Source organism: Curtobacterium sp. 1544, from assembly GCF_040544915.1.
In the GTDB taxonomy this organism is placed as follows: domain Bacteria; phylum Actinomycetota; class Actinomycetes; order Actinomycetales; family Microbacteriaceae; genus Curtobacterium; species Curtobacterium pusillum_C.
The window spans coordinates 57,672-113,603 of the sequence record NZ_JBEPKX010000010.1 but is presented as its reverse complement, the minus strand read 5'-3'; the positions used below and the strand labels follow the sequence as shown (position 1 = coordinate 113,603).

Here is a 55,932-nt window from a genome sequence, read left to right as displayed (position 1 = left end):
TCCCGTCGGGGTCGGCGGCCAGCAGGTCGGACCGGACGCCGTGCAGACGCGTCTCGCGCAGGAACTGCATCGGCCGTACGCCGACGTGCCGCTGGAACGCCGCCTGCAGCCCGCGCGCGCTGACGCCGGCCGCCTCGCTCACCTCGGCGACGGTGAGCGGTCGCCGGGCGTTCGCGACCATCCACTCCTTGGCGAAGCGGATCGTCGACGAGCCGACGGCCGCCGTCGGCGCTCGCGACGGGGTCGCGTCGAACGCGGCGACGACGGCGTCCGCGATGGACTGGTTCCACCGGGCCCGGTCCGCCGCGGGCGTCGAAGCGTCCAGGAGGCGCGGTGCGGCTTCCCCGATCCGGCTGCGGAGTCGACGGAGCGCGTCCACCCCGAGCGCGCCCCGGAACGCGAGCTGCCGCGGCTCGTCGTCACCGCGCCGGGCCGCCGCGATCGACTCGAGGAAAGCCCCGCCGAAGCGCACCGAGTGCTGCCCGGACGGGAGTCCGTCGAAGCGGAAGTCGCGGCCGGCCGGGTACATCACGGGGATGCCCGGCAGGAGCTGGACGGGGTCGCGGGAGTCGGTGTCGATGGTCATGCCGGGCGACGTCGCCCACACGAGGACGTAGTCGGTGCCGGGCGAGATCGTGCCCCAGCGGTGTGCCGCGACGTCCGAGGTCCCCATGGTGACGTCCTGGTCGCCGACGGCTCGGAAGCGGTAGGCGAACCCGTCCCGGGCGGCCTCGCCGATGTGGATGTCGCGGCTGGCGTACGCACGCTCGTACAGTGCGACGGCGTCGTCGACGAGGGAACCCCGACGATCGACGTGGATCGGCGTCACTGCTGATTGCATACCCGTCCAGTGTCGTCCATCCCGGCGCGGAAGGGACCCCCACTGCGCGGGACGGCTGGGCGAGATCAGAGGTCGAGGCGGTTCCAGGTCTGTGCTCCGCGGCCGTCGTCGGGCTCCGGGTGGGCAGTGGTCGCAGCGGGGTCGTGGACGAACCCGAGCCGCGCGGCGACCCGGAACGACGGCGCGTTCCACGCCCGGATCGTGGCCCAGAGCCGTTCGTACCCGATGGCTCGTGCCGCTGCGACGACGGCAGTGGCTGCCTCGGTGGCGTGCCCGTGTCCGTGCGCGGCCTCGAGGAACTCGTACGCGAGCTCGGGCTCCTCCGGTGTCGACCGCCCGACGACGAGTCCGCAGTACCCGAGGGGCGACCCGGTCGCGGCCAGTCGGACCGGGTAGAGCGGCAGCGCGGTGCCGATCGTGCCGGCGAGGGACAGCACCGAGGTCGCGGCCGCGTCGTGGTCCGGGCGACCGGCGGTCCGGGGAGTCGGCGGTTCACCCCGACGGGCGGCAGCGGCACTCCGTTCGCCGACGAGGTCCGCGTACCAGTCGGCGTCGCCGTCCGACCAGCCGTCCAGGACCAGCCGGGTCGTCCGGAGGCGGTGGGGCATCGACGCCGGCGTCTGCATGCGTCGACGCTACCCACGGCTCGCCCCCACTGCGCTTGCTGGCTGAACCGTAAGGGCTGCCAGTCGGCCCCGAGGACGGTGAGGTCAGCGGTGACCAGCCGCTCGACAGCAAGGAGGCTCCATGTACTTCCACGCACAGACCTGGATCAACGAGATCGCCGACGGCGAGCCGGACCCCGCAGCCGCGAACGCCCTGCAGGAGGGCCTCGGCGGGCAGTTCGGCGAGATGCGCACGATGATGCAGTACCTCTTCCAGGCGATGAACTTCCGTGGGCCGGCGGCGAAGCCGTTCCGCGACCTCATCCAGGGCGTCGGGACCGAGGAGATCAGCCACGTCGAGCTCATCGGGACCACGATCTCCCGCCTGCTCGACGGTGCTCCGGGGTACTCCGGCAAGGTCACCGACCCGGTGGACAAGCCCGGTGCGAAGGGTGCCACGCCGCTGAACATCGCCCTCGACACGGGCAACATCCACCACTACCTCGTCGGTGCCCAGGGCGCCCTGCCGGTCGACGCGGCCGGCAACCCGTGGAGCGGCAGCTACGTCTACAACTCCGGCAACCTGCCCCTCGACCTGCTCTACAACCTCATGCTCGAGTCGACCGGGCGCCTGCAGAAGTGCCGCATCTACGAGATGACCGACAACCCCACGGCCCGTGGCACCATCGCGTACCTGATCGTCCGCGACCAGGCGCACGAGAACGCCTACGCCAAGGCACTCGAGGCGCTCGGTGTCGACTGGAAGACCCTGCTGCCGATCCCGAAGACGAACGCCGAGCGCTTCCCCGAGGTGAAGCAGCTCGTCGACCTCGGTCTGCAGAGCAAGCAGTACAGCTTCGACCTCGACGGGGCGTCCGAGGCGGCGAAGATCTTCCGCGGGGCGTCCCCGTCGAAAGACGGCACCGACCTGTCCGCCACCGAGCAGGCACCCGTCGGCGTCCCGTCGTTCATCGCGCCGGAGCGGCTCGAGGAGTTCGCGCCGGGACTCGACGCTGACCTCCTCGCGCTCATCCAGCAGACCGCGGAACTCGAGCTCGACCAGGCCGAGGTGCCGCAGTACGGCCCGGTCGCCTGACCGGGATCAGTCGAGGCAGAACTCGTTGCCCTCGACGTCCTGCATGACGATGCACGACTCGTTGACCTCGTCCGCGAGCACCCGGCGGAACTGCGTGGCCCCGAGGGTGACGAGCCGGTCGCTCTCGGCGTCGAGGGCGGCGAGTCGTTCGTCGCCGACCATCCCGGTGCCGACGCGGACGTCGAGGTGCACGCGGTTCTTCACGACCTTGCCCTCCGGCACCCGTTGGAAGAACAGCCGTGGGCCGACGCCGGTCGGGTCGACGCACGCGAACGCCGACCCCTGGTGCTCGAGCGGCAGCGACCGGTCGAAGGCGTCCCACGAGTCGAACCCGGGCGGTGGCGGCGGCACCACGTAGCCGAGCACCTCGCACCAGAAGCGCGCCACCCGCTCGGGTTCCGCGCAGTCGAACGTCACCTGCACCTGCCGCACCGTCGCCACGCACCGACGGTACAGCGAAGGCCCCGTCCGGGGACAGGGCCTCCGCATCGGTAGGGGTCAGTCGTTGATGTGCGCGATCGCGTAGTCGGCTTCGGCCGGCAGGAACTTCTCGCCGTACTCGCTGACGAGTTGGTCGCGGATGGCGGCCGGCGACATCGACATGTCCTCCTGGTACGACTTGGCCTTCGCGAGTGCGTTCGCGTTCCAGTCGGCCTTGACAGTGTCGATCGCGTACTGCGCGGCCTCGGGCGAGAACTGCTCGCCGTACTCCGACGTCAGCTGGTCGTAGATGCCGGCCTTGCTCATGTGCATGATCTCGGCGTAGCTCTCGGCCTTGGTCAGCGCGGAGGTGTACTCCACCGGCACCGACGCCTCCTCGGGCGCTGCTTCAGTGCTCTCGGACGCTGCCTCGGAGGGCTCAGTGCTCTCCGACTCGTCGGCCGTCGCCGGCTCGGGAGTCGCAGACTCGGCCACGACGGAGGAGTCCTTCGCGGCCTCGGCGCCCGAGTTGAAGGCGGCGCCGATCCCGGCCGCGAAGGTGATGGACGTGAGCGCGGCGACTGCACCGAGCACGAGACCGGTGATGGCCATGCCCTTCGACTGCTGCTTGCGCAGCGCGATGACGGCGAGGACGATCGCGACGATGCCGACGATCGCACCGAACACCGGCGCCCATCCGAACACGAACGCTGCGATACCGACGACGAGCGCGGCGATGGCGAGACCGCCGGCGCGCTTCTGTGGGGCGGGAGCGCCTGGGTAGGGCGCGTAGGCCTGGCCGGCCTGACCGGGCTGGGGCTGCTGGTACGGGGGAGGAGTCTGCGACATGCCGCTCCCCTGCGGCTCGGGTGTTGTCATACTCCTCAGTATCTCAAAGATGAGAGTTTCCCCATAAAGCTCTTCGACAATGCTGTGCCCCAGTTCGGGTGCCAGCCGGCGGTCGCCGCGACAGCTGAACGGCGCGCAGCCGTCCTCCGTATGCTCGCGGCATGGCTGACTTCACCGCATCCCAGGCCGCCGTCGTCCGGATCGAGCGCGCCGAGGAAGGGCGCTGGGACCTCACGGTGATCAGCGACTCCGGTGTGCGGATGGGGCACGGCGAGTACCTCTTCGACGCCGCGGACGACGATGCCGCCGGCGAGCAGGCCGCCGCGCTCGACTTCGTGCGCGACTACGGCTTCCGGTTCGAGTCCGACGCCGTCGTGGCCGACGGGCCGGACGCGTACTGGGCGCCGCTGCTCCCGATCGACGCGCGGTAGGTCGGACACCGCCTCAGAGTGACGCGATCAGGCCCTCGACCCGGGCACGGATCGCGTCGCGGATCGGCCGGACGTCCTGGATCGGCAGCCCGGCCGGGTCATCGAGCGACCAATCCTCGTAGCGCTTGCCGGGGAAGACCGGGCAGGCGTCCCCGCACCCCATCGTGATCAAGACGTCGGACTCCCGCACGGTGTCCGTCTCGAGCACGGCAGGCTCGGCGCCGGCGATGTCGATGCCGTCCTCGGCCATCGCCTGCACGGCGACCGCGTTGACCCGGTCGGCCGGTTCGCTGCCCGCCGAGAACACGCGGACGCGGTCTCCGGCGAGGTGCTGCAGGTACCCCGCCGCCATCTGCGATCGTCCGGCGTTGTGCACGCAGACGAACAGGACCGTCGGACGATCGCTCACGCCAGCGCCGACGCCTCGAAGCCGATCAGCCACGTGACGCCGAAGACGTCCCGCACGGTGCCGTCCCAGTCGCCCCACGGCCGTTCCTGGAGCGGCTCGACGATCGTCCCGTCGGCGGCGAGGTCGTCGAACCACCCCCGGAGGACGTCGGGCTCTGCGGCACCGAGCAGCGAGAACATCAACCCGGTCGAGGTGAAGGCGGTGTCGTCGGTCCCGGCGTCGGCCGCGAAGAGCTGCAGCCCGCCGGCGAGCTGGCCGTGCGCGACCGCGTCGACGGGACCGTCGTCGCGTGAGAAGTCCGCGAAGGTCGCGATCCGCACCTCGCCGCCGAACACCCGCTGCCAGCGGTCGAGAGCCCGACGCGCGGTGCCGTCGAGGAGGAAGTAGGGCGAGGGCCCGCTGACGTTCATGCCCGCACCGTACCCGCTCAGACGGCGGCGCGGAGCGTGTCGAAGGTCCGGCGCAGGAGTGCCGGCGCCGGTTCGTCGGTGACGGACCACCGCGTGATCGCGACGTCGAAGCACCCGAGGGACGCCTGCACGAGGACGGCCGCGCGGAGTTCGACGTCGGCGCCGTCGAGCCTGGCGGTCACGAGCGGCGTCAGCACCTCCGCCCACGCGAGGTGCTTCTCGAGGTTCCGGGCCCGCAGCGAGGGCGTCGACATCATCACCCGGACGGACCGTCGGCCGTACTCGACGTCCTCGTCGGCGCGGACCATCATCCCGGCGAACGCCTCGCTCAGGGACTCCCACACGGGCTCGGTCGCGGGACGCTCCTCGAACGCGGCGGCGAGGGCACCGCGGTGCCGGCCGGGGTCGCCGATGACGGCGTCCTCCTTCGCCGGGAAGTAGCGGTGGAAGCTGCGTGCCGAGATGCCGACCTCGGCGGCGATCTGCTCGACCGTCACGGCGTCGAAGCCCTGTTCGTCGAAGCGGGCGACCGCGACCGCGGCGATGCGGGACCGCACGGCCTCGCGGGTGATGTCCCGCAGGCCGCCCCGCACGTTCGTCTCGCTCACGTTCGCATCCTACCATGCGCGACGCTTCGTGCCGAAGTTGACAGAGTCTGACAGAAACGGCGTACAGTGTCACGTGCTCGACACGGACACCACGAAAGGACGACACATGCAGCAGCGCACACTCGGAACACAGGGGCTCTCGGTCGGGTCGATCGGCTACGGCGCGATGGGCACGGTCTTCGCGTACGGCCCGACCGACGACACGGAGTCGATCGCCGCGATCCGCCGCGCCCACGAACTCGGCGTCACCCACTTCGACACCGCGGAGATGTACGGCTGGGGTGACGGGGAACGACTCCTCGGCGCCGCGCTCGCCCCGATCCGCGACGAGGTCACGATCGCGACGAAGTTCGGGTTCACCACCGACGACTGGAAGCCGGACTCCCGCCCCGAGCACATCCGCCAGGTCGTCGACCAGAGCCTCACCAACCTCGGCATCGACTCGATCGACCTCCTGTACCAGCACGTGCACGACCCCGCCGTGCCGGTCGAGGACGTCGTCGGCGTCATGCAGGAGTTCGTGCAGGCCGGCAAGGTCGAGTACCTCGGGCTGTCGAACACGGACGGCGAGCACATCCGCCGCGCCCACGCCGTGCACCCGATCTCGGTGTTCCAGACCGAGTACTCGGTCTTCGCGCGGGAGTCCGAGGAGCTCTTCCCCGTCGTCGACGAGCTCGGCATCGGTCTCGTCGCGTACTCACCGCTCGCCCGCGGGTTCCTCAGCGGCGCCGTCCGCCCGCGTGCCGACCACCCGGAGGGCGACATCCGGCACATCCTCGAGTGGTGGGCTCCGGAGCACTTCGACCAGAACGTCGTCGTGGCCGAGGGGCTGTCGAGGATCGCAGCCGAGCGCGGGATCTCGCTCGCGCAGTTGTCCCTCGCGTGGATCCTCGCCCAGCGTGACGACATCGTCCCGATCCCGGGTTCGAAGAACCCGGTCCGCGTCGCGGACAACGTTGCGGCAGCAGACGTCGTCCTGACGGCCGACGACCTCGCGCGCATCGACGCGCTGTCCCGTGACGTGCGCGGCAAGCGCATCCGCAGCCACTGATCGAGATGGTCACCCGGTGACGGACTGGAGGCACGTGGCGGCGTCGACCCGTGCCTCCAGTCCGTCAGTGGAACAGCCCCAGGGCCTCGTCCACCACGTCCTCCGGCCGCCCGTCGCCGTGCAGCGCCCACCAGGTGAGCGCGGCGCTCGCCGCCGCGGCGAGGGCGTGCGCCCGCACGGTCGTCGTCAGGTCGTCGACCGTCCCGCCGTCGCGCTCAGCGACGAACCGCTCGATGACACCGGTGAGCGCGTTCGACGCAGCCTCGCCGCCGCGTTCGAGCGACGGGTTGGCCCGGATCACGCGGAGTCGGTGTCGGGTGACCTCGACGGTACCGTCCGGGAACGTGGCTCCGACACGGTAGGCCGCGCGGAGTGCGACCCAGGCGGACTCGGATGCCGGCCGCACGCGGAGTTCGTCGGTGAACCGGACCGCGAACTCGTCGAGGCCGCCCCACACGAGCGCCGCCTTGCTGGGGAACAGTCGGAACAGTGATCGACGGCTGATCCCGGCGGCCGTGGCGACGTCGTCCATCGACACCGCGTCGAAGCCCCGCTCGTCGAACATCCGCAGTGCGACGAGCGAGACCGCAGCCGGGTCGATCGTCCGGGGGCGGCCGGTCTGTCGGTCGCTCGTCGAGCTCATGGATTCCTTTCGGCACTGAGTGCTACAACCAGCATGGCGCATCGAGCGCCTCTCAGTGAGGAGACGACATGACCGACACCACCGCCGGACGGTTCACCGGCAGGACCATCATCGTCACCGGAGCGGGGTCCGGCATCGGACGCGCCACGGCGACGCGGGTCGCGAACGAGGGTGGGCGTGTGATCGCCACCGACGTCGTGCCTGAGCGGCTCGACGCGTTGCGTGCCGAGCTGACCGGCCTGCCCGGCGCCGTCGAGACCGTGGTCGGGGACGTCGCCGCGGACGACACGATCGACGCCCTGATCGCCGCCGCGGGGGAGCGCATCGACGGACTCGCGAACGTCGCCGGCATCATGGACGCCTTCCTGCCGCCGAGCGAGGTCGACGACGCCACCTGGGACCGCGTGTTCAGTGTGAACGTCACCGGGCCGATGCGCCTCACACGGGCGGTCCTGCCGCTGATGATCGCCGCCGGCCGAGGGGCCGTCGTGAACGTGGCGTCCGAAGCCGCGCTCCGGGCCTCGGCTGCCGGTGCTGTGTACACGGCGTCGAAGCACGCGATCGCCGGGTTCACGAAGAGCGTCGCGTTCTTCCACGGGCCGCAGGGCATCCGCGCCAACGCGGTCGCGCCGGGAGCGGTCGCCACGAACATCGAGGCGCCGATGCGCAGCGAGTACGCGGCGGGCCGGGTCGGTCCGATCATGCAGGTGGCCATCCCGCCGGTCGCGCAGCCGGAGCAGCTGGCGGCCGCGATCACCTGGCTGCTCAGCGACGACTCGGCGAACGTGAACGGCGCGGTGCTGCCGAGCGACGGCGGCTGGTCGGTCGTCTGACGGCCGCTCAGGCCCGGAGGGCGGCGGCGACCGTCGCCACGACGACCGTGCGTCGGCGGCCCGCCCCGACCTCGTCGGTCAGTCGGGCGTACTCCGGGGTGGCACCGCTCCAGAGCGCGGCGGTGTGGATGACGACTCCGAGGAGCTCCGACGGTGAGAACGTCGAGGACAGCCGGCCGTCGCGCTGGGCCTCCTCGATCGCCCGGAGCTTCCCGGCGTTGCTCCGGACGACGGCGTCGATCGGGTGGTCGGAGTCGCCCCGCTCGAGCCGGTACCAGGTCGCCAGTCGCTGCACCCACGGTCGGCGCACGTAGGAGTCGTGGAGGCGTCCGGCGTACTCGGCCAGGTCGTCCGGGTCGATCGTGACCTCGTCGAGGGTCTCCGCCACCATGGCGTCGAAGACCGCGTCGAACAGGCCGTCCTTGCTGCCGAAGTAGTGGTAGATCTGCGCCTTGTTGCTCGCGGCTGCGGCGGCGATCCGGTCGACGCGGGCACCGGCGATGCCGACGGCGGCGAACTCGTCGCGCGCGGCGAGCAGCAGGCGGGCGCGGGTCGCGTCGGCATCACGGGGCATGGGCACGACGGCATGCTATCAACCGGACGGTTGACAACCGAGCGCAGCGGGTGTTCCATGGCTGCTGTCAACCAACCAGTCAGTTAGGAACACCATGTCCGTCTTCCTCGTCACCGGCGCCTCGCGAGGCCTCGGTCGCTCGATCGTCACCGCCGCGCTCGCCGCCGGCCACCAGGTCGTCGCCGGGGTGCGTGACCTCCACGCCCTCGACGACGTCACCGTCCCCGAGGGGTCGGTGCTCGTGCCCGTCGCGCTGGACGTCACCGACGCCGACGCTGCCCGCACCGCTGTCCACACGGCCGTCGAGCGGTTCGGCCGGCTCGACGTGCTCGTGAACAACGCCGGGTACGCGAACCTCGCGAGCATCGAGGACGTCGAGCCCGACGACTTCCGCGCACAGGTGGAGACGAACCTCTTCGGCGTGGTGACCCTGACGCAGGCCGCGCTGCCGGTGATGCGGGAGCAGGGGAGCGGGCACGTCGTGCAGGTGTCGTCCGTCGGCGGTCGCCTGGCCACCCCGGGCCTCGGCGCGTACCAGACGGCGAAGTGGGCGGTCGGCGGGTTCTCGTCCGTGCTCGCCGCCGAGGTCGCGCCGCTCGGGGTCCGCGTCACCGTCCTCGAGCCGGGCGGGATGCGCACGGACTGGGCCGGCTCGTCGATGCGGGTCGCGCCGGTGCGTCCCGAGTACGCGGCGACCGTCGGAGCCTCTGCCCGCATGCACGGGGGCACGAACATCGGAGCGAGCGACCCGGACCTCGTCGCGCAGCTCGTGCTCGAGGTGGTCGCGATGGACGAGCCGCCGCTCCGCCTGCTCGTCGGCCCCGACGCCTACGGCATCGCCACCGCCGCGGGTCGGGCGCTCCTCGCCGAGGACGAGCGGTGGGAGACCCTCAGCCGGTCGACCGCCGCTGCTGACGCGACGCCCGAGCAGCTGGACCCGCTCGCGCACGCCTGACGGATCGCGCTCCGGACAGAGCAGTGCCGCGGTGTGCGTCGTTGCACACCGCGGCACTGCCCGGTCGTTCTCGGTCGCTCAGGCGCGGTGGCGGCTGCGCCGGAGGCGACGGATCCCGAGGAGCGCGACACCGGCGGCGAGCAGGCCAGCCGCCCAACCGATCGGCGTCGTGGTGTCGGCGCCGGTGTAGGCGAGCTCGTCGGTCGTGGCCACCGGATCGGACGTGGCGACGGGGCTGAGTGCGCCCGACGTGGTCTGCGTGATGCGGACCTCGGTCGGCAGCGCCACCACCTGCGTCGGGACGTCCGGCTCGCTGACGGGCGTGGTCGGCGTGACCGGGGTTGCCGGTGTCGTCGGCGTCGTCGGCTCGGTCGGGGTCGTCGTCGGCGTGGTGTCGACCACCTCCACCGCGAACGTGACGGACACGCAGTCCACCGTGAGGGTCAGGATGTGCGGGGAGGCGTGCGGGAACGTCACGGTGAACCCGCCGTCGGTCGGCACGATGACGTCGGTCTCCTGGTCCGAGGTGAGCTGGACGACATCGCTCACGTCCACGCGGTTCCAGTTCGCGTCGAACGCCCACGGGACGACGGTGATCGATCCGTCCTCGTCGACGCGGATCGGGGCCGGAGCGGTCGTGCCGTCCGGGGCGACCCACGTGTACGAGCCGTCCGAGGCAGCGGGGACGCTGTACACGGCGGCGCCGAGGTGGGCCGCCTCGGTGGGCTCGACGGTGATGCGGATCCACTGGCTGGCGGAGCCGCAGTCGTTCGTCGCCGTGACCAGGGCGGTGAAGGTCCCCGACGTCGTGGGGACGCCGCTGAGGATGCCGTGGCGGAACGACAGGCCCTCGGGCAGGACGACCGCGCCGCCCTCGACGGTCGTCAGCGTGTAGGTCGCGCCGTCGGCGTGCTGGGCGCGGAGGTCGGCCGTGAAGTGCTCGCCGGCCTGCACGGTGGGCAGGACGACCGGGGCGGACTGCGACGAAGTGGAGGAGTAGGTCGGGGCCGGTCGGTGGTCGTCGCCGTGGCCGGGCGTGCTCGGTCGGCTGGTCGGGGTCCGGCCGGTCGTCGTCGTCGACGAGGTCGGCTGTCGGCCTGCGGTGGCCGGGGCCGTCGTGGTTGCGGCCGGGGCGGCGGGAGCGGCCGGGGTGGTCAGCGTCGGTGCTGTCGTCGCGGCCGGGGCAGCGGGTTCCGGTGCCGTCGGTGTGCTCGGCGTGGCCGCGGTCGACGGTTCGGGGGCGCTCGCCGTGGTGTCGGCGGAGGGCGTCGGCGTCGCCGGTGCCGCGACGGTGTCGGCGGGGGCGGGCGCGGACGTCGACGTCGACGTCACCGCGTCCGGGGACGCCGTGACGGCCATCGCGGGGACGATGCCGAACGCGCTCGTGACCAGGACGGTGCCGGTCGCTGCGGTGATGAGGGCTGCTGTGCGACAGCTCGGACGGTGCTTCATCGGGTCGGGCTCCTCGACGTGCGAGCGGCTGTCGGGACAGCCGGGACCAGCCGTCGGGTACGGCCGGTTGCTCGGAGCGTAGGCGCGCTTCGAGTCGCCCAGGAGGACTCCTGCGGGATGCCGAACGCGACCTGTGGGACCACGCAGCCCCGCGGTTTGCCGCAATCCCGCACTGCGCGACGCGCCCGGCGTTGCGGGGTCGTGACGCGCCTCCAGGCCGGGTCCCCGTGCACATGGCGGAGGCGAGGGTCGACGCGGAACGACAAGTCCGACGTCGTTCCGCAGCGGCTCGCGACGCCGGGCGCGCCCGACCCGACCCACCCCGCGCGTCCGCGTCAGGCGGAGGCGAGCGCGCCCATCTCGCCCACCACGGCGCGCAGCCGCGTGGCGAGCTCCTCGGTGCTGCCGACGGTCTCGCGGTGGGCGACCTCGGTCAGCGCCGACATGACCAGGGCGACCGCCGTCCGCGCGGTCCGCTCGTCGGTCCGGGTGCCCACGGTGGCGAGGAGCGACTGCCGCGACTCGGCCATCCACTGCATCACCATCGGGGTCATCTCCGGCCGGAGCACGAGCAGCTCCTTCATCCGGCGACGGTCCTGCGACAACGGCACGGCCCGGGCGACCAGGCGGCAGAGGTCGTCGACCAGGCGTCCGTCGGCGGCGGCGAACCAGGTCGCGGCGGCCTCCGGGACCTCGACGGTGTCGAGCCCGAGGGCGGCGTGCGCCTTCGACGTGAAGTAGTTGAAGAAGGTCCGCGGCGACACGTCGGCGTCGGCGCAGATCTTCTCGACGGTGACCCCGTCGAGGCCGTTCGCGGACACCAGGGTCAGCGCGGCGTCGTGCAGCGCCTGGCGGGTCTGCTGCTTCTTGCGTTCACGGAGCGTGCACGGCTCCGTCGCCGCTGTCGCTGCCGGGGTGGTGGTCACGTGGACTCCTGGAGGTGGGGTGGGTGGGGCGCCCGTCCACGAAGGGGGACAGCGGACGGACGCCCCGGTCGGTCACCGACGCTGCGTCGGTGTGGATCCGGTCATCGGACCCGTGAAGGACCCGGCTTCGGCGGCGGCCAGGCCTGCCGATGCCTCGAGTTCGTCCTCCGGCGAGGGGCCGGACCCGGAACCGCCGGACCCGGACCCACCGGCGGCGTCGGCGCGCTCCTGCAGCGCCGAACGCTGGCGGAGCGGCGGCACCCGGAAGAACCAGGTGAGGACGAACGCGAGCAGGATCACGCCGAGGCCGACCCAGTAGATCGTCACCGACGAGGCGTTGAAGCCCGCCATGAACGGTCGGGTCAGCCGGGTGTCGGCGCCGGTCAGGAACGAGGTGTCGTTCGTGCTGATCGTGCTGTTCGAACCACTGCCGTCGGAGACCTGCTTCGCCACGGCCGGGGTGAGCTCGCCGACCCAGTACGAGCGCTGGGACGCGTCCGACCAGTCGACCACGAGCGTGCCGTCCTGCACCGACGCGTGCGCCTTGTCGGCCGCGGCGGCGAGGGCGGCGTCCTGCACGGCGGCGGGAGCGCTGGCGGTCGACTGCCGCACCTGGGCGGTGACGTCGTCGAGCGAGGACTGCACGTTCTGCTCGAGCGGCGTGACGATCGGCGACCAGATCTTCTCCATGACGCCGCGGTTCTCGGAGGCGGTGGCCACGGTCGGGTTCGTCGCCGCGTCGAGGGCGGAGCGCAGGTCGGTCCGGTCCGCGGTGGCGTGCAGGATGTTCGACGGCATCACCGAGAACAGGATCGACAGCAGCACGGCGGTGCCGAGCGTTCCACCGATCTGGCGGAAGAACGTGGCGGACGACGTGGCGACGCCCATGTCACGGGCCTCGACCGAGCCCTGCGACGCCAGGGTCAGCGACTGCATGACCGAGCCGAGCCCGAGGCCGATGAGGAACATGCCGATCATCAGGAACCAGAGCGGCTTGTCGATGCTCATGAACGTCAGGACGACGTAGCCGGAGGACACCAGGGCCGTGCCGATGACCGGGAAGATCCGGTAGCGGCCGACCCGGGCGACGATCTGACCGCTCGTGATCGAGGCGATCATCAGGCCACCGACGAGGGGCAGCGTCGCGAACCCGGACTCGGTCGGGGTGAGGCCGACGACGATCTGCAGGTACAGCGGGATGGTCAGCATGGCGCCGAACATCGCGAAGCCGACCAGGAAGCCGATGACGGTCGCCATCGAGAACGTGCCGGAGCGGAAGAGCTTGAGCGGGATGATCGCCGCGTCGCCCATCTTCGACTCGATGACCAGCAGCGCGACGAGGCCGACGACACCGATGACGTAGCAGGCGATCGCCGCGGGCGAGCCCCAGCCCCAGGTGCGGCCCTGTTCGGCGACGAGCAGGAGCGGCACGAGCGTGACGATGACGGCGGTCGCGCCCCACCAGTCGACCTTGGGCTTCGCGTCGTCGGCGCTGTGCACCTTCGGCAGGTGCAGGAAGACGAGCACCATGACGAGCGCGGCGATGCCGATCGGCACGTTGATGAGGAGGACCCAGCGCCAGCCGGTGATCCACAGGATCTCGGAGGAACCGGCGAGCAGGCCGCCGATGAGCGGGCCGATCACGGACGAGATGCCGAACACCGCGAGGAAGTAGCCCTGGTACTTCGCGCGCTCACGCGGGGCGAGGATGTCACCCATGATCGCGAGCGGCAGCGACATCAGCGCACCGGCACCGATGCCCTGCACGGCGCGGAAGCCGGCGAGCATGAGCATCGACGTGGACATCGACGAGAGCACGGCGCCGAGGATGAACACGACGATGCCGAAGATGTAGAGCGGGCGCCGGCCGAAGATGTCGGACAGCTTGCCGTAGATCGGCGTCGCGATGGTCGAGGTGATGAGGTAGGCGGTCGTCACCCAGGCCTGCTGGTCGAGGCCGTGCAGGTCGTCACCGATCGTCCGGATCGCCGTGCCGAACACCGTCTGACCGAGGGACGACAGGAACATGCCCGCCATCAGCCCGTAGATCACGAGGAGGATCTGGCGGTGGGTCATCAGCGGCTGCTGGCCGGGGGCGTCGGGGGTCGTGGGGACCCCTGCCGCGCGTCGGCCGTGCTGCACCGGGACGGGTGCGGTGGCGGTCATCGAACTCCTTGCTTCGTGCTGTGTTTCCTGCTGTGAAAGTTTGCAGACCGCGCAACGATACATCCATTGCTTCCGGCAAGCAACTAAATGTGACCACTACGCTGACCGGGTGACCGCCGAACGGGACGATGCCGAGCGACTGCTGCGCGCGCAGCTCGACCGACTCTGGGTGCGGCAGACCCTGCGGGCGTCGCTCATCGAATCGCGCGGGGGACTCGACCCGACGGCGCGCGTGATCCTCCGCGCGGTGGACCACTTCGGTGCCGTGCGCTCGATGGCCATCGCGGACGCCACCGGGCTGTCGCGGCCCGTGATCAGCCGCCGCGTCGCCTCCCTCGTGGAGTCCGGCTACCTCGGCACCACGCCCGATCCGGCGGACGGACGCGCCAGCCTGGTGTCGATCGCCCCCGCCGGACGCACGCTCCTCGACACGCTCGACGTCGCCGGCGCCGAGGTCTTCGACGACCTCACCCAGGCGTTCGCGACGGGCGAGCTGCACACCCTGGCCGGGTTGCTCGCGCGCCTCAACGACCGCGCCGACGCGGTCCTCGGCGTGGGCGCGACAGCGCGACGCGACCCGGCCTGAGCGCGCGGCCGACGCCCTGCAGGTGCCCACGCGGCGGCCTGGAGGCGCGGTGCGGGCCCGCCCCGTTCCTCCAGTCCGTCACTGCTGACGCCGTATTCGAGATACCGTTTGCGCATGAGCACGGACACCGCCACCACCACCGAGACCGCCGACGAGGGGCCCGTGGTGACCTTCGCCGACCTCGGCCTGAGCGACCCGGTGCTCAAGGCCGTCAAGGACATCGGCTACGAGACCCCCTCCGCCATCCAGGAGGCAACGATCCCGACGCTGCTCGAGGGGCGCGACGTCGTCGGCCTCGCGCAGACCGGAACCGGCAAGACGGCGGCGTTCGCGCTGCCGATCCTGTCCCGCATGGAGGCGGGCAGCAAGGTGCCGCAGGCGCTCGTGCTGTCCCCGACCCGTGAACTCGCGCTGCAGGTCTGCGAGGCGTTCGAACAGTTCGCCTCACACATGAAGCACGTGCACGTCCTGCCCGTCTACGGCGGCCAGGCCTACGGCGTGCAGCTCTCGGCCCTGCGCCGCGGCGTCGACGTCGTCGTCGGCACGCCCGGTCGCATCATGGACCACATCGCCAAGGGCACGCTCGACCTGTCCGAGCTGAAGTACCTCGTGCTCGACGAGGCCGACGAGATGCTCAAGATGGGCTTCGCCGAGGACGTCGAGACGATCCTCGCCGAGACCCCGGACGACAAGCAGGTCGCGCTGTTCTCCGCGACGATGCCCGCCCAGATCCGTCGCATCTCGCAGCAGTACCTCACCGACCCGGCCGAGATCACGGTCAAGACGAAGACGAAGACCGCGGCGAACATCACGCAGCGGTACCTGATGGTGTCGTACCCGCAGAAGGTCGACGCGCTCACCCGCATCCTCGAGGTCGAGGACTTCGAGGGCATGATCATCTTCGTCCGCACGAAGAGCGAGACCGAGACCCTCGCCGAGAAGCTCCGCGCGCGTGGCTACGCGGCTGCGGCCATCAGCGGTGACGTCGCCCAGGCACAGCGCGAGCGCACCGTGAACCAGCTGAAGTCCGGCAAGCTCGACATCCTCGTCGCCACCGACGTCGCCGCCCGCGGCCTCGACGTCGACCGCATCACGCACGTCGTGAACTACGACATCCCCGTCGACATCGAGTCGTACGTGCACCGCATCGGCCGCACCGGTCGCGCCGGCCGCAAGGGCGACTCGATCAGCTTCGTCACGCCGCGTGAGCGCCGCCTGCTCTCGGCCATCGAACGGCACACCAAGCAGCCGCTCACGCAGATGCAGCTCCCGACGATCGAGGACGTCAACGAGACGCGCCTGACCCGCTTCGACGACGCCATCACCGCGGCGCTCGAGCAGCAGGACCGGATCACCGCGTTCCGCGACATCATCGCGCACTACGTCGAGCACCACGACGTCCCGGCCGACGACGTCGCCGCCGCCCTCGCGGTCGTGGCGCAGGGCGAGGACCCGCTGCTGCTCGACCCGAAGGCCGACGCACTCCGCAACCAGGTGGACCGCGACCAGCGTCGCGGTGACCGCCGTGACGACGACCGTGGCGCACGCGGTGATCGTGCCGACCGCGGCGACCGTGCCGACCGGGGTCCGCGCCGCTCGCAGCCGATGACCGCGTACCGCATCGAGGTCGGCCGTCGACACCGTGTCGAGCCGCGCCAGATCGTCGGTGCGCTCGCGAACGAGGGTGGTCTGTGCCGCGACGACTTCGGGGCGATCCAGATCCGTCCGGACTTCTCGATCGTGGAGCTGCCGGCCGACATGGACGGCGGCGTGCTCGACCGTCTGACGGACACCCGGATCAGCGGGAAGCTCATCGAGATCAAGCCGGACCGCCGTGGTGGCGGTGGCGGTGCGCGTCGGTTCGACCGCGACGACCGTGGGCCGCGTCGCGAGGACCGCGACCGCGACCGCGACGACCGCGGGCCGCGCAAGCCGCGTTACTGACGCGAGTGCGCTGAGGACGGGAGGCGCGGTGCCAGCTGGCACCGCGCCTCCCGTCCTGTCTGTGGGTCTGTCCGGTGGCCGTTCCGCGCGTAGGGGGCTGATCCGCGCGTAGGAGGCAGTTTCGCGCGTAGGAAGCAGTTCCTTCCTGCCCCCTACGCGCGAAACGGCTTACTACTGCGGGCGTGATGGGATCTTCCGTCGCCGGGGGCCCCTCCTGTCCGGCTTGCGGGATGGCGCACGACGGACCGCACGATCCGCTCCCGATCGCCCCGGAGCCCCCGCGCGGTGGTGCAATTCCTGCAGCCGCGGCGCAGGGAAGCCACGGGGACGACAGGGGATCGATCGTGTACAGAGCAGTACTCACCGTCGCGGCCACCGCGGCGCTGGTGATCGGGGGAGTGACGCCCGCAGTGGCGGCTCCGTCGTCGGGGCTCCCGGGAGCGCCGACGTCCGCGCAGGTGAGCGGTTCCGGGGACGGTGCCGCCGTGACCTGGAGTCCGCCACGGTCGGGCGCGACGCCCACCGGGTGGCGGGTGACCGTCTCGCCGGACACGAACCAGCCCGGGCACGGCGTCGACCGGCTGCCCGCGAACGCCCGCTCGGACCGCTTCGGCTGGATCCGGGCTGGCGTGACCTACGCGTTCTCGGTGCGGGCGACGACCTCCCGTGGCACCGGACCCGAGGTTCGTGTCCGCTACACGGCGCCGCGGAGCACGACGGTCGCGCAGTCGCTCTTCGCGCTGGACGGCGCCGGTGCACTGGTGCGGTACCCGACGTCGGGCACGGGCGCTCCCCGCACGGTGACGGCTGCCGGCACCGGGTACACCGCGGACGACGTCGGCAACGTGTACGTCCCGTCGGCCGACCGCACCGCGATCCTGTTCCACCCCGCACGCGGCGGCGGTGCACGGGTGCTCGCGACCGGGCTGCACCTGACGCCGGACCTGCGCTCGGACGTCGCCGGCAACCTGTACTGGGTCGACTCGGTGTCCGGAGCGATCACGAAGCTCGGCCTCAAGGGCGGCTCCGTGTCGACCGTGCTGCCCTCGAGCGGCTCGGCGTGGACGGTCGGTCGCGACGGCACCGTCTCGGCCTTCACGGCCACGAACTCCGGTGGGACGGTGGTCACCGCGTCGCCGCAGGGCACCGTGCAGACCCGGACGGTCGCGGCAGCCAACGGCACCGCGATCGGGTACTTCGCCGGACTCCTCGCCGACGGGAAGGGCACGCTCTACGTCAGCTACCGCGCGTTCGGCGGGAGTTTCTACCACGGCTGGTGGTCCCTCGTGGCGGGGTCGTCGACCCTGCAGCAGGTGCAGACCCGCCTGGCGTACCAGTACAGCGCGACCAACGACAGCTCGCTGGTCCTCGGGCAGTCGGCCGAGTGGTGTGCCGCGATCGCCGAGCAGGGCCCGCCGAACCCGTGCGTCGCCGACCACACGGTCACACACCTCTGGTCGCAGGACGCCTCCGGCGCGACGGGGGAGGTCTCGACCAGCGGTGTGCTGGCGCGGCCGAACGGGCTGTGGCTCGGTGCTGCCGACACCGCAGGTGACCTGTTCGTGGACGCCGAGTCCGGTCTCTGGCGGATCCCCGCCGCCGGCGGGGCCGCGCAGCGGCTGTCGACGGCGCAGTGGTCACGGTTGCTGGTGATCTAGCGCGACCGCCTTGCGGACTGGAGGCGCGGTGCGGGCCCGCCCCGTGCCTCCAGGCCGGTGCACACAGAAACGCACCAAGTGGTGCGGAGATGTCTACGCCTACACGCCGTCCGCCGTGCGGCGGCACACCTCGTCCCACGGCGTCGGCTCGATCCCGAAGTGCGCCCGGGTCTCGGTGTCGTCGACCACGTAGGGTGCAGTCCACTGGTAGCTCATCTGGGCGATCTCGCGCATCATCGGCGAGACGAGCCCCATCGCGCGGAGCATCCCCGCAGGCAGCCGTCGAACCGTCACCGGGGGCTTGCCCGCCGCTGCCAGGACCTCGGTGAGGGCCTGCTGCTGCGACCGCGGCGCGTTGCTCGGCACCATCCACGTGCGACCGTGCGAGCTCGGGTCATCCGCGGCGGCGACGAGCATCCGGGCGACGTCGAGCACGTCCGTGAAGGTGTGCGGCAGGTCGGTCCGGCCGACCATCGACACGGCCTTGCCCTGGAGCGCTGCGGGCAGCACGCGGGTGATGTGCCCGTTCTCGCCGATGCCACGGCCGACGTAGTCCGAGGCGCGGACCTCGACGGCGCGGACCCGTCCGGCGTCGTGCGCGGCGAGGGCGTCGGCCCAGAGCCGTGCGCGGAGGATGCCCTTGTGGTCGGTCGCCGCGTCGGGCAGGTCCGGGCGCATCGGCCCGTCGACGGGGCCGTACGGGTAGAGGTTCCCGGTGATCGCGTACACCGCCTCCGTTCGTTCGGCCGCCGTGAGCAGGGAGGCGGCGAGCGGTGGCCAGGTCTGCTCCCACTGCGTGTAGTCCCCGGGGTTGGCGCAGTTGTAGAGGACTGCGGCTCCCTCGGTCGCCCGGGTGAGCGCGTCGGCGTCGGAGGCGTCGAGGGCGAGGTGCCCCACTGCCTCCAGGCCGGTGTCCCGACCCGATCGCGTGGCGACCGTGACGCGGTCTCCGCGCTCGGCGAGGAGGGCGGCGACGTGACGGCCCACGGGGCCGGCGCCGATGACGACGTGGTGCTGCGACATGGGTTCCTGCTTTCGTCTCGTTTGCGAGAGCACCGCTCTCGGAACTCAGCATGCACTGCTTCCGCACCATTTGCAAGAGCAGTGCTCTCACTTGTGTGCAGTGCTCTCTCATGGCAGGGTGGAAGCATGGCAGACCGGGCACCGACCGCACGCGAACTCGCTCGTGAGAGCGTGCACGCCAGCATCCTCGCGGCCGCCCGCGCCCGACTCACCGAGGAGGGTCCGTCCCAGCTGAGCCTGCGCGCGGTCGCGCGGGACGTCGGGATGGTGTCGTCCGCGGTCTACCGCTACTTCCCGAGCCGGGACGACCTGCTCACCGCGCTGCTCATCGCCGACTACGACGAACTCGGCGCCGCCGTCGAGGCCGCGGACGCCGCCGCCGGGCCCGGTACCGGGGCCCGCTGGGTCGCCGTGTGTCGTGCGATCCGCACGTGGTCGCTCGCGCACCCCGGGGACTTCGCGCTGCTCTTCGGATCGCCCGTCCCGGGGTACGCCGCTCCGCGCGAGACGGTCGAGCCGGCGTCCCGGACGACGCTCACGATCGTCCGGGTGGTGGCGGACGCGCAGGGTGCGTCTGCGTCAGCGCCTGCCGGGAGGCACGGATCGCCCGTTCCGCCCACGGCGGCTCCCGGGGTGGTCGGCACTGCGGTCGCCGACGGCGTGGCCTCGCTGCACGCGTTCGGCCTGGACCTGCCGGAGGAGGTCCTCCTCCGCGCGCTGATGGCCTGGACGACCGTGTTCGGGGTGATCTCCTTCGAGCTGTTCGGGCACTACGTCGGTTCGGTGTCGGACGGTGCGGCCTACTTCGACGAGGTCATCGCCCGGCTCGCCGACGACCTCGGGTTCGCCGCCGACTTCGGCTGACCGTCCCCAGATCGGGGCGCCGGACTGACGAACGACCCCGTCCTGCGGTAGACAGGTCGCTACGCCCGGATCGCACCCGACGGTCAGGGCGGACGATCGGGCAGCGGCACCTGGAGCCGGCGACCGGTCGGCAACCACCCCTCGGGCGCACGCCGCGGTCGGGGGCCGGCGGATCAGGGAGGCACGCTTGCGACGCAGCACGTTCGGCGACGCCGCGGACGGTGGTACCCGGTGACCGCACTCGACCTCAGCCGTCAGGACCGTCGGCGGCTGACGACCGGAACGTCACGGCGGCGGATCGTCACGGTGCGGACGGTCGCCCTGCTCGCCTCGCTCGCCGGTGTGAACTACGTCGTCTGGCGCTGGGCCGCCTCGGTGAACTGGCACTCGTGGTGGATCGCCGTGCCGCTCATCCTGGCCGAGACCTACAGCGTCATCGACTCCCTGCTCTTCGCCTTCGGCGCGTGGCAGCTCCGTGAACGCGGGGAGCCGCCAGCGCCTCCGAGCGACCCCGTGACCGTCGACGTCTTCATCACGACGTACAACGAGCCGGTCGACCTCGTCGTCCGCACGGCTCGTGCGGCGAAGGCGATCACGCACCCGCACACCACGTGGATCCTCGACGACGGCAACCGCCCGGAGATGCGTGCCGCCGCCGAGTCGCTCGGCATCGGGGTGATCACGCGCGGCGCGGACTGGATCGACCGGCCCCGGCACGCCAAGGCCGGCAACCTCAACAACGCACTGCTGGCGACGCAGGGTGAGTTCCTGCTCATCCTCGACGCCGACCAGGTGCCGGAACCGTCGATCCTCGACCGGACGCTCGGGTACTTCAAGGACCCGCGGATGGCGCTCGTGCAGACCCCGCAGTGGTTCGAGAACGTGCCCGACGCCGACCTGCTCGGCAGCCAGGCGCCGCTGTTCTACGGCCCGATCCAGCAGTCGAAGGACGGCTGGAACGCGGCGTTCTTCTGCGGGTCGAACGCGATCCTCCGACGCGAGGCCCTCATGCAGCTCGGGGTGACCCGGTACGTGCGCGAGGTCGAGGCCTCGGTGGCCCGCACCATCAAGACCTCCCGGAAGCTCCTGGCCCGTGCGCGGGAGACCGAGACCGACCCCCGGGTACTCGGCGCCCTCGACGAAGCCGAGGCCGTCGTCGACCGCGCCCGCGACCAGGTGCAGCGCGGCGAACCGCTCGGCGACGTCACCTACGACTTCCAGCGGGGCATCGACGCGATCTCGTACCGGTTCGCCGCGTCGGACCTCGAGTCCGTCCGCAACGACCTGCAGGAACTCGCCGCGATGTCGGCGGACGCGAACACCTTCGCCGGCCTCGACGACGCCGCGCTCGACGTGCTCGGCCGCCGCGACGCGTCTCCCGTCGCGGCGATCGAGTCCATCGCAGTGCTGGCCCGCGCGCTCGACGTGAACCGGGACGACGAGGCGCAGCCGATCATGCCGCTGGCGACGATCTCCGTCACCGAGGACATGGCGACCGCCATGCGCCTGCACGGCCTCGGCTGGAAGTCCGCGTACCACGACGAGATCCTGGCGAAGGGGCTCGCGCCGGAGGACCTGCCGACCATGCTCGTGCAGCGGCTCCGCTGGGCGCAGGGCACCATGCAGGTGTTCTTCCGCGAGAACCCCCTCGTGCAGAAAGGCCTGTCGTGGGGGCAGCGGCTCATGTACTTCTCGACGATGTGGAGCTACCTGTCCGGGTTCGCCGCGATCGTCTACATCGCCGCGCCCGTGCTGTGCCTGTCGTTCGGCGTCGTGCCCGTCCAGGCGTACAGCGTCGACTTCTTCGCACGGCTCATCCCGTTCCTCGTCCTCAACCAGCTGCTGTTCTGGGTGGTGGCCGCCGGACGGCCGACCTGGCGCGGGCAGCAGTACTCGCTCGCCCTGTTCCCGGTCTGGATCGAGTCCGTGACGAGTGCGTTCGAGAACGTGTTCCGGGGCAAGCCGCTCGGCTTCCGGGTCACCCCGAAGGTCCGCGACGAGTCCGAGCAGAAGCCGCGGTGGGACCTCGTCAAGCCGCAGCTCATCGCGATGGGGGCGCTCGTCGCCGCGCTGGTGCTCATCGGCATCCGCTACCTGACCGGGCAGGCGTCCGGCATCGCGCCGCTCGTGAACACCGCGTGGGTGGTGTTCGACCTCTTCATCTTCAGCATCGTCATCCGGGCGGTGCTCTACCGAGGGCCGGGCACCGTGCAGTCCGAACACGAGTCGAGCACGGCCGGGGGACCCCTGTGAGCGCGGCACGGATCGAGTTCGAGGTCCCGGCGACGGTGGCGTCCCTCGACGAGGTCCAGGACCGCTTCGGCGCGTGGTGGGACACCCTCGGCGTCGACGACCTCCGGCTCCGCTTCGGGCTCGAGACGGCCGTCGCCGAGATCGCGGCGAACATCGTCGAGCACACCCGACGCGCCGACCGGGAGGCCGGCCGGCGCTACACGGTGGAACTCGACGCGACCGACGACGAGCTCGTCGCCGTGCTCAGGGACAACGGGCTGCCCGCCGACGTCGACCTCGCCGCGGTGACGATGGCGGACGTCGACCAGGAGAGCGGACGCGGCCTCGCCCTCGCGATCGCGGCGCTCGACCGGCTCGAGCACCGGCACGAGGGCGGCCACAACGTCTGGACGCTGGCGTGCACTCGGTGATCCAGCGGGCGGTCGCGTTCCTCGTGGTGGTCGCGACGCTGGCGCTCGGCGGTGCGCTCCCCGCCTCGGCCGCCGCGGCGCCGACGAGCGCGGCGACGACGAGTGCGGCGACGACGAGTGCGGCGACGACGAGTGCGGCGACGACGAGTGCGGCGGCGCCGGCTCCGGGGAAGACCTGGTTCGGCCCGGACATCGACTGGGGTGACGACGCCCCGGACGGGTACGCCGGCCGACTCGGTGCGACACCGTCGATGTACGGCGTCGAGATCCCGTACCCGCTCGACCGCAGCGCCCGCAAGGAGTTCCTCCGTGCGACCCGGGCCGCGGCGACCCAGGGGGCGGTGCTCGTCGTGAGCTTCGAGCCCGACCAGTCGCTCCGGTCCCTCACCGCGGCGGACGCCCGGACGGCGAACACCCTGCTCGAGGAGGTCCACCGGCAGTACGACACCCAGGTGCTCGTCCGGTTCGCGCCGCAGATGAACGGCACGTGGGTGCGCTGGGGGCAGCAGCCGACGCAGTTCGTCAAGGCGTTCCGCGCGCTGGCGACCGCGGTGCACGACGGCAGCTCGGACGCACGCATGGTCTGGTCGCCGTCGTACGGCGCCGGCTACCCGTTCGGCGAGTCCGCCGGGCGGCTGCGCGACCTGTCGGCGACCGACGTCGCCAAGCTCGACACGAACGGCGACGGGCAGCTCACCGGTGCCGACGACCCGTACGCCCCGTACTGGCCCGGGGACTCGTCCGTCGACTGGGTCGGGCTGTCGATGTACTCCTTCGGCAAGGGGAAGGCGACCGAGGCCGCTGGGCGCGACGTCCCGCTCACCCGGAACGACGTCCCCGAGGCCGGCGAGGTCGCCGGGCGCTTCGACGAGACCTGGGGCTACGAGCAGCCGCAGTCCGGGACCTTCTACGACCGCTTCGCCGTCGCGGACGACCGGCCGATGCTGCTCGACACCGGTGCCCTGTACGACCACTCGCTCCGCGGTGACGCCGAGCTCCCGGTCAAGCAGGGCTGGTGGCGGCAGGTGATCGCCGCCGTGCAGGACCGTCCGCTGATCCGGGGCGTGACGTTCCTCGAGACGAACCGCCGCGAACCAGAGGCCGGCAACCGTGTCGCGGACTGGCGTGACACCGCCGTGCCGGGCATCGCGGGCTCGTTCCGCACCGACCTCGAGCGCGCCGGCGACTTCGTCTTCGGGCCGGTCACCGACCGGGTGACCCCGCAGGACGGCGCCGCGGCGACCGACCAGCAGTACGACACCGGCGGCGACCAGATGGCGTGGATCGTCTGGCTCGCGGTGGGCCTGGCGGTGGTGTTCCTGCTGAGCGGGGTGTTCGGTCGGCTCCTGCCCGGCTGGCGCTACCCGGACGACGGGAAACCCGGACGCGACCTGCGACTCGACCTGTTCCGCGGGTTCATCATCCTCGCGGTGGTGATCACGCACATCGAGATCGGTGGACCGTACTCGTACATCACGCTGCACGCCACGGGTGCGATCACGGGCGCGGAGATGTTCGTGTTCCTGTCCGGCATGGTCCTCGGCATGACGTACCCGTTCGCCATCAAGAAGTTCGGCGAGTGGGCGGCGGCGATCGGGGCGTGGAAGCGCGCGCGGAAGCAGTACCTCGTGACGCTCGGGGTGATCCTCGTCGTCTTCGCCCTGAGCTTCGTGCCGTTCCTGAACACCGACGCGATCACGACCTTCACGGACCGGGGGACCGGCACCGGCGGCGTCGGTGCCGAGGGACGTGTGTACGACCTCTACCCGAACGCGATGCAGCTCCTCGCCTACCCGCCGCCCTGGTACGCGATCCGGCAGTTCCTGCTGCTCGAGATGGGCCCGTGGCCGTTCAACATCATGGGCCTGTTCGTGGTGCTCAGCCTGTTCATCCCGGCGTTCATGTGGGTGATCCGGCGCGGCTACTGGTGGGCGTTGCTCGTCGTCAGCTGGGCGCTCTACGTGTTCCAGGCGGTCAACCCGGACTTCCGGCCGCTGAACTCGCAGTTCGAGTCGGTGTTCCCGCTGCTCACCTGGCAGGTCGTGTTCACGCACGGACTCGTCCTCGGGTACTACCGACGCCAGGTCATCGGCGCCCTGACCGGCCGGCTCGGCAAGGTCCTGGTCGGCATCGGCCTGAGCGGCTACGCGCTGTTCCTGGTCTACGTCTGGGCCGGCAACCAGTACGGGTTCACGCCCGTGCCGTTCCCGGCGTCGATGTACGACCAGCTCTACAACACGGCGTACCAGCGGGTGGACCTGCAGTGGGGGCGACTGGTCGACATCGCGTTCTTCGCGATCGTGTCGTACGCGATCCTCACGGTGTTCTGGAAACCGATCGCGAAGACCATCGGTTGGCTCTGGATCCCGATCGGGCAGGCGAGCCTCTACGTGTTCGTCTGGCAGGTCTTCTTCGCGCTGGCGATCGCGTCGATACCGGGCCTCGACTGGGGCAACCCGTGGATCGGCTTCGTCACCCACACGCTGCTGATCCTGCTCGCCTGGTACATGGTGCGGAAGCGGTTCCTCTTCTCGGTCATCCCGCGCTGACGCGCGCTCGGACGGACGGGAGGCGGGGGGGCCGCGGGGCCCCCCCCCCCCGCCCCCCCCCCCGGGGGGGGGGGGGGGGGGGGGCCCCGCGCCCCCCCCCCCCCCCGGCCCCTCGCCCGGTCGCGTCGCGACGTTCCTGCCCATCGCACGCGTCCTGGAAAGCCGAATCGCGCGTTGGAGGCAAGAACTTCCTGCTCCCTACGCGCGAAACGTCTCCCTACGCGCGGAACGACGTCCCCCGCGGAACGTCAGCCGAGCGCGGCCGCGTCGGGCGAGCCCGTGGCGAGCGCGCCCCGCACCGACCCCCACGACGCGAGCCGCTCGCGGATCGCCGCGTCCTGCTCAGCCTCGAGCGCAGCGGCGTGCGCTTGCTCGAGCACCTCGTCGATGACGATGCGCCGTCCTGATCGTGCCGAGGCGATCGCGGCGTCCACCATGGTGAGGCTCATGACGTTGCCGTGGACCTCGCCGTCCGGGGTCTCTCCGGACCGGACCGCGCGCACGAACGACGCGAGCGCCCCGGCGATCTCGTTCCCGACGCTCGGAGCGACCGCGGGAGCTCCCGGTGTGCCGTCGAGGTCGCTCCACGGGTCGTGGTCGCCGTCCCACAGCGCCGTGCCGGCTGCTCCGGAGGCGCGCCAGTCGCCGTTCCACGAGGTCTCCGCGCCGGGCGCGCACCAGGAGCCGTCGTACACGTAGCGGACGTCGTCCTCGAAGGTGAAGACCGCTGCGGCCGCGGCGTCGCCCCGGTACCAGGACCACGACGGGTTCCACGACTCGCAGTACACCGACACGGGGTCGCGTTCGAGCACGTAGCGGGCGGAGTCGAACGCGTGGATCGCCATGTCGAGCAGGAGGACGTCGTCCATCTCCTCGCGGAAGCCGCCGAAGTGCGGGGCCTTCGCGAACCGGGTGCTCAGGCCACCGACGGCGCCGAGGTCGCGGACGTGCTGCCGGAACGCGACGAGGTGGTCGTTGTACCGGCGCGACTGCGACACCATGAACAGCTTGCCGGTGGCCTCGGCGGCGGCCGCGAGCGACAGCGCCTCGGCGACCGTCTGCGCGGCGGGCTTCTCGCCGAGCACCGGGAGCCCGGCGCGGAGGGCCTCGAGCGTGACCGGGTGGTGGGCGACCGGTACGGTGATGTCGAGCACCGCCTCGGCACCCGTCTCCGCGGCGAGGGCGGTGAGGTCCGTGCCGACGGGGATCGACGGGTCGCCCGCGACGGCTGCACCGGCCCGTGCGGCGTCGAGGTCGAGGTCGACGATGCCGACCAGCTCGACGTCGGGGTCGGCGGCGACGGTGGCGAGCCAGGCCCGCCCCATGCCGCCGGCGCCGACCTGGACGACGCGGAGGGGGATCACGCCTGCGCCCCGGCTTCTGCCGGTTCGTCCACGGGCGCGTCGTCGAACGGGCCGCGGTAGTGCTGCCCGTCGAAGTACTCGCCGAGGTCGTACCGGCGCAGGGTCGGGATCTCCCGTTCGCGCTCCGGCCGGGCCCACTCGGTGGCGTTCGCGATCACGCGGCGGACGTCCTTGTGGTGGTACACCGGGAAGTCCTGGTCGCCGGGGGAGAAGTAGAAGATCTTCCCGAGGCCGCGGCGGTACGTCATGCCGCTCCGGAACACCTCGCCGCCGGTGAAGCCCGAGATGAACACGAGCTCGTCTGGGGTCGGGACGTCGAAGTACTCGCCGTACATCTCCTGCTCGGGGATGACGATCGGGTTCGGGACGCCGCGCGTGATGGGGTGCTGCGGGTTCACGGTCCAGACGAGCTCCTGGTCGTGCTCGCTGCGCCACCGGAGCGTGCAGGTCGTGCCCATGAGCTTGCCGAAGATCTTCGACCAGTGCCCGGAGTGCAGCACGACGAGTCCCATGCCGGCGAGCACGTGCTTGTGCACGCGGTCCACCACGGCGTCGTCGACGTCCTGGTGCGCGGCGTGCCCCCACCAGGTGAGGACGTCCGTCTCGGCGAGGACTTCGTCGGTGAGGCCGTGCTCGGGCTCCTGCATGGTGGCGGTGCGGACGACGACGTCGGGCAGGTTCTCGCGGATGCCGTCCGCGATGGCGCCGTGCATGCCGTCGGGGTAGCGCTCGGCGACGTGCTGCTCGACCTGCTCGTGGACGTTCTCGCCCCAGACGGTGATGCGGAGCGGGGTGGTGGTCATGGTGTGTGCCTTTCCGGGGCCGGTAGGCCCGGTTCGGGGGCCGGTGGACCCGGTCACTTGACGGCGCCGCCGGTGGCCCCGGCAGCGATGAACTTCTGCGCCACGAGCAGCAGCACGATGGCGGGGACCGAGGCCATCACCGCGGCGGCCATGACGGTCGACCAGTCGGCGGTGAAGGTGCCGATGTAGTTGTAGATGCCGAGCGTGATCGGCCGGACGTCACCCGTGGTGGTGAGCGTCAGGGCGAACAGGAAGTCGCTCCAGGTGAACAGGAACGTGAAGAGCCCGGCGGTGATGAGGGCGTTGGCGCTGATCGGCACGACCACGGAGCGGAACGCGCGGAAGTTCCCCGCGCCGTCCACCTTCGCGGCCTCGATGATCGACGGCGGGATGTTCTGCATGAACGCCCGCATGATGAGGATCGCGAAGGGCACCCCGGCGGTGGAGTCGGCGAGGATGAGTCCGGGGATCGTGTTGAGGAGCCCGAGGTCGTTGTACGCGGCGTACAGCGCGTTCGCCACGACGATGCCCGGGATCATCTGCGAGATGAGGATCCCGAACAGGACCGCCCCGACGCCCTTCACCTTGAACTGCGCGAGGGCGTAGGACGCGGGCGTGGCGATGAGCAGGCTGACGACCACGCTGCCGAGGGCGATCGCGAGACTCGTGACCAGGGCACCGCCCTGGTCGGCGATGGCCTGTGCGTACCCGCCGAGCTGCGCGTGGATCGGGAACCAGGCGGCCTCGATCGCGGGACCGGCCGGCTGCAGCGAGATGTTGATCATCCAGTAGACCGGGAAGAGCATCACGGCGAGGATCAGGATCCCGACACCGGACAGCACCCACTGCTTCGGTGTGGTCGGGCGGGTGGCGCGACGGGTTCCGCGGGTCACCACGGCCCGCGTCGCTGCTGCGTCAGTCATCGATGGCCTTCCGGTTGAGACGGAGGTAGACGATCGCGAACAGGGCGGAGATCACGATGAGGATGTTGCTCAGCGCGGCGCCCTGGCCGAAGTCGAACTGCTTGAACGACAGGTCGTAGGACTGGGTCGCGATCGTCTGGGTGGCGTTCGCCGGCCCGCCGTTCGTCAACCCGAGGATGATGTCGAGCACCTTGATCGTGTAGACGACACCGAGCACGAGCGTGACGCTGACGACCGGTCGGAGCATCGGCCAGGTGATCGACCAGAACGCCTTCCACCCGGTCGCCCCGTCGAGCGCGGCGGCCTCGTACAGCTCGGTCGGGATGTCCTGCAGGCCGCCGTAGAGGATCGTCGTGTTGAACGGGATGCCGATCCAGATGTTCACTCCGATCACGGTGATGAGCGCGACCGCCGGGCTGGTGAGCCACGGGACCGAACCGATGCCGAAGATCCCGAGGAACTGGTTCACGACGCCGGAGTCCTGGTCGAGCATCCACTTCCACACCGCGCTCGAGACGATGAGCGGCAGCAGCCAGGGGAGCAGGAGCAGCGAGCGGAGGAGCCCGGACAGCGGGAAGTTCCGCCGGAAGAACAGGGCGAGGAGCAGCCCGAGGACGAACTGGCCGACGATCGACCCGATCGTGAAGAGTGCGGTGTTGAGCAGTGCCGTGCTGAACAGCTGCGACGACACCACGGAGACGTAGTTCGAGAGCCCGACCCACGGCGCCTCGCCCGTGTAGAAGGTCGAGGTCGTGTAGGCCTGGAAGCTCATCACGATGTTCTTGACGACCGGGTAGCCGAAGAACAGCACGAGGAACACCACGGCGGGCAGCAGGAACAGGAGCTGGGCGATCCGCTCGAAGCGCAGACCGCGGCCCCGGCGGGCGGGCCGCGGGGCGGGAGTGGTGCTCCCGTCCCCGGCGGCCCGCTGTGGGGCGACGTGCGTCGCGGTGGAGGTCATGCTCAGTTGCTCGACTGCGCGTTCTTCAGCGCGTCGGCGGGCGAGTCCTGCCCGGTCAGCGCGGACTGCACGGCGGTGTAGATCTTCGTCGCCGCCTTGGGCCAGTCCGCTCCGAGCTCACCGGTGCGGGCACGGGCGTCGGCGACCAGGTCGACGAAGACCTGCTCCTCCGGGACGTCCTTGCCGAACTGCTGCGCGACCTCGGTCTTCGACGGGATCGTGTAGCGGAGCTTGGCCATCGCGAGCTGGTTCTTCGCGTCGTTCATGCAGTCGACGACCTTGGCCGCGACCTGCTGCTTCGCCTTGTCGCCGGTGTTCGGGACGGTCCAGACCTCGCCGCCGAGCGGTGCCACGGCGGTGTCGCTGGCGGACTGCACGGGGATCTGCGCGATCCCGTAGTCGATGCCGGAGTCCTTGAGCGCCGGGATCTGCCACGGGCCGTTGATCATCATCGCGGCCTTGCCGGCCATGAACTGGTCGTTGACGTCGGCCTGGGTCCAGTTGACGACGCTCTTCGACATCGAGCCGTCCTTGACGAGGTCCGTCCAGAGCGACAGCGCCTCGGCGGTCTTCGCGGTGGCGATGTCCTTCTCGTCGCCGCCGTTCGACCACATGAACGGCAGGAACTGCCAGGTGCCCTCGTACGTGGCGTTGGCGTCCACGGCGAACCCGTACTCGCCGTTCGCGGTGAGCTTCGCGGAGGCGGTCTTCAGCTCGTCCCACGTCTTCGGCGGGGTGACGCCGGCGGCGGCGAGCTTCTTCTTGTCGTAGAACAGCGCGATGGTGTTCACGGTCGGGGCGAGGCCGTAGACCTTGCCCTTGTACGTGCCGGCCTGCAGCACGCCCTTCGCGTAGCCGTCGGTCGAGATGCCGTAGTCGGTGAGCGGTGAGAGCGCACCCGTCTCGGCGATCTGCTGCAGGTCGGGGTTGTCGAGCATCAGGACGTCCGGCAGCGTCTTCGACGACGCCTGCTGGAGCACCTTCTGGATCAGCGAGGCACCGGGCACCAGGCTGCGCTTGATGGTGACGTCGTTCTCGGCGCCGCACTTGTCGAGGTACTCGCCGATGACCTTCTTGTCGTTGCCCTGGTTGTAGTAGTCGAGGACGGTGATCGAGTCCACCTTGCCGCCGGAGCTCGCGGAGGAGCCCCCGGAGCAGCCGGCGAGGACGAGGGGGACGGCCGCCAGCATGGCGACCGCGCTGAGGACCTTGGGCGTCCTGCGGTGTCGAGGCTTCATTGCTTCGCTCTTCTCTGGATGGTTGCCGGGCACGGGCGGGCGTGCCGTCCGTGGATCGGGTGCGAACCGGACCAGAAGCGCTCCGTCGCGTCCCGAGTGGCACGAAGCTAGCATCTAAGCGCTTCGACAGTAAAGCGCTTAGACAGACTTTCTCCGGTCTCCGCGGCGCTACAGTGAGCGGATCACACGAACGGGAGACGTCATGGCGACGATGCAGCAGGTCGCCGACCGGGCTGGGGTGTCGATCGCCACGGTGTCGTTCGTGGTGAACGGCAACAAGCGCGTGTCGGAGGACACCCGCGCCCGGGTGACGGCGGCGATGCGCGAGCTCGGGTACCGCAACAACGTCGTCGCGCGGGCACTGGCCTCCAGACGGACGCACATCCTGGCGCTGCTGTTCCCGGTGCTCGAGCACCGGCTCGGCCAGACGGCGCTGCAGTTCTTCACGAGCGCGGCCAGCCGGGCCTCGGAGCTCGGGTACCACCTCGTGCTCTGGCCCGCCGCGACCACCGCGGAGGACGTCCGCGACCTCATCTCGGGCGGCCTCGCGGACGGCGTCGTCGTCATGGAGGTCACCATGCACGACCCCCGGATCGAGCAGCTCGCCGCGATGGACGTTCCGTTCGTCGCCATCGGCCGCACCGCGGAGCCGTCGTCGATGTCGTACGTCGACATCGACTTCGAGCGCACCGTCGAGGACGCGCTCGACCACCTCGCCGGCCTCGGGCACCGGCGGATCGGGCTCGTCGTGGAGGACCTCGACGGCACCGCCATGGCCGACTACGGGCCGAAGGTCCGGTCCGAGGCGGCGTTCCGGGCCTCGATGGACCGCCGGGGTCTGCACGGCACGGTCGTCGCATCGGGGGCCTCGGCCGAGGGTGGACGGCGGGCTGCGCGGGAGCTCCTCGCGAGCGACCCCGACGTCACGGCGACGATCATCATGAAGGACGACTCGAACTTCGGGCTCGTCAGCGGCCTGATCGCAGCGGGGCGCCGGGTCCCCGAGGACGTCTCCGTCATCGCGATCGTCTCCTCCGACGGCGCGGGTGCCGCGACCGAACCCGTGCTCACGACGCTGAACGCCCCGGGGCCGGAACTCGGACGGCTCGCGGTGGAGTCCCTGACCGACCGCCTCGAGGGCCGGACGACCGCGCTCACGCACACGCTCATCCCCTGCGCCATCCACCTCGCCGACTCGACGGCCCCCGCGCCCGCCTGACCCGCCGCGAGAGCGACAGTCTGCCGCCGAACTTCCGTGCACCTCTGTCGCTTTCGCGACACGACCCGCGGCCCGGACCCGAGATCTGTCGCCATCGCGACATCGTGTCGGCCTGGAGGCGCGTGGCGGGCCCGCACCGCGCCTCCAGGCCGCCGTCGGGTCGCGCTCCACACCCCGCCCACCGGGCGTCCAGGGAGCGTTGGTTGTGTGGATCCACAGGAACGCCACACCACACGTCGAGGAGGACGGATGGCAATCGACCGCAGGCTCTTCCTGCTCGGGGGAGCGGGGGTGCTGCTGCTCGCCGGCTGCTCCACCCGCCCGGAGCGCACCACCGTCGAGAACTGGCCGACCGATCCGCCCGAGGGCGACGTCACGATCAGCTGGTGGGCCGGTCAGGTCGCGTCGAAGGACGGCGGCGACCTCCGGCGCCGGCTCATCGCCGAGTTCCAGAAGGAGCACCCGAACATCCGGGTCCGGATCGTCAGCGCCCCGAGCGACACCGACACGAACCGGACGAGCCTGACGACGCAGATCGCCGCGGGGTCGAGCACGCCGGACGTGTACCTCGGCGACGTCGCGTGGCCGGGGCAGTTCGCGAAGAACAAGCTCGCCACCCCGGTGAACCAGCTCGTCGGCGAGGACTTCTTCGACCAGTTCCCCGAGGGCCTGCGCCGGGCGGCGAGCGTCGACGGCACGTACTACATGTTCCCGCTCTACATCGACGAGTCGTTCTTCCTGTACCGGAAGGACCTGCTCGCCAAGCACTCCCTGCAGGTCCCGAAGTCGTGGGAGGAAGTGCGCGAGACCGCCGCGAAGCTCGTCGACACGGGTGACGTCAGCTACGGGTTCGCGTTCCAGGGCGACGTCTACGAGGGCCTCACCTGCAACGTCACCGAGTTCGTCGCGGACGCCGGCGGTTCGCTGCTGAACGACGACCTGACGAAGCCGGAGACGACCAGCTCGGAGACGAAGCGGGCGTTCGAGTTCATGCGGTCCCTGATCACGGACGGCGCGAGCCCGCGGGCCACCCTGACGTACCAGGAGCAGGACACGAACGACGCGTTCTCCGGCGGGCGCGCCGCGTTCCTCCGCAACTGGTCCTACGCCTGGGGCATCGCGAACGGCCAGGACAGCCGGGTCGCCGGCAAGGTCGGGCTCGCCGCACGACCGACGTTCGACGGGACCGACGAGCACCACTCGACGATCGGCGGGTGGGGGAACTACATCAACCCGCACACGCAGCAGCCCGCCGCGGCGCTGACGTTCGCGAGCTGGATGTCGAGCGAGACCGCGCAGCAGTTCCTCACCCGCGAGGGCGGCGTCCTGCCGGCCCGCAGCGCCTCCCTCGTCAGCGCTGATGCCAAGCGGCAGCAGCGCCCGACGTACGACACCGCCGCGGGGATCACGCTCGTGCCCCGCCCGACCTCGACGGCGTACTACCCGAAGGTCTCGCAGGGCGTGTACCAGAACGGCAACAGCATCCTCGGCGGGCAGGCATCGGTGGACGGCGGCACGAGCGCGATGGCCTCCGCCATCTCGCTCGCGCTGCAGGGGGAAGCGCTGTGAGCGCCGGCACCGCGACACGGGCGTCGACCAGGCCTGGAGGCACGGATCGCCTCGACCCGCCGCCTCGCCTCACCGGGCGGTCGCGTCTCGACCGCATCCGCGCGCGGGGCGCGTGGGGCTTCGCGGCCCCGGCGCTCCTGGTCGTGGCGGCGGTCACGATCTTCCCGGTGGTGTACTCGATCGTCCTGAGCTTCGCGGACGTCGAGGTCGGCTACGAGGGCTTCTCCATCCAGTCGTTCGGGCTCGGCAACTACGCGGCGCTGCTGCAGAGCGCCGACTGGTACCGGGCACTGGGCTTCACGGTGCTGTACACGCTCGTGACGGTGTCGGTGGAGCTCGTGCTCGGGATGCTCGTCGCCCTCGTGCTCGAGCGGCTCGGGGCCACGCGCGGCTGGATGCTCGCGCTCATGCTCGTCCCGTGGTCGCTCGTCACCATCGTCAACGCGCAGCTGTGGAAGTACGTCTACGACTCCACCTACGGGGTCGCGACGTGGTTCTTCGGCCTGTTCGGCGAGGCGCCCGTCATCCTCGGTGAACCGGTCCCCGCGATCACCGGCCTGATGGTCGCGGACATCTGGAAGACGACGCCGTTCGTGGCGATCATCCTGCTGGCGGGGCTCGTGCAGATCTCCGAGGACCACTACGAGGCGGCGGAGCTCGACGGCGCCAGCACGTGGCAGACGTTCTGGCGCGTGGTCCTGCCGCAGCTCACGCCGACGCTCACGATCGCCGTGCTGTTCCGCATCCTGCAGGCGTTCGGGGTGTTCGACCTGCCGTTCGTGCTGACGAACGGCGGACCGGGCACCAGCACCCAGTCGCTCGCGATCATGGGCTACAAGGTCCTGTTCCAGGACATCAACATCGGGCCCGGCGCGGCGATCGCGACCTCCACGGCGGTCATCGTCGCTGCGGGCTGTCTGCTGTTCCTCCGGGCGTTCCGGAACCAGGCGAAGGGAGGGGACGACTGATGCCCCGTCAACGCGTGCGCCGGGGGTGGCGCAAGTGGGTCAACACCGTCAACGTCAGTGGCGTCGTCATCGCGGTGCTCACCGCGCTGCCGCTGTACTGGCTCGTCACGACGTCGCTCAAGCCGGCGTCCGAGATCTCGCAGTCGCCGCCGACCGCGTGGCCGCAGGCGATCACGTTCGACAACTTCGTGGTGGCCTTCCGCGACAACGCCCTGGGCCAGTACATGGTGAACAGCGTCATCGTGTCGGTGTCGACGACGGTCATCGTGCTCGCCCTGGCGTTCCTCGCCGGGTACGCGCTGGCCGGCCGCTTCATCCGGGGCCGCACGGCGATCATGACCTCGTTGCTCATGCTCTCGGTGTTCCCGGCGATCGCGGTCCTGACGCCGCTGTACCTGCTGGAGCGCAACCTCGGGCTGCTCAACTCGTACCCGGGACTGATCGTTCCGTACGTGGCGTTCAACCTGCCCTTCGCCATCTGGATCATGCGGAACTACCTGCAGGGCATCCCCTCGACGATCGAGGAGGCCTCGGAGATCGACGGCGCCGGAGCCTGGCGCACGGTGCTGTCGGTGATCCTGCCGATGGCCAAGCCGGGGCTCTTCACGGTCGGGGTGTTCACCTTCACGGCGTCGTGGAGCGAGTTCCTGATGGCGTTGACGTTCAACAGTGAGAACTCGTTCCGGACCATCCCGGTCGGGATCGCCCTGTTCGGGACGCAGTTCACCGTGCCGTTCGCCCAGATCTTCGCGGCGAGCGTCGCGGCGACGGTGCCGATCGTCATCCTCGTGCTGGTGTTCCGCCGGTCGATCGTGTCCGGGCTGACCTCCGGAGCGGTCAAGGGGTAGACGCGCAGACGACGGACGGGAGGCGCGTGGCGATGCCGCCACGCGCCTCCCGTCCGTTCTGCTCCGTCGTCAGCGGCGACGCGGATCGCGGGCAGTGTCGGTGAAGAAGTCCCCGTAGACCTCGACGCCGTCCTGCTGCTCGCCGTGCTTCCAGCGCTTGCGCATCAGCCGGAACGTCTCGATGCGGACCGGGTCGACGCCCTGTTGCGACTCGTAGTGGCTCATCGTTCGCTCCCTTCGCCCTCGTACCCCCGATCGGGGGCACCCGTGGACGAAGGTACGGGCGCGCGGGCGGGGCGTCCGGCAAGATAGGTAGGGAAGTTACCTAACTGCGCTTGGTGGACAAATGATCGGGGGGCGGTCGTCGTCGCCCGTACCCTGCCGTCAAGGCGACGGGGCGCCGAACTCGAGCGCCTCGATGACGCGGTCGATGACCCGGACGTACTTCGCCCGCTCGCGATCAGTGAAGGAGGACAACAGCTCGTGCAGGTGCTCGTTCGTGCTGTCCATCGCCGAGGCGTAGGCGCGCTCGGTCTCCGGCGTCAGCTCGATGAAGCGGCTCCGGCCGTCGTCCGGGTTCGGGACGCGGCACAGGTGGCCCGCGCGCTCGAGCCGGTCGACCGTGCCCGTGACCGCCGGCCCGCTCAGGCCGAGGTGCGTGGCGAGGTCCTTCACGCGGACCTTCCGCTCGGCCGCTGCGGCGCGGGCGACGAACTGCAGCACCGTGAGGTCCGATCCGGTCACGTCGAGCCGGTCGCGGAGTCGACCCCGCAGCGACCCCATCGCGGCTTCGAGCCGGGTGAGGGCCGCGGTCAGGTCGATCTCACTCACGTGGTCGCCCCCTCGGTGCGGATCGATTGCGCGCCACGATACGCCGCGCTCATCGGGCCAGCGTATCCAGATAACGAGGGTGACAGCGGGATGTGGACACCCGGGTCGGATCGGGGGTGCGTGTGAGCGAGCAGGTGACGAGTCCGTCCGAGGGTCCGGAGGCGATCCGGTTCGAGTTCACCGGCCACCGCCCGGACGACGCCGTGCGCGACCTGGCCGGCATCTACGGCGCCGGGTCGGAGGTCGTCGGCCGCTGGGTCGCGCATCCGAGCGACGGCGCCTTCGACCACCGCTACACCGCCGTCGGTGACGCCGAGGTGACGATCCGCCGCGCGCAGTTGCACGGCGTGCTGCAGGGGGTCGTCCCGGCCGGCGGTGACTACGTCGTCCTCTGGATCGGCGCCGGTGCCGTGGAGACCGAGCAGCGCACACTGCCGCACGACGTCCCCCTCCTGCTCCCGCCCGACCAGGAGTTCGCGTTCCGGACGGCGGACCACGACCTGCGCATCGTGCACCTCGACCGGGCCTTCGTCCGTCGGGTCGCGGGCTCCCACGGCGACGCCGCGCTGCGCTTCGACGCCCACGGGGAGCCCGATCCCGAGTCCGCCCGGCGGTGGCAGGGAGCGCTCACCGCACTCGCCCGTGCGCTGCGGGTCGGCGGGACCGAGTCGGTCGCCTGGCAGGGGGCGAAGGTGGCCGCTGCCGAGGTGTTCCTCGACGTGTTCCCGCCGCTCCTCGACGACCTGCCCGCAGTCCTCGGGCAGCCGCGCAACGCACGGCTCCGGGCTGCCGTCGAGTACGTGCACGACCACGCGTCGGAACCCGTCACGATCTCGGACCTGTCGGCGGCGTCCGGGCTGAGCGTGCGGTCGGTGCAGGAGTCGTTCCGCCGGGTGTTCGACGTCTCGCCGCTCACGTACCTCCGGCAGGTGCGGCTCGACCGCGTGCGGGCCGAACTGCTCGACGCGGACCCGCAGGCCAGGGCGGTCGGCGACGTCGCGCGGCGGTGGGGGTTCGCGCACCTCGGGCGGTTCTCGGCGGCGTACGCGGAGCGGTTCGGCGAGTACCCGAAGGAGACGCTGCGGCGGTCGGTGGGCTGAGTCGCGCAGTCTCGTGGGACTGGGCTCGCCCGCCCGCCCGCTGGCCCGCTCGCCCGCTGGCCCGCTCGCCCGCTCGCTCGCGTTGAGTGAGCAGCAATCGTCGAGTCCGATCGATCGACTCGACGATTGCTGCTCAGTCGACGGCCGGCGGCGCCGTGCTCGCCCGGACGCGGAGGGTCGTCGGCAGCCGGAGGTGGTCGGACGTCGGCTCGCCGCGCAGCATCGTGAGCAGCATCTCGACGGCGCGCGACCCGAGTTCGGCGAGCGGCTGTGCGACGGTCGTCAGCGGTGGGGTCGTGGTCGACGCCTGCGGCACGTCGTCGAAGCCGACCACGGACACGTCCTCGGGGACGCGGAGCCCGAGCTCGGCCGCGGCGCGGAGGACACCCACCGCCGAGGAGTCGTTGGCGGCGAACACCGCGGTCGGCCGATCGGCTGCGGCGAGGAGGTCGCGGGCGACCGTGGCGGACTGGTCCTCCTGGTAGCCGCCGTCCCGGACGAGCCCCTCGTCGACCGGCAGTCCGGCGGCGACGAGGGCGCGACGGTAACCGGCCTCGCGGAGCTGCGCGGACGCCAGGTCCGGGCGGCCGCGGAGGTGCGCGATGCGTGTGTGTCCGAGCGCGACCAGGTGCTCGACCGCCTGGACCGCGCCGTCCTCGTTGTCGGCGTCGACGGTCGCGTGTCCCTCGGGGCCGGTGTGCGGGTCGATGGCGACGACCGGGATCGACGTGCTCGACAGTGCCGTGGTGGGCGTGACGACGATGGCGCCGTCGATGAGCGTGCCCGACAGCCGCGAGAGTGACCGCCGCTCCCACCCCGGCTGGCCGGCGCCCGTGACGAGACCCGCGTAGGCGAGCAGTTCGTAGCCGGTGCCGATGGTAGCGCGCGAGATCCCGCGCAGGAGCTCGGTCGAGAACGGCTCGAACTCGGGCACGAGGATGCCCACGACCCCGGTCCGGGAGCTGCGGAGGCTCCGGGCGACGAGCGAGGTCTCGTACCCGAGCTGCTCGACGACCTCCTGCACGCGGAGGATCGTCGCCGGTGCGACGCCGTCGCGCTGGTTGATGACCTTCGACACCGTGGGGATCGACACCCCGGCGGCCCGCGCGACGTCCGCGATCGTCACCCGGCCGGCTCCGGGACGCATGCCGAGAGCCGTGTCCATGTGCACACCGTACCGCTGCCTCGGCGCGAAATCGGCAAAGAAAACGTTATCGATATCGATTGACAAGGCTCCCGACCACCTGGCACGCTCTCCGCAAGCGGCAGTCGATGTCGCTGCATGTCAACGACGACACTCAGGAGTTCCACGATGACGAGGAAGATCCGTGCCGCGGCAGCCATCGCGCTGATCGGGGTCACAACACTGGTGGCCGCAGGCTGCTCAGCGGGCAGCGACGCCGCCGGGGGTGACGGCGGGAAGGTCTCGATGACCTTCTGGCACAACTCCACCACCGGACCCGGCAAGGCGTTCTGGGCGAAGACCGTCAAGGACTTCGAGGCGAAGAACCCGAACGTGACGATCAAGATCCAGGCGATCCAGAACGAGGACCTGGACGGCAAGCTCCAGACCGCGCTCAACTCCGGGTCCGCCCCCGATGTGTTCCTGCAGCGTGGCGGCGGCAAGATGGCCGCGATGGTGAACGCCGGCCAGCTCATGGACATCTCCGGCTCGATCGGGAAGACGGCGAAGAGCGAGATCAGCGACGCCGCGTTCGGCGGGTACGAGCAGGACGGCAAGACGTGGGCCATGCCGGTCGACGTCAACCCCGAGGGCATCTGGTACAGCCAGGACCTGTTCGAGCAGGCCGGCATCGAGAACACGCCCACCACGATGGACGAGCTGAACGCGGACATCCAGAAGCTCAAGGACGCCGGCATCCAACCCGTCGCCGTCGGGGCCAAGGACGCCTGGCCGGCAGCGCACTGGTACTACAACTTCGCCCTCCGTGCCTGCAGCGAGAGCACGCTGACGAAGACCGCCAAGGACCTGAAGTTCACGAACTCCTGCTGGACGCAGGCGGGCAAGGACACCAAGGCGTTCTTCGACACGAAGCCGTTCAACGACGGGTACCTCACCACGGCATCGCAGCAGGGTGCCGGCAGCTCCGCCGGTCTCGTCGCGAACCACAAGGCCGCGATGGAGCTCATGGGCGCCTGGGACCCCGGAGTGATCTCCTCGCTCACCCCGGACGGCAAGCCCCTCGCCGACCTCGGCTTCTTCCCGTTCCCGGAGGTCTCCGGCGGCAAGGGCGCACCCGGCTCGATGATGGGCGCCGTCGACGGGTTCTCCTGCTCGGCGAAGGCCCCGAAGCAGGCCTGCACCGACTTCCTCAACTACATGACCGAGAAGCCCGTGCAGGAGGCCTACTACAAGGCCTTCAACGCGATCCCGGCGAACCAGTCCGCGCAGTCGGTCGTCACCGAGCCCTACCTGAAGACCGTGCTCGAGGCCTACAACAAGGCGCCGTTCGTCTCGAACTACCTCGACACCGTCTACGGCCAGAACGTCGGCAACGCCCTCAACACGAGCGTCGTGAACCTGCTCGCCGGCAAGGGATCGGTGGACGACATCGTGAAGACCATCAACCAGGCCGCGGCCAAGGGGTGACGACACGATGACCACCTCCGTCGCACCCCGCTCCGAAGCGCGGTCCGGGACGGGACGGAACCCGGGAGGGGCCGACGGTTCGCCGTCGGCCCCGGCCCGCCGGGCCCGGAAGGGCACCGACGTCCGTACCCGCGTCGAGATCGCGGTCCTCGCCGGCCCGGCGACGATCATGTTCGTCGGGTTCGTCATCCTGCCCGTCGCGCTCGCCGCCTACTACGGCTTCTACAAGTGGCAGGGGTACGGCGCCCCCACCGACTTCGTCGGCCTGCAGAACTACGCGATCATCTTCACCGACCCGGACTTCCGGGGCGTGCTGCTCCACAACGCGTTCATCGTGATCGGATCGCTCCTGGTGCAGGGGCCGATCGCGATCGTGCTCGCGCTGCTGCTCAACCAACGCATCCGCGGCCGCGGGCTCATCCGCGTCCTCATCTTCCTGCCGTACGTCATCTCCGAGGTGATCGTCGGCACCGGCTGGAGCCTCATGCTGCAGTCGAGCGGCGCCGTGAACGACCTGCTCCAGGCGGTGGGCCTCGGTGCCCTGCGCGCCGACTGGCTGTCGAACCCGGACATCGCGATCTGGACGCTGCTGGCGATCATCTCGTGGAAGTACATCGGCTTCGCGGTGATCCTGTTCCTCGCCGGCCTGCAGAGCATCCCGGAGGAGCTGTTCGAGGCAGCGCAGCTCGACGGCGCGAGCTACTGGCAGATCCAGCGGCGGATCACCCTGCCGCTGCTCGGCCCGACCGTCCGCATCTGGGCGTTCCTGTCGATCATCGGGTCGCTGCAGCTGTTCGACCTCGTCTACATCATCTGGGGTCAGTACATCGCCGCGACGGCGGGCACCTCGACGATGGCGACGTACATGGTCGCGAACGGCCGCATGTCCGGCAACTACGGGTACGGCAACGCCGTCGCCGTGGTCATCTTCCTCATCTCGCTGGCGGTCGCCCTCGTCTACCAGCGGTTCGTCCTGCGCCGGGACACCGCCGGCGCCCTCACCGAGAAGGCCGACCGATGACCGCCACCGCCTCCATCGTCTCGCCGGGACGGGGCCGTCCGCCCCGGGACACCGGACCCGTGCGGCGTGAACGGAACCTCGGCACGTACTTCGTCGCCCTGCTGTTCATCGCGGTCTGCGTCGGGCCGGTGCTGTACATCGTGCTCGGCGGGTTCCGCAGCAACTCGCAGATCACCGCGAGCCCGGCCGGCCTGCCCAGCCCGTGGCAGTTCGGCAACTACCTCTCGGTGCTGTCGAGCGGCGTCTTCTGGCAGCAGCTCGGCAACTCGGTGATCGCCGGCGTCACCACCACGGTCGGCGTCGTCGTCCTCGGTCTCATGGTGAGCTTCGTGATCGCCCGGTACCGGTTCCGCGGCCGGGACGCGCTGTACTCCCTGTTCGCGGCGGGCCTGATGTTCCCGATCACCGTCGCGATCACGCCGCTGTACCTGCTCGTCAAGGACCTCGGGCTGACGAACAGCCTGGCCGGGGTGATCCTGCCGCAGATCGCGTTCGCGCTGCCGACGACGGTGATCATCCTCGTGCCGTTCCTCCGGGCGATCCCGGACGAACTCGAGGAAGCCGCGTCGATCGACGGCGCCAGCCGGCTCGGGTTCTTCTTCCGGATGGTCGTGCCGCTCTCGCTGCCCGGCGTCGTGACCGTCGGCATCCTGGCGTTCATCGGCAGCTGGAACAGCTACATCCTGCCGCTGTTCATCCTCAACGACGCGTCGGCGTACACCCTGCCGCTCGGGGTGCAGGCGTTCTCGTCGCAGTACTCCGTCGACACCGCACGGGTCCTGGCGTTCACGTCGCTGTCGATGATCCCGGCGCTCGTGTTCTTCGCCGTCTTCCAGCGCCGCATCGTCGGCGGCCTGACCGGGGCGGTGAAGGGGTGACGGCGACGGACGCGACGCGGACCGCCGGGGGCGACCCGCGCCTCCAGGCCGATGCCGTGCACACGACGGACGCGACCCGCACCACCCGCGCCACCGCCCTGCTCGCCGCGATGACCCTCGAGGAGAAGACCGCCCAGCTCGTCGGCTACTGGCTCGACCAGAACGGCGTCGTCGCCCCGATGCAGGGCGAGATGACGGCCCCCACGGACGGCCGATCGCTGGCGGACATCACCCGGCACGGCATCGGCCAGTTCACCCGCGTCTACGGCACCCGACCCGTCGAACCGGACGAGCGTGCCGCCTGGCTGTGGGCCGAACAGCGACGACTCACCCGTGAGACCCGGCTCGGGATCCCGGCGCTCGTGCACGAGGAGTGCCTCACCGGACTCGCCGCCTGGAAGGCCGCCACGTTCCCGACCCCGCTGGCGTGGGGTGCCGCGTTCGACCCGGACCTCGTCGAGCAGGTGGGTGCCGTGATCGGGCAGTCGATGCGGCAGCTCGGTGTGCACCAGGGCCTCGCGCCCGTGCTCGACGTGGTCCGCGACCCGCGCTGGGGACGCGTCGACGAGTGCATCGGCGAGGACCCGTACCTGGTCGGGACCATCGGCACGGCGTACGTCCGGGGGCTGCAGGACGCCGGCGTCGACGCGACGCTGAAGCACTTCCTCGGCTACTCGGCGTCGCAGGCCGGGCGGAACCACGCGCCCGTGCACGCCGGACCGCGCGAGATCGCGGACGTCTTCCTGCCGCCCTTCGAGATGGCGCTGCGGGACGGCGGCGCGCGGAGCGTCATGAACTCGTACGCCGAGATCGACGGCGTGCCCGTCGCGGCGAACGACGAGCTGCTGACGGACCTGCTGCGCGACCGGCTCGGGTTCGACGGGACGGTCGTCGCCGACTACTTCTCGGTCGCGTTCCTCGAGGTCATGCACGGCATCGCCGCCGACCGCGGTGAGGCTGCCGCGCTGGCGCTGTCCGCGGGCATCGACGTCGAGCTGCCGACGGGGGACGCGTTCCTGCAGCCGCTCGTCGACCGCGTGCGTGCCGGGCTGCTCGACGAGGCGCTCGTCGACCGGGCGGTCCTCCGGGTCCTCCGGCAGAAGGAGCGGCTCGGGCTGCTCGACCCGTCCGCGTTCGACGGCGACGCGCCCGCCGGCATCGACCTGGACACACCTCGGCACCGGGCACTCGCGAAGGAACTGGCGGCACGGTCGCTGGTCCTGCTGACGAACGAGCCGGCCGTCGCCGGTGCCGCGGCCGTCCTGCCCCTGCGCGCCGGCACCTCGGTCGCCCTGATCGGCCCGAACGCCGACCGCGCCGAGGCCCTGCAGGGCTGTTACTCCTTCGCGAACCACGTGCTCGCCGCGCACCCGGACCTGCCGCTCGGCTTCGACATCCCGACCGTCCGCGAGGCCCTCACCACCTCGCTCGGGCCGTCCGCCGTCCGGTTCGCCACCGGCTGCGCCGTCACCGGCACGGATCGCTCCGGGTTCGCGGACGCCGTCGCCGTGGCGAAGCGCTCCGACGTCGCCGTGGTGGTCGTCGGTGACCAGGCCGGACTGTTCGGCCGTGGCACCGTCGGCGAGGGCAACGACACCGAGTCCCTCGACCTGCCCGGTGTGCAGCGCGAACTCGTCGAGGCCGTCGTCGCCACCGGCACGCCCACCGTCGTGGTGCTGCTGACCGGGCGGCCGTACGCGATCGGGTGGGCGCTCGACGGCGACGCCCAGCGGCCCGACGCGCTGCGGCCGGCTGCCGTCGTCCAGGCGTTCTTCCCCGGCGAGGAGGGCGGGACCGCCATCGCCGAGCTCCTCACCGGAGCGGCCTCGCCCTCCGGCCGCCTGCCCGTCTCGCTCCCGCGCGCCGCCGGAGCGCAGCCGTACACGTACCTGCACCCGCGGCTCGGCGGTCCGTCCGACGTCACGGCCGCGGACTCGACGCCCGTGCGGCCGTTCGGCTTCGGGCTCGCGTACACGTCGTTCGCGTACGAGGACCTCGTCACCGACCCCACGGTCCGCAGCGACGGCACGTTCGACGTGTCGGTGACGGTCCGGAACACCGGGGAGCGCGCGGGCGATGACGTGGTGCAGCTCTACGGCCACGACGTGCACGCCAGCGTCACCCGCCCCGTCGTGCAGCTGCTCGGCTACGCGCGGGTCGCGCTGGCACCGGGGGAGACGGTGCGGGTGCGGTTCAGCGTGCCGGTCCAGCGCTTCGCGTTCGCCGGTCGCGACCTCCGGAAGGTGGTCGAGCCCGGCGACGTCGAGGTGTGGGTCGCGTCGCACGCCGCCGCGTCACGGCCTGGAGGCACGGTGCACGCCGACGGGATCGTGGCCGTCGGCAGCGGGTCCGGTCCAGAGCCCGTCCCCGGCTCCGCCACGGACCGCGCGGTGGTGCGCGTCACCGGCCCCGTCCGCGAGGTCGAGGCGTCGGACCGTCGGATCGTCACGTGGGAGTGCGTCTGAGGGGGCGCCTGGCGCTGGCGCGGACGCGTTCAGGGAGCAGAAATGGTCGAGTCCGTTCGCGCGACTCGACCATCTCTGCTCACTCGACGTCGCGTCAGAGGATGCCGGTCAGGACGCCGCCGTCCGCCCGGACCGCCGCACCGTTCGTCGCCGAGGACCGCGGGCTCGCCAGGTACGTCACGAGGTGCGCGATCTCCTCCGGTGCGATGAACCGTTCGAGCAGCGTCGTCCGGTTCTGGCCGATCACCGCCGCCTGCACCGCTTCGACCGGCGCGCCCTGCGCCGCTGCGATCGCCTCGACCGTCGAGGCCACACCGTCGGAGTACGTCGGGCCGCCCAGCACCGTGTTCACCGTCACGCCGGTGCCGCGCGTCCGCTTCGCGAGGCCGTTCGCGAGCGCCACCGTCGCGGCCTTCGTGACGCCGTAGTGGACCATGTCGACCGGCACGTTCACGCCGGACTCGCTGCTGATGAACACGACGCGGCCCCAACCGCGGTCGAGCATCGGACCGAGCAGCGCGCGGGACAGTCGGACGCCGCTCATCAGGTTGACGTCGAGGTACCTGGCCCACTCGTCGTCCCCGATCGCGTCGAAGTCGGCGAGCCCGAAGAGCCCGACGTTGTTCACGAGGACGTCGACCTCGGGCAGCCGCTCGATCAACCCGGCGACCTCGTCCGCGTCGGCGAAGTCCGCCGCGATGCCGGACACCTCCGCGCCGGGGTGTGCTGCCCGCAGCCGTCCCACGGCGTCGTCGACACGGGACTGTTCCCGCCCGTTCAGCATCACCCGCGCGCCCTCGGCGGCCAGCGCCGCGGCGATCGCGTACCCGATTCCCTGCGTCGAACCGCTGACGAACGCCGTCCTGCCGGTCAGTCCCAGATCCATGTCCACTCCTGTCGTTCCACTTGCTCAGGCAAGTCAACCTACGGCGGATCACTTGCCTGGGCAAGTCACGGTGCTAGCCTCGACACATGCCGAACCCCGACGAGGACACCGCGCTGAGCGCCGAGCAGATGGAGGTCTGGGCCGCCCTGGCGACCGTCCTCGAACGGCTCCCCACCGCCCTCGACGCGCAGCTCCAGCGCGACAGTGGTCTGACGCACTTCGAGCACGGCGTCCTCTCCGCGTTGGACGGCGCGCCCGACCGGACCCTCCGGATGAGCACGCTCGCCGGGTACGCGAGCTGCACGCTCTCGCGCCTGTCCCGTGCCGTGACCCGCCTCGAGGGGAAGGGGTGGGTCCGCCGCACGGTCGACCCGGGCGACGGCCGGTTCACCCTCGCCGAGCTCACCGAGGCCGGTCACGACCACGTTGTGGTCTCCACGCCGGCGCACCAGGCCCTCGTCCGCCGTGTCGTCTTCGACGCCGTCACACCGGCGCAGGCCCGCCAGCTCGGTGTGATCGGCCGCCGCATCGCGGAGGCCGTCGGCGGCGGCCCCGTCTGGACACCGCCGGCCGACGCGCGGTGAGCGACGCACCGACGGACTGGAGGCGCGGGGCGGGCCGGCACCGCGCCTCCAGTCCGCCGTCTGGTGGCGTCGCGGACGTCAGGCCGGCGTCGGGGCGACGTACGAGCCGTTCCGGACGTCGTCGAGCAGCGAGCGCTCGGACGGACGCCAGCCGTAGGCGGACTGCGCCTTCGTCGCGAGGAGGTGGGTCGACGTCGTCAGCGTGCGGACGGACGGGCCCATCTGCGTTTCGGCGGCCTCGAGCGGGACGGACACGCTCGGGGTGCCCGTGAGGTCGCCGATGGCCTCGGCGAGTTCGCGGAACGTGAACGGGATGGTCCCGACCGCGTTGAAGACGCCGGGGACCGGGTGCTCGATCGCCCGGACGTAGAGGTCCGCGAGGTCGTCGACGTGTACCGGGTACCAGGCGTTCGCGCCGTCGCCGATGTACGTGGACGCGCCGTTCGCCGCCGCGGCTCCGATCAGGCCCGTGACGAGACCGGTGCCCCCGCGGCCGAAGACGAGCCCGGCGCGGATCGCGATGCCCGCGACCCGGGCGTCGCCGAGCACGATCCGCTCCGCCTGCGCCTTGACGGGCTGTGCGCTCACCTCGGGGAGCTCGGCGTCCTCGGTGACGTCGGTCGGGTCGGGGCCGTAGACCAGGCCGGTCGAGGTGTAGACGACGGGCTTCGGGGTCGCGCCGGGTGCGGCAGCACCGTCGACGACCGCGGCGACGGCGGCGAGTTCCGCGTGCATCGACCCCTCGGTCGGGGCGTAGTCGGAGGCGGCGTACACCACGGCGTCCGCGGTCGCAGCAGCAGATCGCAGCACCGCGGTGTCGGCGATCGATCCGGAGACGGGTTCGGCGCCCGCTGCCCGGAGGCGTTCCGCGCTCCGGTCGGACCGGGCGAGGGCGGTGACGGTGTGGCCGGCGGTGAGGAGGTGTTCGACGAGGACCGAGCCGAAGTAGCCGGTGCCGCCGATGACGAAGACGTTCATGGACGGGACGCTAAACTCTGACATCAGTGTCAAGGTCAAGCGGGAGGCGGCGCGATGCAGATCAGCGACCTGAGCCGGGCCAGCGGGGCGAGTGCCCGCTCCCTGCGGTACTACGAGCAGCTCGGGTTCATCAGCCCCGAACGCCGGTCGAACGGGTACCGGGAGTACGACGAGTCGGACGTCGAGACGGTCGGCACGATCAAGATGCTGCTCGACCTCGGACTCCCGACGGCCCTCATCGAGCAGGTCCTGCCGTGTACCCGGGGCACGAAGGTCGAGGACCAGTGTCCGGGGATCATCGACCAGGTCGTCGCGATCCGGGACGACATGGACGCCCGGGCGCAGCGGTTGCTCGCGACGCGGGACGCCCTGTCGGAGTCGTTGTCGCGCGTGGGGCGCTGACCGCGAGCCGGTCGTGTTCTCAGGTCCGCTTCCCGCGTCCTGGCCGGAGTCGCCCCTAGGGTGACGGGATGCATGACGATCCTGTGGGGGACGAGGTCCCGGTCGTGGCCGAGCCGAACGGAGCCGTCCGGCACGGTCGACGGCGACGGGGCGTCCGGGTCTGGTTCGCGGCGGTCGGCGGTGTCGTCGCGATGGCGCTCGTCCTCGCCGGCGGGTACGCGGCGTGGTCCTACGCGCAGTTCGACAACAGCGTGACGAAGGTGCACGTCGCGCTGCCGCACGCGTCGTCGTCGCCGGACGCCGACGGCGCCGCGCAGAACATCCTGCTGGTGGGCGACGACCACCGTCCGGCGGACGCCACCCCGCAGGAGCTCGCCGAGCTCGGCACGGAACTCGACGGCGGCGCGACGAACACCGACTCGATGATCGTCCTGCACATCCCCGCGGGCGGTGGCAGCGCGACGATGATCTCGTTCCCACGAGACTCGTGGGTGCAGATCCCGGGCCACGGCACGTTCAAGCTCAACAGTGCGTTCTCGGACGGTGCGGCGAACGGCGGCGGCGACGCGGGCGGCATGCGGTTGCTCATCCAGACCATCGAGAACATGAGCGGGCTCTCCATCGACCACTTCGTCCGCGTCTCGCTGCTCGGCTTCTACCAGCTCGTCAAGGCGCTCGGGCCCGTGGAGGTGTGCCTGAACGAAGCCGTCCACGACACGAACTCGAACGTCGACCTGCCCGCCGGGAACTCGACGCTCAACGCCTCGCAGGCCCTGTCCTTCGTCCGGCAGCGCGACGGGCTGCCCCGTGGCGACCTCGACCGCGAGGTCCGCCAGCAGTACTTCCTGTCGCAGGAGGCCCGGAAGGCCCTGTCCGCCGGCACGCTGCTCAACCCCGTGAAGGTCTCGAACCTGCTGCAGGGTGTCGGGCAGTCGATCCAGATCGACGACGGGCTGAGCATCCCGAGCCTCGTGAACACGTTCCGGAGCATCGACCTGTCGAACATCCGCTCCACGGCGATCCCGACGGCGGGGACACCGACGATCGACGGCTACTCGACCGTGGCCGTCGACTTCGCCGCGATGCCGGCGTTCATCCAGGGCATCGTCGGTCCGCCGGCGGCCTACACGGCGGCGAAGGCTGCGGCCCCCGCGAGCGTGCACGTGTCCGTGCAGAACGGCGGGTCGACGGCCGGCGGTGCGACGGCTGCCTCGGCAGCGCTGACCGCGAAGGGGTTCGTGGTCGGTGCCCCGTCCGACACGACGACCACCACGACGACGGTCGTCGAGTACCCGAAGGGTTCGGAGGCACAGGCCAAGGCAGTCGCGAACGTCGTGCCCGGCGCGACGGCGGTGCTGTCGACCACGGCCACCGGTGTGACACTCGTGCTCGGGACGGACGGGCACACGGCCACGACGGGAGCGCCGTCGTCGGGATCGTCGGCGACGGCCCCGACTGCGAAGGCCCCGGCGTCGAAGGCGCCAGCCGCGTCCCCGTCGTCCACGCCGGTGGGCAACGCCTACGGCAAGCAGGGCACCTGCATCAACTGAGGTGGCAGGGTGGACCGATGGGGACGATCAGGAACATCGCCGTCGGGTTGCCCGTCCGGGACGGCCACGTGCTGCTCTCCGAGGGGTTCGACCGGGTCCGGCGGCTCCGCTTCCACCGGGCGGTCGGCGGCGGGATCGAGTTCGGTGAGCTCGCCGTCGAAGCACTGCACCGGGAGTTCCGCGAAGAACTCGACGTGGCGATCGAGGAGACCGAACTGCTCGGCGTGCTCGAGAACCGGTTCGAGTTCGAGGGGACCCCCGGGCACGAGGTCGTGCACGTGTTCGCGGTCCGCTCGGCAGCGCTCGACGCGGTCCCGTTGGACGCCGAGCTCGTGGTGCTCGACGAGGGCAGCCGGGTGCGCTGGGTGCCGCTGGACACTGACGTCGCGGTGTTCCCGCCCGGAGTCCTGGATTTTCTGACTTGGCGCGTCATCTCAGGAGATCTGCCTTCCGCGTTCTGAGATCGGTCAGCCCCTCGCCCGGAGGAACGCCACTTGCCGCTCCCAGTGCCGGAAGCCGCCGCCCTCGTGCCCGTTGTACGGGTACACCTCGATCTCCTTGTCCGCCGAGCCGAGGGCGTTGTAGGCCGCGAAGGTCGTCCGCGGCGGCACGACGTCGTCCATGAGCGCGACGGAGAACAGCGCGGGCGCGGTGATCCCGGCGGCGAAGTGCACCCCGTCGAAGTACGCCGCGGTGTCCCACACGGTGTCGATCGCGTCGCGGTGCACGGACAGGTACTGCGCGAGTTCGCGGTACGGGCCGCCGACCGCGACCGCGGTGCCGTTCTCCCAGTCGCTGAGGAACGCGACGTCGGGCAGCAGTGCGGTGATCGGTCCGACGTGCGCCTCGACGAGGGCGGACGCGGCGATGGTGATCCCGCCGCCCTGGCTGCCGCCGGTGAGGGCGATGCGGGTCGCGTCGACGCCGGGCAGCGTCCGGACGGCGTCGACGAGCCGCACGGCGTCGGTGTACACGCGTCGGTAGTAGTGCTCGGCGGGTGATCCGATGCCGCTCGTCATCCATCCGCCGATGTGCGGGGCGGAGCCGTGCGGGTCGGGGGTGTCGCCACCCGAACCCCACCCGCTGCCCTGCCCGCGGGTGTCCATCACGACGTGCACGTACCCGGCGAGGGCCCACGAGACACGCTCACCGGGGAGCCCCCGCCCGCCGTTGTAGCCGAGGAACTCGACGACGACGGGCAGGGGCTCGGTGGCACCGACCGGACGGGTGACCCAGGCACGGACCGGGTCCCCGGCGAAGCCCGGGAACGTGAGGTCCTCGACGACGAGTCCCGTCACCGGAGTGTCCGCGGGGACGACGACGGGTGCGACGCCGGCCCCGGCGTCCCGTGCCGACTCGATGGTCTCCGTCCAGAACGCGTCGAAGTCGGCTGGGCGCCGGACCTCGGGTCGGTACGAACGGAGCGCGTCGAGGGGCAGGTCGGTCAGGGGCATGCGGGTTCCTCCGGGTGTGCTGGTGTCAGCGAGCCGCTCCACGGTACTGCGCGAGCACCGCGGGGTGCGGGTCCGCCGGGACGGTCGTCGAGTCGGTCGCCCAGGTCGGCAGGGCACCGGTGAGCGCCCACGCGGCCTGCTTCGCAGCGCCCGCCGCGACGTACTCGCCGGGTTCCGGCACGATGACGTCCCGCCCGAACACCTGCGCGGCTACGACGCGGACGGCCTCGTTGCGTGCGGCTCCGCCGATGAGCAGCAGTCGCTCGACGGTGACGCCGGTGTCCTCGACGGCCGCGAGGCCGTCCGCGAGCGCGCACAGCATCCCCTCGACGGCGGCCCGTGCCAGGTGCGCACGGTCGGTGGTCGCGGGGGTCATGCCGAGCAGCGAGGCGGTCGCGTCCGGCCGGTTCGGGGTGCGCTCGCCGACGAAGTACGGCACGAGGACGAGTCCGTCGGCACCGGCCGGCGCCTGCAGCGCCAGCTCGCCGAGCTCGGCGTGGTCCACGCCGAGCAGGCCGCCGATCACCTCGAGCACGCGGGCCGCGTTGAGCGTGGTGACGATCGGGAGGCGCGACCCGCCTCCGTCGGCGAAGCCCGCCACCGTGCCGCTCGGGTCGCGCACCTCGGCGTCGGTGACCCCGAAGACGGTGCCGCTCGTGCCGAGGGACACCGCGACGTCACCAGGGCCGAGACCGAGGCCGAGCGCTGCCCCGGCGTTGTCGCCGAGTCCTGCGCCGACGACGAGGCCGGACGGCGCCGTGGCACCGTTCGGCAGCGACACGTCGGTGTCCAGCGTGCCCATCGCCTCGTCGTGCAGGACGACGCGGGGCACCACGACGGTGTCGGGTGACGGCTCGGACCCGGCGACCCGAAGGGGGCGACCGAGCGCGAGCTCGAACAGCTCGGCGTCGTAGTCCCGCCGCACCGGGTCCCAGTACGCGGTGCCACTGGCGTCGGAGGCATCCGTCGCGAGGGCGTCGAGGTCGGGACCGAGCGGGCTCTCGTCCGCCGGCCCGTACCCGCGCAGCCGCCACGACAACCAGTCGTGGGGGAGCGCGACCGCGGCGACGCGCGCCGCGTTCTCCGGCTCCGCACCGCGGAGCCACCGCAGCTTGGTACCGGTGAACGACGCGACCGGCACCAGACCCGTGCGGGCGACCCATGCCTCCCGGCCGAGCTCCTCGACCATCTGCGCGGCCGCATCCGCACTGCGCACGTCGTTCCAGAGGAGGGCGTCGCGGACCACGCGACCGTCCGCATCGAGCGTGACCATGCCGTGCTGCTGTCCGGCGATCGCGACGGCTCCGACGTCGGCGAGGCCGCCGGCGTCCGCGATCGCGGCGCCGAGTGCGTCCCACCAGTGGCGGGGGTCGACCGAGGTGCCGTCCGGGTGGGACGCGCGTCCCTCCCGGACGACGGCGCCGGTGTCCGCGTCGCGGATCGTGACCTTGCAGGACTGGGTCGACGAGTCGACCCCCGCGACCAGTGCCATCAGTTCTCCTCGGCCGCAGGCCGCCTCGGCGCGCGGAATGCGGCCGCTGGCGCGTCCGCTCTCAATTCCGCGCGCCCATGAGGTGCTCGATGGCGAGCTGCTGCAGCTTGACGAAGCCGAAGCCCTTGCCGCCGAAGTACGCCTCGGCGTCGAAGTCCTCGTACGCGGAGCGGTCCGCGAGGAAGTCGTCGTACGACTCGCCACTGTTCAGCGTCGGGGTGCTCAGCTCCGGGACCTTGGAGGCCTCGAGCGCGGCCTGGACCTCGGGGTCGGCGCGGAACGCCTCGGCACGCTCCTTGAGCAGGAGGTACATCCGCATGTTCGCGGCCGCCGAGTCCCAGACGCCGGAGATGTCCTCGGTGCGGCTCGGCTTGTAGTCGAAGTGGCGCGGGCCGTCGTACGCCGGGCCGCCCTGGGGGGCGCCGTGCTCGAGCAGGTCGACGAGCGAGAACGCGTTCTGCAGGTCGCCGTGACCGAACACGAGGTCCTGGTCGTACTTGATGCCGCGCTGCCCGTTGAGGTCGATGTGGAAGAGCTTGCCCTGGTAGAGCGCCTGGGCGATGCCGGCCGTGAAGTTCAGGCCCGCCATCTGCTCGTGGCCGACCTCGGGGTTGATGCCGAAGAGCTCCGGGCGCTCGAGCGTCTCGGTGAAGGCGATCGCGTGGCCGAGGGTCGGCAGGAGGATGTCGCCGCGGGGCTCGTTCGGCTTCGGCTCGATGGCGAACCGGATGCCGTAGCCCTTGTCCGTGACGTAGTCGGCGAGCAGGTTCACGGCCTCGCGGTAGCGCTCGAGCGCGGCCTGCACGTCCTTCGCGGCGTCGTACTCGGCGCCCTCGCGGCCGCCCCACATCACGAACGTCTTCGCACCGAGCTCAGCAGCCAGGTCGATGTTGCGCAGGACCTTGCGGAGCGCGAACCGGCGCACCTGGCGGTCGTTCGAGGTGAAGCCGCCGTCCTTGAACACCGGGGCCGAGAACAGGTTCGTGGTGACCATCGGCACGACGATGCCCGTGGCGTCGAGCGCGCCCTTCAGCCGGTCGATCTGCTTCTGGCGCTCTGCGTCGGTCGAGCCGAACGCGAAGAGGTCGTCGTCGTGGAACGTCAGGCCGTAGGCACCGAGTTCGTCGAGCTTCTCGACGCCCTCGACCACGTCGAGGGCGGGGCGGGTCGGGCCGCCGAAGGGGTCGGAGCCGTTGTAGCCGATGGTCCAGAGACCGAATGAGAACTTGTCTGCACGGGTGGGCGTCGTTGCCATGGGGAGTCACCGTTCGTCGTCGAAACAAAATGTTGCCGCGCCCAACATAAGCGGTAGTGTTGGCTGTGGCAAGGACGTGATCGCAAGGGAGCGAGCGGATGGCACAGGATCGACTGCGGGTCGCCATGATCGGGCACGGCTTCATGGGAGCCGCGCACTCACAGGCCTGGCGGACCGCCCCGAGGTTCTTCGACCTCGGGGTCGAACCGGAGATGGCGGTGGTCGTCGGGCGCGATCCGGACCGCACCGAAGCTGCGCGGGCGCAGTACGGCTGGCAGACCGCGTCCACCGACTGGCGCGCCGTCGTCGCCGACCCGGACATCGACGTCGTGGACATCGTGTCGCCGGGTTCGTCGCACGTCGAGATCGCGATCGCCGCGCTCGAGGCCGGCAAGCACGTGCTGTGCGAGAAGCCCCTCGCCAACAGCGTCGCCGAGGCCGAGGCGATGACGGCCGCCGCCGCGGCTGCCCGGGTGGACGGCGTGCGCGCGATGGTCGGGTTCAGCTACCGCCGGGTGCCCGCGATCGCGTTCGCGAAGCAGCTCGTGGCGTCCGGCCGGATCGGGACCGTGCGGCAGGTCCGCGCGCTGTACCTGCAGGACTGGCTGGCCGACGCCGACGGCCCGATGACGTGGCGACTCGACAAGGAGCTCGCCGCGTCCGGAGCGCTCGGTGACATCGGTGCGCACGCGATCGACCTGGTCGAGCACGTCACCGGTGCGTCGCTCACCACGGTGTCGGGGCTGCTCGAGACCTTCGTGACCGAGCGCCCGCTGCTCGCCGACGGCGTCGGACTCTCCGGCACCGCGTCGAGTGAACGCGGGCAGGTCACGGTCGACGACGCCGCGTTCTTCACCGCACGGCTCGGCGGTGGCGCGGCCGACGGTGCGATCGGCACGTTCGAGGCCACGCGGTACGCCACCGGCCGGAAGAACGGCCTGACGCTCGAGATCAGCGGGTCCGACGGTGCGATCCAGTTCGACCTCGAGTCCATGAACGAGCTCCGGCTGTACGAGTCGTCGGCGCCGGCTGGGGAGCAGGGCTTCCGTCGCATCCTCGTCACCGAACCCGAGCACCCCTACATGGCGGCGTGGTGGCCCACCGGACACCTCATCGGGTACGAACACACCTTCAGTCACCAGGTGAAGGACTTCGTCGAGGCGGTCGTCGCCGGCACCGACCCGTCGCCGTCGTTCGAGGACGGCCTGCACGTGCAGCGCGTGCTCGACGCCGTCGAACGCAGCGCCGCCGACGGCAGCAGCTGGACGGTGATCTGAGTGACGGAACGCAAGCAGGCGCTCGTTGTCCGCGGTGGCTGGGACGGCCACCAGCCCGTCGAGACCACCGATTCGTTCGTGCCGTTCCTGCGGGACAACGGGTTCGACGTGCAGGTGTCGGACTCGACCGCCGTGTACGCCGACGAGGCAGTCATGGCTTCGGTCGACCTGATCGTGCAGGTCGTCACGATGTCCACGATCGCCGACGACGAGTTCGCCGGGCTGCAGCGTGCCGTCCTCCGCGGAACCGGACTGGCCGGGTGGCACGGCGGCATCGCAGACGCCTTCCGGAACACCGCCGACTACCTCCACATGATCGGCGGGCAGTTCGCGCACCACGCGGGCAAGGCCCCCGCGGAACGCGTCGGCGAGCAGTCCGACAACTACATCCCGTACACGGTGCACATCACCGAGGCAGGACACGAGCACCCCGTCACCCAGGGCATCGAAGACTTCGACCTCGTCACCGAGCAGTACTGGGTGCTGAGCGACGAGTACAACGACGTCCTCGCGACCACCACGCAGGCGGCCCGGGACTTCGACGCCTGGAACCGCCCGGTGACCGCGCCGGCGATCTGGACCCGCCAGTGGGGCGAAGGGCGCGTGTTCGTGTCCGCACCAGGGCACCGGCTCGAGGTCGTCGAGTCACAGCCGCTCCGCACGATCATCGAGAGGGGACTCCTGTGGGCAGCCCGATGAAGGTCGGAGTGGTCGGGGTCGGCGTCATCAGCCAGCAGTACTTCGACCACTTCCCGTCGCTGGACGGGCTCGAACTCACCGCGGTCGCCGACCTCGACGTCGACCGGGCACGCTCCATCGGGGCCACCCAGGGGGTCCGAGGCACGAGCGTCGACGAGCTCCTCGCCGCGGACGACGTCGACGTCGTGCTCAACCTGACGATCCCCGCCGCCCACGCCGAGGTCGCCACCCGAGCGCTCACCGCCGGCAAGCACGTGTACGGCGAGAAGCCGCTCGCGCTCTCGACGGAGCAGGCAGCGCCCGTGCTCGAGCTCGCGAACAGGGCCGGCCTGCGGGTCGGCAGCGCACCGGACACCGTGCTCGGCACCGGCATCCAGACCGCCCGTGCCGCGCTCGACGACGGGCTGATCGGGACTCCCGTCGGGGCTTCGGTCGCCTGGAGTGCGGCGGGCCACGAGCTGTGGCACCCGGCACCCGCGTTCTACTACCAGCCGGGCGGCGGACCGCTCCTCGACATGGGGCCGTACTACCTGACCAGCCTCGTCACCTTCTTCGGCCCGGTCGTGCGGGTCAGCGGCAGCGGCACGCGGTCGACCCGGGAACGGACCATCGCCACCGGACCGAACGCGGGCACCCCGATCCCAGTCGACGTCGACACCCACGTCGTGGCGATCCTCGAGCACGAGAGCGGCGTCGTCTCCACCGTCACGGTCTCGTTCGAGGTCTGGGCCACCCGCAGCCCGCTGTTCGAGGTCTACGGCACCGCCGGGACCCTCGGCGTCCCCGACCCGAACCGGTTCTCGGACACGGTGTCGATCGCCGACGCCGAGACACGCGAGTGGCGGGATCTGCCGACGAGCGCCGGGTACGCCGACGCCGGACGCGGCTACGGCCTCGCCGACATGGCCCACGCGATCGCCACCGACCGAGCGCACCGTGCTCCGGGCGAGCTCGCGTTCCACGTGCTCGAGATCATGGAAGCGGTCGGGACGGCCTCCCG

54 protein-coding genes (2 of these 54 running past the window's edge) are annotated in these 55,932 nt (G+C 71.1%); 28 read left to right on the top strand and 26 right to left on the bottom strand.

Features of this window, described 5'->3' with window-relative positions; all coding sequences use genetic code 11:
• Both ABIC61_RS08495 and ABIC61_RS08490 read right to left on the bottom strand, forming a co-directional pair.
• Positions 1–841, bottom strand: the 5' portion of a protein-coding gene (locus ABIC61_RS08495) for a helix-turn-helix transcriptional regulator (protein ID WP_354029561.1). 125 nt of this gene lie to the left of the window's left edge; 841 of the gene's 966 nt are visible here — the first part of the coding sequence; the start codon lies at positions 839–841; the stop codon falls past the left edge of the window.
• 65 nt (positions 842–906) lie between these two features.
• A complete protein-coding gene (locus ABIC61_RS08490; protein WP_354029560.1) occupies positions 907–1,467 on the bottom strand; it encodes a GNAT family N-acetyltransferase in 561 nt (186 codons plus the stop codon).
• 121 nt (positions 1,468–1,588) lie between these two features.
• On the opposite strand from ABIC61_RS08490, the gene ABIC61_RS08485 reads away from it, so the two are divergent.
• Positions 1,589–2,542 (top strand): manganese catalase family protein, encoded by a 954-nt coding sequence (locus ABIC61_RS08485; protein WP_354029559.1) that lies wholly within the window; start codon positions 1,589–1,591, stop codon positions 2,540–2,542.
• Positions 2,543–2,548: 6 nt separating this feature from the next.
• Here ABIC61_RS08485 and ABIC61_RS08480 read toward each other — a convergent pair whose 3' ends face one another.
• A complete protein-coding gene (locus ABIC61_RS08480) occupies positions 2,549–2,983 on the bottom strand; it encodes a VOC family protein (RefSeq protein WP_354029558.1) in 435 nt (144 codons plus the stop codon).
• 57 nt (positions 2,984–3,040) lie between these two features.
• Entirely contained in the window at positions 3,041–3,811 is a 771-nt protein-coding gene (locus ABIC61_RS08475) for an Ltp family lipoprotein (RefSeq protein ID WP_354029557.1), read from the bottom strand.
• A gap of 161 nt (positions 3,812–3,972) precedes the next feature.
• On the opposite strand from ABIC61_RS08475, the gene ABIC61_RS08470 reads away from it, so the two are divergent.
• Entirely contained in the window at positions 3,973–4,242 is a 270-nt protein-coding gene (locus tag ABIC61_RS08470; RefSeq protein ID WP_354029556.1) for a hypothetical protein, read from the top strand.
• Positions 4,243–4,255: 13 nt separating this feature from the next.
• Here the strand turns inward: ABIC61_RS08470 and ABIC61_RS08465 are convergent, their stop codons facing one another.
• Genes ABIC61_RS08465 through ABIC61_RS08455 form a run of 3 tightly spaced genes read right to left on the bottom strand, consistent with a single transcriptional unit; the run spans position 4,256 to position 5,669 of the window.
• On the bottom strand, positions 4,256–4,651 hold the full coding sequence (locus ABIC61_RS08465; protein ID WP_354029555.1) for an arsenate reductase ArsC: 396 nt from the start codon (positions 4,649–4,651) through the stop codon (positions 4,256–4,258).
• A complete protein-coding gene (locus ABIC61_RS08460; RefSeq protein WP_354029554.1) occupies positions 4,648–5,061 on the bottom strand; it encodes a VOC family protein in 414 nt (137 codons plus the stop codon). Before ABIC61_RS08460 ends, ABIC61_RS08465 begins: the two co-directional genes overlap by 4 nt.
• A gap of 17 nt (positions 5,062–5,078) precedes the next feature.
• Complete coding sequence (locus ABIC61_RS08455; RefSeq protein WP_354029553.1) at positions 5,079–5,669, bottom strand: TetR family transcriptional regulator; 591 nt, start codon at positions 5,667–5,669, stop codon at positions 5,079–5,081.
• Between the two features lie 106 nt (positions 5,670–5,775).
• Here ABIC61_RS08455 and ABIC61_RS08450 point away from each other — a divergent pair, with 106 nt between their 5' ends.
• Positions 5,776–6,720: an aldo/keto reductase gene (locus ABIC61_RS08450; RefSeq protein ID WP_354029552.1), complete on the top strand. Its 945-nt coding sequence runs from the start codon at positions 5,776–5,778 to the stop codon at positions 6,718–6,720.
• Positions 6,721–6,784: 64 nt separating this feature from the next.
• Here the strand turns inward: ABIC61_RS08450 and ABIC61_RS08445 are convergent, their stop codons facing one another.
• Entirely contained in the window at positions 6,785–7,363 is a 579-nt protein-coding gene (locus tag ABIC61_RS08445; protein WP_354029551.1) for a TetR family transcriptional regulator, read from the bottom strand.
• 68 nt (positions 7,364–7,431) lie between these two features.
• On the opposite strand from ABIC61_RS08445, the gene ABIC61_RS08440 reads away from it, so the two are divergent.
• Positions 7,432–8,196: an SDR family NAD(P)-dependent oxidoreductase gene (locus ABIC61_RS08440; RefSeq protein ID WP_354029550.1), complete on the top strand. Its 765-nt coding sequence runs from the start codon at positions 7,432–7,434 to the stop codon at positions 8,194–8,196.
• 7 nt (positions 8,197–8,203) lie between these two features.
• Here ABIC61_RS08440 and ABIC61_RS08435 read toward each other — a convergent pair whose 3' ends face one another.
• Positions 8,204–8,770, bottom strand: coding sequence for a TetR/AcrR family transcriptional regulator (locus tag ABIC61_RS08435; RefSeq protein ID WP_354029569.1), 567 nt, complete (start codon positions 8,768–8,770; stop codon positions 8,204–8,206).
• A gap of 94 nt (positions 8,771–8,864) precedes the next feature.
• Between ABIC61_RS08435 and ABIC61_RS08430 the strand changes: the two genes are divergently transcribed.
• On the top strand, positions 8,865–9,725 hold the full coding sequence (locus ABIC61_RS08430; RefSeq protein WP_354029549.1) for an SDR family NAD(P)-dependent oxidoreductase: 861 nt from the start codon (positions 8,865–8,867) through the stop codon (positions 9,723–9,725).
• A gap of 78 nt (positions 9,726–9,803) precedes the next feature.
• On the opposite strand, the gene ABIC61_RS08425 is transcribed toward ABIC61_RS08430, so the two are convergent.
• The 3 genes from ABIC61_RS08425 to ABIC61_RS08415 all read right to left on the bottom strand — a co-directional run bounded on the left by ABIC61_RS08425 (position 9,804) and on the right by ABIC61_RS08415 (position 14,269).
• Positions 9,804–11,177, bottom strand: coding sequence for a hypothetical protein (locus ABIC61_RS08425; protein WP_354029548.1), 1,374 nt, complete (start codon positions 11,175–11,177; stop codon positions 9,804–9,806).
• Between the two features lie 335 nt (positions 11,178–11,512).
• On the bottom strand, positions 11,513–12,103 hold the full coding sequence (locus ABIC61_RS08420; protein WP_354029547.1) for a TetR/AcrR family transcriptional regulator: 591 nt from the start codon (positions 12,101–12,103) through the stop codon (positions 11,513–11,515).
• Between the two features lie 72 nt (positions 12,104–12,175).
• Complete coding sequence (locus ABIC61_RS08415) at positions 12,176–14,269, bottom strand: MDR family MFS transporter (protein WP_354029546.1); 2,094 nt, start codon at positions 14,267–14,269, stop codon at positions 12,176–12,178.
• A 109-nt stretch (positions 14,270–14,378) separates the two neighbouring features.
• Between ABIC61_RS08415 and ABIC61_RS08410 the strand changes: the two genes are divergently transcribed.
• From ABIC61_RS08410 to ABIC61_RS08400, 3 genes are all read left to right on the top strand, one after another.
• Positions 14,379–14,855 (top strand): MarR family winged helix-turn-helix transcriptional regulator, encoded by a 477-nt coding sequence (locus ABIC61_RS08410; protein ID WP_186322056.1) that lies wholly within the window; start codon positions 14,379–14,381, stop codon positions 14,853–14,855.
• A gap of 114 nt (positions 14,856–14,969) precedes the next feature.
• A complete protein-coding gene (locus ABIC61_RS08405) occupies positions 14,970–16,799 on the top strand; it encodes a DEAD/DEAH box helicase (RefSeq protein WP_354029545.1) in 1,830 nt (609 codons plus the stop codon).
• A gap of 344 nt (positions 16,800–17,143) precedes the next feature.
• Complete coding sequence (locus ABIC61_RS08400) at positions 17,144–18,457, top strand: fibronectin type III domain-containing protein (protein ID WP_354029544.1); 1,314 nt, start codon at positions 17,144–17,146, stop codon at positions 18,455–18,457.
• Between the two features lie 99 nt (positions 18,458–18,556).
• On the opposite strand, the gene ABIC61_RS08395 is transcribed toward ABIC61_RS08400, so the two are convergent.
• Positions 18,557–19,480 carry an NAD-dependent epimerase/dehydratase family protein gene (locus tag ABIC61_RS08395; RefSeq protein WP_354029543.1) on the bottom strand — a complete coding sequence of 308 codons (924 nt, stop codon included), beginning with the start codon at positions 19,478–19,480 and terminating at the stop codon, positions 18,557–18,559.
• A 126-nt stretch (positions 19,481–19,606) separates the two neighbouring features.
• Between ABIC61_RS08395 and ABIC61_RS08390 the strand changes: the two genes are divergently transcribed.
• The 4 genes from ABIC61_RS08390 to ABIC61_RS08375 all read left to right on the top strand — a co-directional run bounded on the left by ABIC61_RS08390 (position 19,607) and on the right by ABIC61_RS08375 (position 25,556).
• Positions 19,607–20,344 carry a TetR/AcrR family transcriptional regulator gene (locus tag ABIC61_RS08390; RefSeq protein ID WP_354029542.1) on the top strand — a complete coding sequence of 246 codons (738 nt, stop codon included), beginning with the start codon at positions 19,607–19,609 and terminating at the stop codon, positions 20,342–20,344.
• A 231-nt stretch (positions 20,345–20,575) separates the two neighbouring features.
• Positions 20,576–22,597: a glycosyltransferase gene (locus ABIC61_RS08385; protein ID WP_502908791.1), complete on the top strand. Its 2,022-nt coding sequence runs from the start codon at positions 20,576–20,578 to the stop codon at positions 22,595–22,597.
• Positions 22,594–23,007, top strand: coding sequence for an ATP-binding protein (locus ABIC61_RS08380; RefSeq protein WP_186322054.1), 414 nt, complete (start codon positions 22,594–22,596; stop codon positions 23,005–23,007). Before ABIC61_RS08385 ends, ABIC61_RS08380 begins: the two co-directional genes overlap by 4 nt.
• Positions 22,995–25,556: an OpgC domain-containing protein gene (locus tag ABIC61_RS08375; protein WP_354029541.1), complete on the top strand. Its 2,562-nt coding sequence runs from the start codon at positions 22,995–22,997 to the stop codon at positions 25,554–25,556. The genes ABIC61_RS08380 and ABIC61_RS08375 overlap by 13 nt, the downstream gene beginning before the upstream one ends.
• A 248-nt stretch (positions 25,557–25,804) precedes the next feature.
• On the opposite strand, the gene ABIC61_RS08370 is transcribed toward ABIC61_RS08375, so the two are convergent.
• From ABIC61_RS08370 to ABIC61_RS08350, 5 genes are read right to left on the bottom strand one after another with little or no spacing between them, the layout of a single operon-like run.
• On the bottom strand, positions 25,805–26,920 hold the full coding sequence (locus ABIC61_RS08370) for a Gfo/Idh/MocA family protein (protein ID WP_354029540.1): 1,116 nt from the start codon (positions 26,918–26,920) through the stop codon (positions 25,805–25,807).
• A complete protein-coding gene (locus ABIC61_RS08365) occupies positions 26,917–27,723 on the bottom strand; it encodes a ThuA domain-containing protein (RefSeq protein ID WP_354029539.1) in 807 nt (268 codons plus the stop codon). The genes ABIC61_RS08370 and ABIC61_RS08365 overlap by 4 nt, the downstream gene beginning before the upstream one ends.
• Before the next feature lie 53 nt (positions 27,724–27,776).
• Positions 27,777–28,646: a carbohydrate ABC transporter permease gene (locus ABIC61_RS08360; RefSeq protein WP_502908790.1), complete on the bottom strand. Its 870-nt coding sequence runs from the start codon at positions 28,644–28,646 to the stop codon at positions 27,777–27,779.
• The gene (locus ABIC61_RS08355) at positions 28,639–29,607 is read right to left on the bottom strand and encodes a carbohydrate ABC transporter permease (RefSeq protein ID WP_079238304.1); all 969 of its coding nucleotides are present in this window, start codon (positions 29,605–29,607) and stop codon (positions 28,639–28,641) included. Before ABIC61_RS08355 ends, ABIC61_RS08360 begins: the two co-directional genes overlap by 8 nt.
• A gap of 2 nt (positions 29,608–29,609) precedes the next feature.
• A complete protein-coding gene (locus ABIC61_RS08350) occupies positions 29,610–30,845 on the bottom strand; it encodes a sugar ABC transporter substrate-binding protein (protein WP_144755755.1) in 1,236 nt (411 codons plus the stop codon).
• Positions 30,846–31,047: 202 nt separating this feature from the next.
• Between ABIC61_RS08350 and ABIC61_RS08345 the strand changes: the two genes are divergently transcribed.
• From ABIC61_RS08345 to ABIC61_RS08330, 4 genes are all read left to right on the top strand, one after another.
• Positions 31,048–32,064 carry a LacI family DNA-binding transcriptional regulator gene (locus ABIC61_RS08345; protein ID WP_354029538.1) on the top strand — a complete coding sequence of 339 codons (1,017 nt, stop codon included), beginning with the start codon at positions 31,048–31,050 and terminating at the stop codon, positions 32,062–32,064.
• Positions 32,065–32,313: 249 nt separating this feature from the next.
• Positions 32,314–33,633: an ABC transporter substrate-binding protein gene (locus ABIC61_RS08340; RefSeq protein ID WP_354029537.1), complete on the top strand. Its 1,320-nt coding sequence runs from the start codon at positions 32,314–32,316 to the stop codon at positions 33,631–33,633.
• On the top strand, positions 33,630–34,601 hold the full coding sequence (locus ABIC61_RS08335) for a carbohydrate ABC transporter permease (protein ID WP_186322053.1): 972 nt from the start codon (positions 33,630–33,632) through the stop codon (positions 34,599–34,601). Before ABIC61_RS08340 ends, ABIC61_RS08335 begins: the two co-directional genes overlap by 4 nt.
• A complete protein-coding gene (locus ABIC61_RS08330) occupies positions 34,601–35,449 on the top strand; it encodes a carbohydrate ABC transporter permease (RefSeq protein WP_260852748.1) in 849 nt (282 codons plus the stop codon). Before ABIC61_RS08335 ends, ABIC61_RS08330 begins: the two co-directional genes overlap by 1 nt.
• A 69-nt stretch (positions 35,450–35,518) precedes the next feature.
• On the opposite strand, the gene ABIC61_RS08325 is transcribed toward ABIC61_RS08330, so the two are convergent.
• Both ABIC61_RS08325 and ABIC61_RS08320 read right to left on the bottom strand, forming a co-directional pair.
• The gene (locus ABIC61_RS08325; protein ID WP_354029536.1) at positions 35,519–35,674 is read right to left on the bottom strand and encodes a hypothetical protein; all 156 of its coding nucleotides are present in this window, start codon (positions 35,672–35,674) and stop codon (positions 35,519–35,521) included.
• Positions 35,675–35,833: 159 nt separating this feature from the next.
• Positions 35,834–36,280 carry a MarR family winged helix-turn-helix transcriptional regulator gene (locus ABIC61_RS08320; protein ID WP_144755737.1) on the bottom strand — a complete coding sequence of 149 codons (447 nt, stop codon included), beginning with the start codon at positions 36,278–36,280 and terminating at the stop codon, positions 35,834–35,836.
• Positions 36,281–36,402: 122 nt separating this feature from the next.
• Between ABIC61_RS08320 and ABIC61_RS08315 the strand changes: the two genes are divergently transcribed.
• Entirely contained in the window at positions 36,403–37,380 is a 978-nt protein-coding gene (locus tag ABIC61_RS08315; RefSeq protein ID WP_354029535.1) for a helix-turn-helix transcriptional regulator, read from the top strand.
• A 133-nt stretch (positions 37,381–37,513) separates the two neighbouring features.
• On the opposite strand, the gene ABIC61_RS08310 is transcribed toward ABIC61_RS08315, so the two are convergent.
• On the bottom strand, positions 37,514–38,545 hold the full coding sequence (locus tag ABIC61_RS08310) for a LacI family DNA-binding transcriptional regulator (protein WP_354029534.1): 1,032 nt from the start codon (positions 38,543–38,545) through the stop codon (positions 37,514–37,516).
• Between the two features lie 147 nt (positions 38,546–38,692).
• Between ABIC61_RS08310 and ABIC61_RS08305 the strand changes: the two genes are divergently transcribed.
• Genes ABIC61_RS08305 through ABIC61_RS08290 form a run of 4 tightly spaced genes read left to right on the top strand, consistent with a single transcriptional unit; the run spans position 38,693 to position 44,355 of the window.
• Entirely contained in the window at positions 38,693–39,991 is a 1,299-nt protein-coding gene (locus tag ABIC61_RS08305; protein ID WP_354029533.1) for an ABC transporter substrate-binding protein, read from the top strand.
• Positions 39,992–39,998: 7 nt separating this feature from the next.
• The gene (locus ABIC61_RS08300; protein ID WP_354029532.1) at positions 39,999–41,012 is read left to right on the top strand and encodes a carbohydrate ABC transporter permease; all 1,014 of its coding nucleotides are present in this window, start codon (positions 39,999–40,001) and stop codon (positions 41,010–41,012) included.
• Positions 41,009–41,890 carry a carbohydrate ABC transporter permease gene (locus tag ABIC61_RS08295; RefSeq protein WP_144755728.1) on the top strand — a complete coding sequence of 294 codons (882 nt, stop codon included), beginning with the start codon at positions 41,009–41,011 and terminating at the stop codon, positions 41,888–41,890. Before ABIC61_RS08300 ends, ABIC61_RS08295 begins: the two co-directional genes overlap by 4 nt.
• 56 nt (positions 41,891–41,946) lie before the next feature.
• On the top strand, positions 41,947–44,355 hold the full coding sequence (locus ABIC61_RS08290) for a beta-xylosidase/alpha-l-arabinosidase (protein WP_502908792.1): 2,409 nt from the start codon (positions 41,947–41,949) through the stop codon (positions 44,353–44,355).
• Between the two features lie 94 nt (positions 44,356–44,449).
• Here the strand turns inward: ABIC61_RS08290 and ABIC61_RS08285 are convergent, their stop codons facing one another.
• Positions 44,450–45,241, bottom strand: a complete 792-nt coding sequence (locus ABIC61_RS08285; RefSeq protein WP_354029531.1) for an SDR family NAD(P)-dependent oxidoreductase — start codon at positions 45,239–45,241, stop codon at positions 44,450–44,452.
• A gap of 86 nt (positions 45,242–45,327) precedes the next feature.
• Between ABIC61_RS08285 and ABIC61_RS08280 the strand changes: the two genes are divergently transcribed.
• Entirely contained in the window at positions 45,328–45,825 is a 498-nt protein-coding gene (locus ABIC61_RS08280) for a MarR family winged helix-turn-helix transcriptional regulator (protein WP_354029530.1), read from the top strand.
• 78 nt (positions 45,826–45,903) lie between these two features.
• Here ABIC61_RS08280 and ABIC61_RS08275 read toward each other — a convergent pair whose 3' ends face one another.
• Positions 45,904–46,803, bottom strand: a complete 900-nt coding sequence (locus tag ABIC61_RS08275) for an NAD-dependent epimerase/dehydratase family protein (protein ID WP_354029529.1) — start codon at positions 46,801–46,803, stop codon at positions 45,904–45,906.
• Positions 46,804–46,857: 54 nt separating this feature from the next.
• Here ABIC61_RS08275 and ABIC61_RS08270 point away from each other — a divergent pair, with 54 nt between their 5' ends.
• From ABIC61_RS08270 to ABIC61_RS08260, 3 genes are all read left to right on the top strand, one after another.
• Positions 46,858–47,205, top strand: coding sequence for a MerR family transcriptional regulator (locus ABIC61_RS08270; protein WP_079238321.1), 348 nt, complete (start codon positions 46,858–46,860; stop codon positions 47,203–47,205).
• A gap of 68 nt (positions 47,206–47,273) precedes the next feature.
• Positions 47,274–48,755, top strand: coding sequence for an LCP family protein (locus ABIC61_RS08265; RefSeq protein ID WP_354029528.1), 1,482 nt, complete (start codon positions 47,274–47,276; stop codon positions 48,753–48,755).
• Positions 48,756–48,772: 17 nt separating this feature from the next.
• Positions 48,773–49,216, top strand: a complete 444-nt coding sequence (locus ABIC61_RS08260) for an NUDIX domain-containing protein (RefSeq protein ID WP_354029527.1) — start codon at positions 48,773–48,775, stop codon at positions 49,214–49,216.
• A gap of 6 nt (positions 49,217–49,222) precedes the next feature.
• Here ABIC61_RS08260 and ABIC61_RS08255 read toward each other — a convergent pair whose 3' ends face one another.
• The 3 genes from ABIC61_RS08255 to xylA all read right to left on the bottom strand — a co-directional run bounded on the left by ABIC61_RS08255 (position 49,223) and on the right by xylA (position 52,956).
• Positions 49,223–50,209: an acetylxylan esterase gene (locus ABIC61_RS08255; RefSeq protein WP_354029526.1), complete on the bottom strand. Its 987-nt coding sequence runs from the start codon at positions 50,207–50,209 to the stop codon at positions 49,223–49,225.
• A gap of 25 nt (positions 50,210–50,234) precedes the next feature.
• A complete protein-coding gene (locus ABIC61_RS08250; RefSeq protein ID WP_354029525.1) occupies positions 50,235–51,701 on the bottom strand; it encodes a xylulokinase in 1,467 nt (488 codons plus the stop codon).
• Positions 51,702–51,762: 61 nt separating this feature from the next.
• The gene (xylA, locus tag ABIC61_RS08245) at positions 51,763–52,956 is read right to left on the bottom strand and encodes a xylose isomerase (RefSeq protein ID WP_354029524.1); all 1,194 of its coding nucleotides are present in this window, start codon (positions 52,954–52,956) and stop codon (positions 51,763–51,765) included.
• 98 nt (positions 52,957–53,054) lie between these two features.
• Between xylA and ABIC61_RS08240 the strand changes: the two genes are divergently transcribed.
• The 3 genes in view from ABIC61_RS08240 to ABIC61_RS08230 are tightly spaced (each overlapping or abutting the next) and all read left to right on the top strand, a layout consistent with a single transcriptional unit that may run on beyond the window.
• Complete coding sequence (locus ABIC61_RS08240; protein WP_354029523.1) at positions 53,055–54,233, top strand: Gfo/Idh/MocA family protein; 1,179 nt, start codon at positions 53,055–53,057, stop codon at positions 54,231–54,233.
• A complete protein-coding gene (locus ABIC61_RS08235; protein ID WP_354029522.1) occupies positions 54,234–54,932 on the top strand; it encodes a ThuA domain-containing protein in 699 nt (232 codons plus the stop codon). It begins immediately after the preceding gene.
• Positions 54,929–55,932 carry the 5' portion of a Gfo/Idh/MocA family protein gene (locus ABIC61_RS08230; protein ID WP_354029566.1) on the top strand. It continues 82 nt past the right edge of the window, so only the first 1,004 of its 1,086 coding nucleotides appear in the window; its start codon is at positions 54,929–54,931; the stop codon falls past the right edge of the window. Before ABIC61_RS08235 ends, ABIC61_RS08230 begins: the two co-directional genes overlap by 4 nt.

Bases quoted from the DNA above. Each gene is read 5' to 3' on its own strand.
- ABIC61_RS08435 (WP_354029569.1), bottom strand. From the start codon at position 8,770: ATGCCCCGTGATGCCGACGCGACCCGCGCCCGCCTGCTGCTCGCCGCG.
- ABIC61_RS08250 (WP_354029525.1), bottom strand. From the start codon at position 51,701: ATGGCACTGGTCGCGGGGGTCGACTCGTCGACCCAGTCCTGCAAGGTC.
- ABIC61_RS08430 (WP_354029549.1), top strand. From the start codon at position 8,865: ATGTCCGTCTTCCTCGTCACCGGCGCCTCGCGAGGCCTCGGTCGCTCG.
- ABIC61_RS08425 (WP_354029548.1), bottom strand. From the start codon at position 11,177: ATGAAGCACCGTCCGAGCTGTCGCACAGCAGCCCTCATCACCGCAGCG.
- xylA (WP_354029524.1), bottom strand. From the start codon at position 52,956: ATGGCAACGACGCCCACCCGTGCAGACAAGTTCTCATTCGGTCTCTGG.
- ABIC61_RS08350 (WP_144755755.1), bottom strand. From the start codon at position 30,845: ATGAAGCCTCGACACCGCAGGACGCCCAAGGTCCTCAGCGCGGTCGCC.
- ABIC61_RS08295 (WP_144755728.1), top strand. From the start codon at position 41,009: ATGACCGCCACCGCCTCCATCGTCTCGCCGGGACGGGGCCGTCCGCCC.
- ABIC61_RS08360 (WP_502908790.1), bottom strand. From the start codon at position 28,646: ATGACTGACGCAGCAGCGACGCGGGCCGTGGTGACCCGCGGAACCCGT.
- ABIC61_RS08310 (WP_354029534.1), bottom strand. From the start codon at position 38,545: ATGGACACGGCTCTCGGCATGCGTCCCGGAGCCGGCCGGGTGACGATC.
- ABIC61_RS08300 (WP_354029532.1), top strand. From the start codon at position 39,999: ATGACCACCTCCGTCGCACCCCGCTCCGAAGCGCGGTCCGGGACGGGA.
- ABIC61_RS08270 (WP_079238321.1), top strand. From the start codon at position 46,858: ATGCAGATCAGCGACCTGAGCCGGGCCAGCGGGGCGAGTGCCCGCTCC.
- ABIC61_RS08280 (WP_354029530.1), top strand. From the start codon at position 45,328: ATGCCGAACCCCGACGAGGACACCGCGCTGAGCGCCGAGCAGATGGAG.
- ABIC61_RS08340 (WP_354029537.1), top strand. From the start codon at position 32,314: ATGGCAATCGACCGCAGGCTCTTCCTGCTCGGGGGAGCGGGGGTGCTG.
- ABIC61_RS08305 (WP_354029533.1), top strand. From the start codon at position 38,693: ATGACGAGGAAGATCCGTGCCGCGGCAGCCATCGCGCTGATCGGGGTC.
- ABIC61_RS08275 (WP_354029529.1), bottom strand. From the start codon at position 46,803: ATGAACGTCTTCGTCATCGGCGGCACCGGCTACTTCGGCTCGGTCCTC.
- ABIC61_RS08365 (WP_354029539.1), bottom strand. From the start codon at position 27,723: ATGACCACCACCCCGCTCCGCATCACCGTCTGGGGCGAGAACGTCCAC.
- ABIC61_RS08240 (WP_354029523.1), top strand. From the start codon at position 53,055: ATGGCACAGGATCGACTGCGGGTCGCCATGATCGGGCACGGCTTCATG.
- ABIC61_RS08395 (WP_354029543.1), bottom strand. From the start codon at position 19,480: ATGTCGCAGCACCACGTCGTCATCGGCGCCGGCCCCGTGGGCCGTCAC.
- ABIC61_RS08450 (WP_354029552.1), top strand. From the start codon at position 5,776: ATGCAGCAGCGCACACTCGGAACACAGGGGCTCTCGGTCGGGTCGATC.
- ABIC61_RS08440 (WP_354029550.1), top strand. From the start codon at position 7,432: ATGACCGACACCACCGCCGGACGGTTCACCGGCAGGACCATCATCGTC.
- ABIC61_RS08355 (WP_079238304.1), bottom strand. From the start codon at position 29,607: ATGACCTCCACCGCGACGCACGTCGCCCCACAGCGGGCCGCCGGGGAC.
- ABIC61_RS08285 (WP_354029531.1), bottom strand. From the start codon at position 45,241: ATGGATCTGGGACTGACCGGCAGGACGGCGTTCGTCAGCGGTTCGACG.
- ABIC61_RS08405 (WP_354029545.1), top strand. From the start codon at position 14,970: ATGAGCACGGACACCGCCACCACCACCGAGACCGCCGACGAGGGGCCC.
- ABIC61_RS08260 (WP_354029527.1), top strand. From the start codon at position 48,773: ATGGGGACGATCAGGAACATCGCCGTCGGGTTGCCCGTCCGGGACGGC.
- ABIC61_RS08490 (WP_354029560.1), bottom strand. From the start codon at position 1,467: ATGCAGACGCCGGCGTCGATGCCCCACCGCCTCCGGACGACCCGGCTG.
- ABIC61_RS08255 (WP_354029526.1), bottom strand. From the start codon at position 50,209: ATGCCCCTGACCGACCTGCCCCTCGACGCGCTCCGTTCGTACCGACCC.
- ABIC61_RS08475 (WP_354029557.1), bottom strand. From the start codon at position 3,811: ATGTCGCAGACTCCTCCCCCGTACCAGCAGCCCCAGCCCGGTCAGGCC.
- ABIC61_RS08330 (WP_260852748.1), top strand. From the start codon at position 34,601: ATGCCCCGTCAACGCGTGCGCCGGGGGTGGCGCAAGTGGGTCAACACC.
- ABIC61_RS08265 (WP_354029528.1), top strand. From the start codon at position 47,274: ATGCATGACGATCCTGTGGGGGACGAGGTCCCGGTCGTGGCCGAGCCG.
- ABIC61_RS08485 (WP_354029559.1), top strand. From the start codon at position 1,589: ATGTACTTCCACGCACAGACCTGGATCAACGAGATCGCCGACGGCGAG.
- ABIC61_RS08325 (WP_354029536.1), bottom strand. From the start codon at position 35,674: ATGAGCCACTACGAGTCGCAACAGGGCGTCGACCCGGTCCGCATCGAG.
- ABIC61_RS08390 (WP_354029542.1), top strand. From the start codon at position 19,607: ATGGCAGACCGGGCACCGACCGCACGCGAACTCGCTCGTGAGAGCGTG.
- ABIC61_RS08445 (WP_354029551.1), bottom strand. From the start codon at position 7,363: ATGAGCTCGACGAGCGACCGACAGACCGGCCGCCCCCGGACGATCGAC.
- ABIC61_RS08470 (WP_354029556.1), top strand. From the start codon at position 3,973: ATGGCTGACTTCACCGCATCCCAGGCCGCCGTCGTCCGGATCGAGCGC.
- ABIC61_RS08345 (WP_354029538.1), top strand. From the start codon at position 31,048: ATGGCGACGATGCAGCAGGTCGCCGACCGGGCTGGGGTGTCGATCGCC.
- ABIC61_RS08460 (WP_354029554.1), bottom strand. From the start codon at position 5,061: ATGAACGTCAGCGGGCCCTCGCCCTACTTCCTCCTCGACGGCACCGCG.
- ABIC61_RS08415 (WP_354029546.1), bottom strand. From the start codon at position 14,269: ATGACCGCCACCGCACCCGTCCCGGTGCAGCACGGCCGACGCGCGGCA.